The sequence below is a fragment of the Acidovorax sp. 93 genome, from assembly GCF_003633835.1.
Lineage (GTDB): Bacteria > Pseudomonadota > Gammaproteobacteria > Burkholderiales > Burkholderiaceae_C > Acidovorax > Acidovorax facilis.
The window spans coordinates 4,114,816-4,172,004 of record NZ_RBIT01000001.1 but is presented as its reverse complement, the minus strand read 5'-3'; the positions used below and the strand labels follow the sequence as shown (position 1 = coordinate 4,172,004).

The window sequence follows — 57,189 nt, the reverse complement described above, 5'->3', positions numbered from 1 at the left end:
GCCGTGGCACATCTCATCCCCTACATCGAGGAAGAAAAGCGCCAGGACGAACTGGCCGGGCGCGACGTGCGCAGCAAGGGCAAGATCGTCATCGCCACCGTGAAGGGCGACGTGCACGACATCGGCAAGAACATCGTCACCGTGGTGCTTCAGTGCAATAACTTCGAGGTGGTGAACATGGGCGTGATGGTGCCCTGCCACGAGATTTTGGCGCGCGCCAAGGTGGAGGGCGCCGACATCGTGGGCCTGTCGGGCCTGATCACCCCCAGCCTCGAAGAAATGCAATACGTGGCGGGCGAGATGCAGAAGGACGAGCACTTCCGCATCAAGAAGATCCCGCTGCTGATCGGCGGCGCCACCACCAGCCGCGTACACACTGCCGTCAAGATCGCGCCGCACTACGAAGGTCCCGTGGTCTACGTGCCCGACGCCTCGCGCAGCGTGAGCGTGGCGCAGAGCCTGCTGGGCGACGGCGTGCAGAACTACGTGGACGAGCTCAACGCGGACTACGACAAGGTCCGCACCCAGCACGCCAACAAAAAGGCCACGCCCCTGTGGCCCCTGGCCAAGATCCGCGCCAACAAGACGCCGATCGACTGGTCGGCCTACCAGCCCACCGTGCCGCGCGCGCTGGGCCGCCGCGTGTTCAAGAACTTCGACCTGGGCGAGCTGGCCAAGTACATCGACTGGGGTCCGTTCTTCCAGACCTGGGACCTGGCCGGCCCGTACCCCGCCATCCTCACCGACGAGATCGTGGGCGTGGAAGCCACGCGTGTGTTTGCGGATGGGCAGGCCATGCTCAAGAAGATCATCGAAGGCCGGTGGCTCACGGCCAGCGGCGTGATGGCCCTGCTGCCCGCCAACAGCGTGAATGACGACGACATCGAGTTCTACACCGACGACACCCGCACCGAAGTGGCCATGACCTGGTACGGCCTGCGCCAGCAGGCCGAAAAACACACCATCGACGGCGTGACCCGCCCCAGCCGCTGCCTGGCCGACTTTGTAGCGCCCAAGGAAAGCGGCATTGCCGACTACGCCGGCATGTTCGCCGTGACGGCGGGCCTCGGGATCGAGAAGAAGGAAAAGGCCTTCATCGACGCGCTGGACGACTACTCCGCCATCATGTTCAAGAGCCTGGCCGACCGCCTGGCCGAAGCCTTTGCCGAGGCCTTGCACCACCGCGTGCGCACTGACCTGTGGGGCTACGCCGCGGGCGAGGCGCTGAGCAACGACGACATGATTGCCGAGAAGTACGCTGGCATCCGCCCCGCGCCCGGCTACCCCGCCTGTCCGGACCACAGCGCCAAGACCGACCTGTTCCGCGTGCTGCAGGCTGGCGAGATCGGCATGTCGCTCACCGAAAGCCTGGCCATGATGCCCGCCGCCAGCGTGAGCGGCTTCTACATCGGCCACCCTGATGCCGTGTACTTCAACGTCGGCAAGATCGGCGAAGACCAGCTGCACGACATGGCCCAGCGCCGGGGCATGGATGAGAAGGTGTTGGAGCGGTTGCTGGCGCCTAATCTGTGATGCCGTTGGATGCATTTTGCTATTAATTGTGTAGCAATTTACGCTTACGTATAAAGAACTGGAGGCTGATTCGGCTTGATTTTGAAGACCTTGTGACAACATGTCGCACCCGTTGCCCTCGTCCTTTGTCCCGCCCGTTTCCCCCCGCCCGTTCGGGCTGGCCCTGTCCAAGCCAGGGCGGTTCCGCTGAACAGTCCCTCGACAGGCAGGGCGAAAGCTCGGGCTGCCCGATCAAGGCTCCTGGCCAGACTTTCCGCTAGATCGAACGCAGGGCTCCGTCCCGAGCCCTTGGTGTGGCCGGGCGGTTCTTCTCTCTGTGGGTAGGTGTTCTTCCCAGCTAGGGAGATTCCTAGCTAGGAATCGCCTGTATAGCTATACGAAGGTAAAACCGGTTCAATCACGTTCATCCCCCATGGCTGCATCAAGTGGCAGATGCCCCAAGGGATGGCCCGAGGCCCAGTGCCCATCGTGCCCAGGGATGGATCAATACCGACAGCTCTTCACCATGCAAATCACTACCAACACCAGTACTTGGGCACTGTCCGGCAGTGGCGCTGCTGCAGCACCCACGGACCCCAGTTTGTCTCAGGAGACGGGCTTTGCTAACGAAAGCACCGCGACGTCTTTGCAATCCGGCTTGATGCTGGCGCAGGCCGACACCCTCAACCCCACCGCCAGCAGCAACACCGCGCAAAGCGCCAACTCCACGCCGTTCTGGGGGGCTGGCACCGTGCCTGCGCCCAATGCCTTGACCGCGTTGCGGAATGCCGAGCGCGACCGGACCGATCCATTGCGCCTGGGCGTGAACGAGATTTACCGCGACGCCATTACCCTGGCTGCGGATCGTACGGGCTACCCACGCGCCACGATTGCGGCCGTGATATCTGCAGAAGCGGGCCCGCTGCGCGGCAAGCGTCTGGACGATGCCACCAACCAGCGCTTTTTTGGCGAGCTGCATCCGCAGCTGGACCCCAAAGCCAAGCTGGACAAGGCGGGGGCCGCCGAGTGGAAGGCCCTGCGCCGTGAACTCTCGGCCACCTGGGACCCGCAGAGCTACAACACCACCAGCAAGGCTGGGGGCTTGACGCAATTTCTGGAAAGCACCTGGATCGAATCGGCCACCAAGCCGGGCAGCTACGTCAATGAACAGGCCAAGTCCCTGGGGCAGGTGAACAATGCCAACCAGGTGGTGGACCGGGCTGCGCTGCTGGACTTGCGCTTTGACGCCACCACCTCCATCGTGGCTGCGGCTGAGCTGGACAAGGGTTACTTCACCCAACTGAGCGCCCGCACCAACGACGATGGCACCCCTCTGGTGCCTGCCGATCTGTCCGCAGACAAGAAAGCGCAGTACATCTATCTGGTCCACCACGAGGGGGCGAATGGTGCCGCGCAAATCCTCAAAGGCACGCTGACCGATGCGCGCGCTGAAGGCCTGCTGAAAAACCACGTGGCTGATGCCGACAAGCGCCAGGCGATGATCGACGCCCACGACGGCAGTGCAGCCAAGGCTTACACGGCGTACCTGTGGCAGTACATTGAGCAGCGCATAGTGCCCGCCAACTTCCGTTGAAACGCCCGATCCCTGCCATGACTTGTACCTTGTCCGCCCGACTTCGTCCCCTTGTACGTTTTGGTGCCGTGGCGCGCAGCGTGGCGTGTGCCGGAGCACCAAAGGCGCTGTGCGCCGCGCTGGCACTGGCCCAGCCCGTCTGCTGGGCCCAGGCCCAGGCGCCTGCTCTTGCCGCCAGTTCGACCTTGCCAGCCAGCCGCCTGGCGGCGCAGTGGGAAGGCCCGGCCTTGGTGGGGCAGTTGCAGTTGCGACTCATCGTGTTGGATGCTGAACGCGGCGCGGTGGCGGCAGCGCTCACGGTTGGATCGCCGCAGTGCAGCGGCGGTCTGGACAGCCTGGGGCAGTGGCAACGAGGCACCTTGGTGCTCAAGCCCTACCGGCCCGAACCCGACGCTGCCGCTTGCGAGGTCCAGGTGCGGGTGGATGCCGACGGGCGCCGGGCCTGGGTGTCCGAGACGGGTTGCGGTGCCTATCGGGGCGCTGCCTGTGTGTTTGAGGGGCAGTTGCAGGCGCGGTAGGGGGGGCTGCTCGCTGCTGCAGGGGCCATGAAAATGGCGGCTAGCGCTTGCCAGTAAAGCGCAAAAAGCTATTGATTTAATAGCAATTGATTCAAGGGCGGTCGGCGTGCGGCGTGCCCGCAGAGGTTGGGGCATCGGACGCGCCGTGCGGCACTTGCTCCCCCTGTGCCCCCGCCGCCATCTCCAGCTGCATCATGATCATGTTGACCAGCGTGTGCACAGTGGGGCGGCCGGTTTCGATGACGTAGTGGGCGGTTTCGCGGTACAGGCCATCGCGCTGGGCGTACAGGTCGCGCAGCTTGTCCATGGGGTTGCCACCTTGCAGCAGGGGGCGGGTCCGGTCGTGTTTGACGCGCCGGTAGATTTCTTCGGGCGAGGCGCGCAGGTACAGCACGTTGCCAAACTGGCGCAGGGTTTCGCGGTTCTCGGGGCGCAGCACGGCGCCGCCGCCGGTGGACAGGACCATGCCACCAGCTTGCCCGGCCACGTCGGCCAGGGCCTGCGACTCCAGGTCGCGAAAGCGGGCTTCGCCCTCGGCCTCGAAGAAGCTGCGGATGGTGGTGCCGATGGTCTGTTCCAGCCGGTGGTCCAGGTCGATAAAGGGCACCCCCGCCCGGTGGGCCAGCTGGCGGCCGATGGTGGATTTGCCGGAGCCGGGCATGCCGACCAGTGCGCAGCGGATCTGCATAGGTTCAAAAAAGAGGTCTGGGAGACGGGTATGCGTGCTGCGGGTGGAGCTGCGTCGCGTGCCGTGATTGGGCGTTGAGTGTAAGCCGGGGCCTCCGTTGCCATGCGCAGCGGTTGCAGCTGGCGCTGCCCCGGCCTGGGACGCAGCTCCTCAAGGAGGTGTGCTCATCAAAGCGCCGCGTACACCAGCGCCGGATACAGCTCGCACAGGGTGCGCAGTTGGCCCGGCGCCTGGGTGAGCAGGATGGCGAACAGGTCTTCGGCGGGGTCTACCAAAAAGAAGGTGCCGCCCAGTCCGCTCCAGCTGTAGGTGCCTGCTGAACCGGGGCTGGATGCCAGGCCGGTGGCCTTGCGAACGGCCACGCCCAGGCCAAAGCCGTAGCCTGCGGGCAGGATGTCGCCCGCTGTGGGGATGCCGCCCAGGTGGTCGGCGGTCATGAAACCGACGGTGGCGCGGCTGGCCAGGCGGATGGTGTGGCCGTCCGGGCCTTGTACGGTGCCCTGGCCCAGCATCAGCTGCAAAAAGCGTGCGTAGTCGCTGGCGGTGGACACCAGCCCGCCGCCAGCGGATTCAAACGCGGGCGGGGCCGAGACATCGATCAACGCCACCTCGGCCCCGGTCTGCGGGTCGCGCGCGAACGGCTCGGCGAGGTCGGTCAGGCGGTGGGGCAGTACCGAAAACCCCGTGTCGTGCATGCCCAGGGGTTCCAGAATACGGCGTTTCAGGAGGGTGCCCAGGCTCTCGCCTTCGACCACCTCCAGTACCGCACCCAGCACATCGGTGGCGCGGCTGTATTCCCAGCAGCTGCCAGGCTGGTGCACCAGCGGCAGCGGGCCGAGCGCGGCCACCAGCTCGGCATTGCTGTGGCGCCGCGAGCCGACGCGGGCCGTCCGGTATTGGTCGGGCACCGTGCCGGCCTCCCACGCATAGCTCAGCCCTGCGGTGTGGCGCAGCAGGTCATGCACCGTGGCCTCGCGCGCTGCGGGGCTGGTGGTGCCGGTGGCTTCGTCGTACACCCGCTGGCCCGCAAACGCAGGCAGGTAGTGCGAGACGGGGTGCGACAGCAGCAGGCGGCCTTCTTCCATGAGCATCAGCGCCGCCAGCGAGGCGATGGGTTTGGTCATGGAATAGATGCGGAACACGGTGTCGGGCGCCATGGCGGGCGCGCCTGCCCCGGGCCGCTGGGCGCCCACGGCTTCGTGCAGCACCGTGCGCCCTTGGTGGTGCACCAGGGCCACTGCGCCGGGCAGCAGGCCCTGGTCGACGTGGGTCTGGAGTGCGGCGCGCAGGTGGGCAAAGGCGTGGGGGTGCATGGGGCGGTGTCTCCGGGTGGATGGGTGTCGGCACTGAGAATATCCGCGCGCGTGGAGGTTGGCGGGTCACCTGGGCAACAGGCAGGGCCACTGTTGCAAGGGGCTATGGGATCGATGTGGGATCGGGCCTACCGCAGTTGCAGCGAAACGCGGGTGGACGCGCGGTGGCTGCCGCCGTAGGCTAGCCGCATATGGCAGCACCCTCCCTGAAGCGCCGCGCACTGCGCCTTGTCAAACCCGTGTGGACCCTGCTCCAGCCTTTCTGGCGAGCCACCACGCTCTGGCTGGACGCCGACGGGCTGCGCATGAGCGCCGCCATGTCGTTCTACGGCATGCTCAGCCTGGCGCCCCTGTTGCTGTTGCTGGTGGGGGTGCTGGGCTGGTGGATGGACCGCAGCTATCTGGAAAGCAATCTCATCGCACAGGTGCAGGCTGTGATGGGGCAGCAGGTGGCCGACGTGGTGCGGCAGGCGATGGCCAGTGCGCAGGCCCCGGCCGAGGGGCGGCTGGCATCGCTGGTGGGGTTTGTGGTGCTGGTCTCAGGCGCCACCGGGGTGTTTGTCGAGTTGCAGTCGGCACTGGAGCACCTGTGGCGCGGCGAAGGCCCCCTGCCGCAGCGGGCCGCCTGGTGGCGCATGGCGTCGCTGCGCCTGCGGGGGCTGGCCTACGTGCTGGCGCTGGGTTTTTTGCTGCTGGTGTCGCTGGCGCTGTCCACGCTGATCCACCTGCTGGCGGGCTGGGCGGGCTCGCGCCTGGCGCTGGCGCCGCTGGCACCGGCCATGCAGCTGGTCAATGAAGTGGTGGCCTTTGGATTTGCCGTGGCACTGTTTGTGGGCCTCATGCGCATTGGCGCCGGGGCCAAGCCGCCGCCGCGCTGCATCATGGCTGGGGCCGTGGTGGGCGCAACGCTGTTCACGGTGGGCAAGCAGCTGCTGGCCTGGTACCTGGCCACGGCGGCGGTGGTGTCGGCCTATGGCGCAGCGGGGTCGCTGGTGGTGCTGCTGATGTGGATCTATTTCTCATCGGCGGTGCTGCTGTTTTCAGCCAGCTGCGCCCGGGCTTTTCAGGAGCTGGGTGCGCTGCCTGCAGCGCGGGGGCGTTTGCATGTGCCGCAATAGGCTGGTTCTTAAACAGCTTCTTACGTCCTTTACAGACGCTACGCCCGGATTTCCGGGCTGGCTGGTTACGCTGGCGGCCATTCATCCAGAGCTTTCTGGATCTTTCGGAGAAAAATCATGAGTCTTATCGTTTCGCCTTCCACCAACACTTCCGCCGTTCCTGTGGCACAGGCTGGCGCCTTTGGCGGCGCGGCCAGCCCTTCCCTCAAGTGGCTGTGGGTCGCTATCGGCGTGCTGGGCGTGAGTGTGGTGGCGCTGGGCACGACCCTGGTGGTGCAGAACGCGGGCAAGTCCGCCGCCGACGCGCAACCCTTGGCCATGACGGCGCAGCCTGCGTCAGGAGCGCCAAGAGCTGAGAATTTGCAACAAAAACCGGCGCCAGCGCTTTTTGATAATAGAAATATTGCTACTAATAGTGTAGCAAATCAACCGCCCGCAGCTTCGCAAGGTTATGCCGGGCAACCCCCGCAGCAATACCAGCCACAGCAGCAGCCACCGCTGCGCACTGCCACACAAGCTCCCCTGTGTGCCACCTGCGGCCGCGTCGAGTCGGTGCAAGCCGTGCAGCAGGCGGCCCCGGCCACAGGCGTGGGGGCGGTGGCGGGCGGTGTGCTCGGGGCCGTGGTGGGCAACCAGGTGGGCAAGGGCTCGGGCCGCACGGCCGCCACTGTGCTGGGCGCCGTGGGCGGCGGCTATGTGGGCCACAAGGTGGAAGAGCGCACGCGCACGCAGACGGTCTACCAGATCGCGGTGCGCATGGAAGACGGCTCGGTGCGCCGCTTCACCCGCGCACAGCCCACCGCCGTGGGCACGCCCGTCGTGCTGCAGGGCAAGGGCTTCCGCGTGGACGATGGCGCCGCCATGCGCGCTGAAGAACCTTACCCGCGTGCACAGCCCGGCGCGGTACGAGTGGCGGACACGTATTGAGTCGACCGCAACTCCCCCAAAAAAAGCCCGCTGATTGCGGGCTTTTTTGTGGGATGAGCGTGGGCTACAGCACCACGGGGATCTCGGTCGCGGGTGGTGTGTTGCGGCTGCGCCCGCAGCGCACCAGGCCGTCGATCATCACCATGCCGATGCCCGGGATGTCGCCCAGCTGTACGCTTTCCAGCAGCGTGGCGCCAGCCGTGTGCTGGGCGCGGTCCATGAAGACGAAGTCGGCCGCGCGGCCTACCTCGATGAGGCCGCAGTTCAGGTTGCGGATGCGCGCCGTGTTGCCCGTGGCAAAGCAGAACACCAGTTCGGCGGGGATGTCGGCAAAGCTCGATATCAGCGCAATCATGCGCAGCATGCCCAGGGGCTGCACGCCCGAGCCAGCCGGGCCGTCGGTGCCCAGGATCACGCGGTGCGGGCACTTGAGCTCGATGGCCGCCCGCGCGGCCTGGATGGCGATCTTCTCATTGCCGTTGTGCACCAGCTCGATCGCGCGGGACGACTTCTCACACAGCTCGCACACGTGCTTCCAGGGCAGCGCGGTGTGGCCGCCGTTGATGTGGCCGATCACGTCGGCATCGGCCTCCAGCACCACGTCCTTGTCGATCAGGCCCGATCCGGGGATGGACGGGCCGCCCGTGTGGATGGTGCTCTGGATGCCGTGCTTGCGCGCCCAGGCCACCATCTCTTTGGCCTCGTAGCCCGCCTTGACGGAGCCCAGGCCCACTTCGCCCAGCAGCGTCACGCCGGCGTCGGCCAGGTCCTTGAAGTCCTGCTCGGTCATTCCTTTTTCGATGACCGGGGCGCCCGCGATCACCTTCACGCCACCGGGGCGGAAGTTGTCGAACGAGCGCTGCGCGGTGATGGCCAGGGCCTTGAGTCCCACGATGTCCTTGGGCCGGCCGGGCAGGTGCACCTCACCGGCCGAGACCATGGTGGTCACGCCGCCGTTCATGGTGGAGTCGATCCAGCCGATCTGGTTCTGGCGCGGCGTCCAGTCTCCGAACACGGGGTGTACATGGCTGTCGATCAGGCCGGGCGCCACGCAGGTCTGGCGTACGTCGATCACGGTGTTGGCGTGGTCGGTGTCGCAGTCCTTGTAGCGGCCCACGGCCACGATGAGGCCATCATTCACCACGATGGTGTCGGCGTCGAGGATGGGCCGGTCCAGGTCGCCCGACAACAAAAGACCGATGTTCTGGATGACGACCTTGCCCGATTTGCCGCCTGCTGCTGCTTCTGCCATGGATTCTCCTCGTGGGGTGGTGGGCGGGGCACCACGCGGCACCCCGCAGGGAAAAATCTCTAGTTGATTCAGGCCGCTGCGACCCTGCCCTTGGGCAGGCTGGGGCCGGGCGCCACAGTGCGCAGCACGCTGTCGATGACAAACGATTCCCAGTGCGCCAGCGCGTCGGGCGTCTCCAGGTCTTCGCCCAGAAAGGCCGACAGCGTGTGCCGGTTGGACATGTAGAAGTAGCCCGTGGCGGCGATCAGCAGGTACACATCGCGCGCCGACACGTCCTTGCGAAACAGCCCCTGCGCCTGGCCGCTGTCGAGCACGCGGCGGATCACCTCGATCGCAGGGGACGAGTATTCGCGGGCGCGCATCGACTTGGAGATGTGCTTGCCCTTGTGCAGGTTCTCGGTGTTGAGCAGCGTGATGAACTCGGGGTTCTTGCGGTAGTAGCCCACCACAAAGCGGATCACGGCCTGCAGCGCTTCCACCGGTTTGGCGGTGTCCAGGTCCAGTTTGGATTCCGCGTCGTTCATGCGCCGGTAGGTTTCCTCCAGCACCTCGATGAACAAACCTTCCTTGCTGCCGAAGTAGTAATAAATCATCCGGTCGAAGGACTTGGCCGCCTTGGAGATTTTCTCCACGCTGCCGCCTTCGTAGCCGTAGCGGGCGAACACCTTGGTCGCCGCCTTCAGAATGTTGTCGCGCGTGGTCTGTGCGGCCTGTTCGCGCACGCCCGTCTTGCGGGCAGAGGCTGCGCGGGGGGACGCGGTCCGGGTCTTGGTGGGAGTGGCAGACATGGCGGGTCCTGGTGGATGAGGCGGTCCCCCGGTGCGGGGGCCGCCGGGGGATCACTGCTCTGCGAACGCGCGTTCGATCACGAAGTCGCCAGGCTTCGTGGTGTTGCCTTCCTTGAAGCCACGCTCTTCCATCATGTGCTTGAGGTCGCGCAGCATCTCGGGGCTACCGCAGATCATCACGCGGTCTTCCACGGGGTTGAGCGCGGGCAGGCCCAGGTCGCGCGCCAGCTGGCCGTTTTCGATCACGGTGGTCACACGGCCCTGGTGCTTGAAGGGCTCGCGCGTCACGGTGGGGTAGTACTTGAGCTGCTTGGTGACCATCTCGCCCAGGAACTCATGCTGCGGCAGCTCCTGCGTGATGTAGTCGTGGTAGGCCAGCTCCTTCACCTCGCGCACGCCGTGCACCAGGATGACTTCCTCGAATTTCTCATAAGTCTCCGGGTCGCGGATCAAGCTCAGGAACGGGGCCACGCCCGTGCCGGTGGACAGCATGTACAGGCGCTTGGCGGGCAGCAGGTAGTCGATCAGCAGGGTGCCCGTGGGCTTCTTGCCGACCACGATGGTGTCGCCCACCTTGATGTGCTGCAGGCGCGAGGTCAGCGGGCCGTCGGGCACCTTGATGGAGAGGAACTCCAGGTGCTCTTCGTAGTTGGGGCTCACGATGCTGTAGGCGCGCAGCAGGGGTTTGCCGTTTTCGCCACGCAGGCCAATCATCGTGAAATGCCCGTTGGAAAAGCGCAGCGCGGTGTCGCGCGTGGTGGTGAAGGAGAAAAGGCGGTCCGTCCAGTGGTGGACCGTCAGGACGCGTTCGTCAAGAAAGGCGCTCATGGTGCGTTAGATGGAAAAGTTGGAAACAAATAAGAAATCTGGCTGAAGCTGGCTCAGATTCAGGGCCCCAAGCGCTCTACAGCGCAATGTTCAGGCCTGAAAGCTTGTGGCTCACAACCCTCCATTGTTCCGCATCTGGCAAAGCCGCTTTTCTTTTGGTGATTGTGGGCAGCGTGGGCGCCAGCTTTTTGTTGAACTGCAGGAAGATTTCCATGCCCTCGGGCAGGTCGTCTTCGGCATAGATGGCGTTGGCCGGGCACTCCGGAATGCACACCGCGCAGTCGATGCATTCGTCCGGGTCAATGACCAGGTATTCCGGCCCTTCCTTGAAGCAATCCACGGGGCACACATCAACGCAGTCGGTGTACTTGCACCGAATGCATGCGTCCGTCACAACGTGCGTCATTTTGGGGCTCCTCGTGCACCGTTTTTGGGGGTGCGAAAACACCATTGCAGAGTCTGGTTGATTCCGCTACATTGACATCAAATGTAGTGTTCACAACATTTAAGTTAAGTGAATGCTACACAAAATGCAAAGCGCATACAAGCACTTGCAACAAAGCAATGAATGGGTTGCCACGATGACTGAACACACCAAGACCGATGGGCTGCCGGGCATGGATGCGCCAGATCTACCGCAGGTGCTCGAGCGCGCCCGGCCCCGCAACGAGCGCATGAACGCTGCCAAGGTCGAGTGCAATGCGTGCCCGGTGCTGTGCCAGATTTCCGAAGGCCGCGCAGGCGCTTGCGACCGTTACGCCAACCAGGCGGGCGTGCTGGTGCGGCTGGACCCGGTGGTGCTGCTGCGCAAGACGCTGAAAGCGGGCGAGGCCATGCTGGTGCCATTTGCGGGCCGCGCCGAGGCTGCAGAAGGTGCAGGGGAGGAGGTGGCTTCAGAACCCGCATGGAACGGCGATCTGCTGCTGTCTGAAGAGGTGTTCGTGACGGGCGTGGGCTCATCCACCACCTACCCCGACTACAAGCCAGCGCCCTTCATCGTGGGCTCCAAAACCGATGGGGTGGACATGGTGACCGTGGTCACCGAGGGCATCTTCAGCTACTGCAGCTTCAAGGTGAAGATCGACACCGATCGATTCCTCGGCTCCGAGCAGGCCAACGTGCGTTGCAAGGGCGAGGTGGTGGGCCACGTGACCACGGCGGAATACGGCTCGCAGATGCTGTCGCTCGGCGGCGTGCACCACCTCACGGGTGGCACCAAGAAGGAGGGCCGCATCACCGCTGAGATGATGCAGGCGCTGGGCAACAAGCAGGCCGTGGAGTTCACCATCGACGGCGGCTCGCAGCTCGTGATCCAGGCCGGGCGCGCACCCATCGTCAACGGTGTGGCCGAACAGCGCATGCGCGTGGGCTGCGGCTCTGCGGCCATTGGTATCTTTGCGCGCCAGTTCTTCGGCCATGCCGACGAGGTGGTGGTGGTGGACGACCACATCACCGGTGTGCTTACTGAACACCAGGCGGGTCGCTGTCTGGACATGAAGCCTTCGGGCATCCAGATGCGCGGGCGCAAGTCCACGCCGGGCCGCTATTTTCAGGTGGCGAACCCGGGCACCGGCTGGGGTGGCACCGACATTGCCGACCCGCTGTCCATCATTGAGGGCTGGGACGAATCCGTCGCCTGGCCGGGGTTGCGCCTCTTGATGACCTCCACCACGGGGGAGCACGCATCCTGGTACGTGCTGGACGAGCAATTGAATCCGGTGGAAGCCCAGATGCCCGTCGAGGTGCGCCGCATCGTGGACCGCATCGGCGAAAACTGCGAGCCTTCGCTGGCGTCAGTGTTGTTCCTCGGCGGAGCCGGCGGTAGCCTGCGCGCAGGGGTGACAGAGAACCCGGTGCTGCTCACGCGCTCCATCAAGAACGCGCTGGTCAACGTGACCTGTGGTGGTGCCCCCGCCTATGTATGGCCGGGCGGCGGCATCACCGTGATGGCCGACGTGCTGCGCATGCCGGACAACAGCTTTGGCACTGTGCCCACGCCCGCCATCGTGGCACCCATCGAGTTCAGCATGCGCCGCGCGGACTACGAAGCGCTGGGCGGGCACACCGAACAAATTCGCAGCCTGCGCGAAGTGCTGGAGCGCGGTGCGTGGCACAACGACGGTGCGCCGCAGGCGCGCGTGTGGCAGACCTTGCCTGCGGCCAATCCGTGGCCGCTGGGCCGCCCACCCCTGCTAGGCTGAGTGAGCCGCGCTGTGAACGCTTGCCGCAAACTCCTTTCCGACGGCCGCTGGCACTTCCAGCATGGCCCGATGGACCTCATCCTTCAGGCCGAAGGGGCGCGCGACGCCGTGGCCCACGCGCACGAGCGCGCCTGGCAACGTTTTGAAGGGCTGCTGCAGGAACTGGTGAGTGAACTCCCTGGCCTGCGGGCGCCGGTGGGTGCGCGCTGCGCGTTGCAGGGCGTGGTGGCGCGCCGCATGTGGGCCGCCTGCAGTCCCTACCGTGCGGGCTTCATCACATCGATGGCGGCGGTGGCGGGTGCGGTGGCCCAGGAAATTCTGGCGTGCTACGACCAGCAAGGCATAGACCGCGCCTGGGTCAACAACGGCGGCGACATTGCGCTGCACCTGGCGCCCGGCCAGTCGGTCACGGTGGGGGTGTACGCTGATATCGCCGCGCTGAATGCTGCACAGTTGCGCAACGGTTTGGTGCTGGATGGGCAGATCCGCATCGACAGCGCTATGCCGGTGCGCGGTGTGGCCACCAGTGGGTGGCGCGGGCGCAGCCAGTCGCTGGGCATTGCGGACAGCGTCACGGTGCTGGCGCGCACGGCCGCGCAGGCCGATGCGGCAGCGACCATTGTGGCCAATGCGGTCAATGTGCAGGACGCGCGCATTGATCGCATGCCCGCGTGGCTGGTGCGGGACGACAGTGACCTGGGTGCCATTCCTGTCACCGTGGATGTGCCTGACTTGCCCGAAGAGCAGGTTCGCCGGGCTTTGCAGCAGGGGTTGCAAAAAGCGCAAGAATTGCAGTCCAGCGGCCTGCTGTGGTTTGCGCTGCTGGCGTGCCAGGGGCAGTTTCTGGCGACCGCAGCACCGCAAGCCCTGGCCGGTGCTGTGTGGCCCCCACAAGCGGTGATGAAATCGGTAGTTGGTTCAGTATTTGCTTAACGAATTGCACAGGTCTCCAAAATGATCCAGATACGACGCGTTTTCACCCATCTTGAGGAAATCCGGCACGAATTCGGGCCGGTGGCTGAGGTGCCGCTGCTGCGTGGTGCCATCGGCGCGGTGCTGACCAACCCGTTTGCGGGCCGGTACGAACCCGACATCTTGCCCATGATGGATGCCCTGCAGGACGTGGGGCTGGACATGGCCCAGCGTCTGCTCAAGGCCATGGCTGTGCCCGCCGAGCGCATCGAGACCTATGGCAAGGGCGCCATCGTGGGGGCAGCTGGCGAGCTGGAGCACGGTGCGCTGTGGCATGTGCCTGGTGGTTATGCCATGCGCGAGCTGCTGGGCTGGAAGGGTGACCGCAACGCCTACGCCAAAGGCCTGGCCGAAGAGAAGACCGGGCAACCCGCCAATGCACTGTCTATCGTGCCTTCCACCAAGAAGGTGGGCGGCCCGGGCGCGGCGCTGGATGTGCCGCTCACCCACATCAACGCGAGCTACGTGCGCAGCCATTTCGATGCCATCGAAGTGCGGGTGCCCGGCGCACCCACATCGGATGAAATCGTCTTCATCCTGGCCATGTCCACCGGCGCTCGCATCCATGCACGCGTTGGAGGCCTCAAGGCCGCAGACATCAGCCAGTGGAACGGCCTGCGCTGATCCAAACCCAAGGAGATACCCACATGTCCGTCAAGATCCGCAAGATCATTGTTCAAACCGACGAAGTCCGCGTGGAGATGGGGCGCGACGTACAGCCGCCTGTGCGCAAGGCCCTGGCCATGGCCGTCATCGAGAACCCCTGCGCGGGCCGCTATGTCGAGAACCTCGACGAACTCGTGGCCATCGGTGAAGAGTTGGGCGCACTGCTGGGTGCCCGTTGCGTCGCAGCCCTGGGCATTGAACCTGGCCAGGCACAGAGCTACGGCAAGGCCGCCATCGTGGGCGAGGCGGGCGAGCTGGAACATGCCGCCGCCATCCTGCACCCCAAGCTGGGGGCGCCACTGCGTGTGGCGGTCGAGAAAGGCGCTGCCCTGGTGCCGTCCAGCAAGAAGATCGGCGGCCTGGGCACCGCCATCGACGTGCCCCTGGGCCACAAGGATGCCGCCTATGTGCGCAGCCACTTCGACGCCATGGAGGCCCGCGTGGCCGACGCCCCCCGCGCCAACGAAATCGTGGTCGCTATCGTCGTGACCGACAGCGGCCGTCCGCTGGCACGCATTGGCGGCCTTCAGGCCTCCGAAATCAAAGGCGAGGATGGACTGCGCTGATCTGAGCGCGCACTACCATCCCGAGCAGTCTCACCAGTTCCCCTTCCCCAACCCACCTTTCAGGAGTTTCCCCATGACGATGCGACGAAACCTCATGCGTGCCACGGCCGCAGCCGCGCTGGCATTCACGCTGGCCCCTGTGGTGCACGCCCAGGATGTCATCAAGATTGGCGAGATCAACAGCTACAAGGCGCAGCCCGCCTTCCTGGAGCCCTACAAGAAAGGCATGGAGCTGGCGGTCGATGAGATCAACGCATCGGGTGGGGTGCTGGGCAAGAAGGTCCAGCTCGTCATCCGCGACGACAACGCCAACCCTGGCGACGCCGTGCGCGCTGCCGAAGAACTGGTGTCGCGCGAAAAGGTCGATGTGCTCACGGGCTCGTTCCTCTCGCACATCGGGCTGGCGCTGACCGACTTTGCCAAGCAAAAGAAATTCTTCTTCCTGGCCGGTGAGCCACTGACCGACAAGATCGTCTGGCAAAACGGCAACCGCTATACCTACCGCCTGCGTCCCTCCACGTACATGCAGGTGTCGATGATGGTGCCCGAGGCAGCGGCCCTCAAGAAAAAGCGCTGGGCGCTGGTGTACCCCAACTACGAGTATGGCCAGTCGGCCGTGGCCACGTTCAAGCAGCTGCTCAAGGCGGCCCAGCCCGATGTGGAGTTTGTGGCCGAGCAGGCGCCCCCGTTGGGCAAGGTCGATTCGGGTAGCGTGGTGCAGGCCCTGGCCGACGCCAAGCCGGATGCGATCTTCAACGTGCTGTTCGGTGCCGATCTGTCCAAGTTTGTGCGCGAAGGCAACACGCGTGGCCTGTTCCAGGGCCGTGAAGTGGTCAGCCTGCTGACGGGCGAGCCCGAATACATGGACCCGCTCAAGGACGAAGCGCCGAACGGCTGGATCGTCACCGGCTACCCCTGGTACGGCATCCAGACGCCTGAGCACAAGGCCTTTCAGACTGCCTACCAGGCCAAGTTCAATGACTACCCGCGCCTGGGCTCCATCGTGGGCTACAGCGCCATCAAGTCGCTGGCCGAAGGCATGAAGAAGGCCGGCTCCACCGACACTGAAAAACTCGTGGCAGCTTTCAAGGGCTTGCAGGTGCCCACGCCGTTTGGCCGCATCACCTACCGCCCCGAGGACAACCAGTCCACGATGGGCGGCTATGTGGGCCGCACCAAGAACGAAGGCGGCAAGGGTGTGATGGTGGACTACCGCTATGTGGATGGCAGCAAAGTCCAGCCCTCGAACGACGAAGTCAAGAAAATGCGCCCCGCCGACTGACGGCCGCGCAAGGCCGGGGAGGGCTCCCTCCCTGCCAACTGCCCCTGATCTCTGAACCATAGCGCAGGCGCCGACCTGCAGGGATGGACCTTGCCGTGACCCCGAAGGATGTGGAATGAGTTTTTCGAGTTTTATCGTTCAGCTGCTCAACGGACTGGCGGGGGCCTCCTCGCTGTTCCTGGTGGGCGCCGGGCTGTCGCTGATCTTCGGTGTCACGCGCATCGTCAACTTTGCGCATGGCTCGTTCTTCATGGTCGGCATCTATGTGGCCTATTCGCTGGTGGCCAAGCTGGGCACCGGCCTGGGCTTCTGGCCCGCGCTGCTGCTGGCGGCGGTGGTGGTGGGGGCGCTGGGCGCTTTGGTGGAGGTGGTGCTTCTGCGCCGCATCTACAAGGCGCCCGAGCTGTTCCAGCTGCTGGCCACGTTTGCGCTGGTGCTGGTCATCAAGGACGCTGCGCTGTGGTTCTGGGGGCCGGAAGAACTGCTGGGCCCGCGCGCGCCGGGGCTGTCGGGCTCGGTCAACATCCTGGGGCGGCAGTTCCCTTCGTATGACCTGTTTCTGATCGTCGTGGGCCCGGTGGTGCTGGGCCTCTTGTGGCTGCTGCTCACCCGCACACGCTGGGGCACGCTGGTGCGCGCTGCTACGCAAGACCGCGAAATGGTCAGCGCCCTGGGCGTGAACCAGGCCTGGCTGTTCACGGCGGTGTTTGCCCTGGGCGCGCTGCTGGCGGGCCTGGGCGGTGCGTTGCAGTTGCCGCGCGAACCCGCCACGCTGGAGATGGACCTCAACACCATCGGCGCAGCGTTTGTGGTGGTCGTGGTGGGGGGCATGGGCTCCATTCCGGGCGCCTATGTCGCGGCCCTGTTGATCGCCGAAATCAAGGCCATCTGCATCTGGCTGGGCGTGGTGGACATCTTCGGTTTCAGCGTGTCGTTCTCCAAGCTCACGCTGGTGGTGGAGTTTCTGGTGATGGCCGTGGTGCTGGTCTGGCGCCCCTGGGGCCTCATGGGCAAGCCGCAGGGCGTGAGCCGCAACACCGGCCTGCCCGAGGCGCCCCTGCGCCAGCCCGAGCGCTGGTTCAAGCTCGGTGGCGCGGCGTTGGTGGTTGCGCTGGTGCTGTTGCCGTTGCTGACGACGGGCTCGCCATACCTCACGGTGCTGATGATCGACCTGCTGATTGCCGCGCTGTTTGCGGCCAGCCTGCACTTCATCATGGGCCCGGCGGGCATGCATTCGTTCGGCCACGCTGCGTACTTTGGCCTGGGCGCCTATGCCGCAGCGCTGCTGGTGCGCTCGGCGGGTATCCCCATGGAGCTGGCGCTGGTGCTGGCGCCGCTGGCGGCGGCGGCGGGCGCGCTGCTCTATGGCTGGTTCTGCGTGCGCCTGTCGGGCGTCTACCTGGCCATGCTGACGCTGGCGTTTGCCCAGATCACCTGGGCCATCTGCTACCAGTGGGACGGCTTCACGGGCGGCAGCAATGGCCTCACGGGCGTATGGCCTGCCGAGTGGCTGTCAGACAAGCGCAACTACTACTACCTCACGCTGGCCCTGGTGGTGGGTGGTGTGCTGCTGTTGCGCCGGGTGCTGTTCTCGCCGTTTGGTTATGCGCTGCGGGCAGGGCGGGATTCCGTGCTCCGTGCCGATGCGATCGGCATTGACGTCAAGCGCATGCAGTGGACGGCTTTCGTGATCGCAGGGCTGTTTGCGGGCCTGGGTGGTGCGCTATTTGCGTTCTCCAAAGGCAGCATCTCGCCCGAGACGCTGCATGTGGGCCGCTCGGTCGATGGCCTCGTCATGGTGCTGCTCGGCGGCATCCAGACGCTGGCGGGCCCTGTGGTGGGCGCCGTCACCTTCACCTGGCTGCACGACACCGTGGCACGCAACACCGACTACTGGCGCGCCATGCTGGGCGCCATCATCCTGATCCTGGTGTTGCTGTTCCCGCTGGGTATTGCGGGGGCCATCAAGCAGATCTTCGACAACAAGCGCGAAGCCAAGAACATGAAGGAGGGCACGGCATGAGCCTGCTCAAAGTCTCTGGCCTGGGCAAGTCCTTTGGCGGCGTCAAGGCGGTGGATGGCATCCACTTCGAGCTGGCTGCCGGCGAGCTGCTGGCGCTGATCGGCCCCAACGGCGCGGGCAAGTCCACCACCTTCAACATGGTCAACGGCCAGCTGCCTGCCGATGCAGGCTCCATCCAGCTCAATGGCCAGGAGCTGGTGGGCCGCAAGCCGCGCGACATCTGGCGCATGGGTGTGGGCCGCACTTTTCAGATCGCTGAAACCTTTGCATCGCTCACGGTGGTGGAGAACGTGCAGATGGCACTGATCTCCAACGACAACCGCCTGTTTGCAATGTGGCGCAAGGCGGCCGACCACAAACGCGACGAGGCCCTGGCGCTGCTGGACCAGGTGGGTATGAAGTCGCAGGCCGACCGCCCCTGCAGCGTGCTGGCCTATGGCGATGTGAAGCGCGTGGAGCTGGCGATTGCCATGGCCAACGCACCGAAGCTGCTGCTCATGGACGAGCCCACCGCCGGCATGGCGCCCAAGGAGCGCAACGAACTCATGGCGCTTACCAAGCAACTGGTGATCGACCGCAACATGGCCGTGCTCTTCACCGAGCACAGCATGGACGTGGTGTTTGCCTATGCCGACCGCATGATCGTGCTGGCGCGCGGGCGCCTCATTGCCGAGGGCAAGCCGCTGGAGCTGCGTGACCACCCCAAGGTGCAGGAGGTGTACTTCGGCACCGGCAAGACCTTCGAGAAAAAAACGGCAGCCGCTGCTGCAGAGGCCGCATGAGCATGACGACCAACGAACCCAAAGAGCTGCTGCTGCAGGCCAAAGGGCTGCAGGCCTGGTATGGCGCGGCGCAAATCCTGTATGACGTGGACTTGGACGTGCGCCGGGGCGAAGTCGTGGCCCTGATGGGCCGCAACGGCGCCGGCAAATCCACCACGCTCAAGACGCTGATGGGCATGCTGGCCAAACGCAAGGGCCAGATCCAGTTCATGGGCAAGGACATCTCCAAAAGCGACCCGCACGATGCCGCGCGCCTGGGCCTGGGCTTTGTGCCCGAAGACCGCCGCGTGTTCACCGACCTCACAGTGATAGAGAACCTGGAGGTAGGCCGCCAACCCGCCCGCACCTGGCCCCACGGCACGGCCGCCCCGGTGTGGACGCCCGAGCGCCTGTTCAAGCTCTTCCCCAACCTGGGCGAGATGCCCCAGCGCCCCGGCGGCCGCATGAGTGGTGGCGAGCAGCAGATGCTCACCGTGGCGCGCACGCTCATGGGCAACCCGTATCTGGTGCTGCTGGACGAGCCCTCCGAAGGCGTGGCCCCGGTCATCGTGGAGCAGATGGCGCACATGATCCTGGAGCTGAAGGAGCAGGGCGTGAGCATTCTGCTGTCCGAGCAGAACATGCACTTTGCCGAGCTGGTGTCCGACCGCGCCTATGTGCTCGAAAAGGGCCAGATCCGCTACCAGGCCAGCATGGAAGAGCTGGCCGCCAACGAAGAGGTGCGGCGCGCTTACCTGAGCGTGTGATGCACGTGCGCAGCCGTGCGATGTGGTGCGCCGCACACGGGTGCTGTTGGTTACAAAAAACACCTCTTCAAACACTTGCGCGATGCGAGCACAAGCCCCGAAACTGGCGCCTTTGATGTAAGGAGCACTACATGAAGTGTCGAGGAGTGGAGGATGGATGCATCGACCGCCGGACTGCCATGGCGGGGCTGGTGGCAACAGCGGGATGGGCCTGGGCGGGGCCGGCCGCTGCCGAGACCGGAGTGACGGACACCCGCATCAAGGTGGGGCAGTCGGCCGTGTTCACCGGCCCTGCCAAGGATTTTGGGGTGGATTACAAGGCGGGCATTGCGCTCTACTTCGACAAGGTCAACAAGGCCGGTGGAGTGTTGGGGCGCACGCTGGAGCTCGTCTCCCACGACGACGCTTACGACCCCAAGAAGACCGCAGAAAACACCACGCGCCTCATCGACGAGGACAAAGTGTTTGCTCTCATCGGCTATGTCGCCACGGGCAACCTGATTGCTGCCATGCCCATTGCCGAGAAGGCCGGCGTGCCCATGTTTGCCCCGCTGGTCGGCACCACATCGTTTCGCACCAACCACAACCGCTACTTGTTCCACGTGCGCGCCAGCTACGAGGCTGAACTGCGCAAGATCGTGGGGCACCTGGCCACGCTGGGCATCCACAACATTGCGGTCATCTACCAGAACAGCGCATTTGGCAAATCCAACCTCGACACCTGCCTGCAGATTGCACAGGGGCTCAAGGTCAAGGTGGTGGAGTCCGTGCCCATGGAGATCGCCGCCACCGACGCCAAGGCCCAGGTAGCCTCGCTCACCAAGGCGCAGCCTGGTGCGGTGGTGATGATCATGGCGGGCAAGATGGTGGAGGTGTTCCTGCGCGACTACCGTGCCGGGGGCGGCGCCTCGCCGCTGTACACGATATCGGTGGGCATCACCGATGCGCCGGGCTCTGCGCAGCGCTTGAACGGCGGCATCGAAGGGCTGGTCACGGCCAGCATCGTGCCCTCGCCGCAGGCCAGCCGCCTGCCCATCGTGGCGGACTACCGCAAGGACCGCGTTGACGCGGGCGAGAAGATCGACAGCTACACCATGCTGGAGGGCTACATTGCCGCCCGCGTGTTTGTGGAGGGGCTCAAGCGCGCGGGCAAAGCGCTCACGCGCGAAGGCTTCATCAAGGCCATGGAAGACATGGGCACCACCAAGATCGGTGACTTTCCGCTGCAGTACGGCCCGGGCAACCACAATGGCTCCAACTTTGTGGATCTGGAGATGTACACGCGCACCGGCAGTCTGCGGCGCTGAGGGCCCCCCAAAGAGACATGCACGCGCCCGCTTCGCTTCACACCATGGTCGTCAACGGCCAGCCTTGTGCCTTGCCAGCAAATACCTCCACCCACGCCACGCTGCTGCACGTGCTGCGCAATGACTTGTCGCTCAACGGCCCCAAATACGGCTGTGGCCTGGGGCAGTGCGGGGCGTGCACGGTGCTGGTGGACGGCATTGCCGCGCGGGCCTGCGTGATCCCGGCGCAGGGCGTGGCAGGCCGCGAGGTGACCACGCTGGAAGGGCTGCCCGGGCGCTGCAGCCGCACCGAAGGACTTCACCCGGTGCAGCAGGCCTTTGTGGATGAGCAGGCCGCGCAGTGCGGCTACTGCCTGAACGGCATGGTGATGATGGCCGTGGCCTTGCTGGAGCGCGACCCAGACCCCGACGAAGCCGCCGTGCGACGCGAGCTGTCGGGCAACCTGTGCCGCTGCGGCACACATGTCGAAATCATTCGCGCCGTGCTGCGCGCGGCCCAGTTGATGCGCGAGGCCCAGGCATGAGCGCCACACCTGACAACGCCGCACCCCTGCGCGCCCACAGCCCGCTCACCCGCGCCGACTTCCATGCTGCCCAGGGCGTGCTGCTGGTGGTGCGCAACCCACCGCCCGCGCCACCACCCGTCAAGGGCCAGCCCGCGCTCGTGGCGGGCAACCCGGCCGAGGGCGTGGAGATACTGATCGCCGTGTGGGACGACGGCAGCGTGACCGCACTCAACGGTCATGTGGACCTGGGCACCGGCATCCGCACCGCGCTGGCGCAGATCGTGGCCGAAGAGCTGGATGTGCCGCTGGCCCAGGTGAACATGGTGCTGGGCGACACCACGCGCGCGCCCAACCAGGGCGCCACCATCGCGAGCGCGTCCATCCAGATCCACGCCAAGCCCCTGCGCACCGCTGCCGCGCAGGCGCGCCACTGGCTGGTGGCGCAGGCCGCAGAGCGGCTGGGCGTGCCGGTGGATCAATTGCAGGTGCGCGCGGGGATCGTGCAGGTCACTGCAGACCCGTCGCGCCAACTGGCCTACGGCGCGCTGCTGGCGGGCGCGCACACCACGCTGGAGCTGGTGGATGCCACGCCCACCAAGACCGCCGCCGATTACACCGTGGTCGGCCAGTCCGTGCCGCGCGTGGACATCCCCGCCAAGGTCAGCGGCGAGCTGGTGTTTGTGCACGACATGCGTGTGCCCGGCATGCTGCACGGCCGCGTGGTGCGCCCGCCGTACGCGGGGGCAGACCATGGCGACTTCATCGGCAACACGCTCGAATCGGTGGACCAGCAGTCCATCGCCCACATCCCCGGCATCCGCGCCGTGGTGGTGATCCGCGACTTTGTGGGCATCGTGGCCGAGCGCGAGGAACAGGCCGAGCAGGCGCTGCGCGATTTGAAAGTGCGCTGGAAGGACTGGCCCGGCTTTCCACGCCAGGACAGCACCGAGGCGCTGGAACAAGCCATCCGCGCCAACCCCGCCACGCAGCGCCGCCTGGTGGACGAAGGCGATGTGGAGGGCGCGCTGGCCGCGCTGTCTGCCGACGGCCAGCCCATGCCGCGCACCTATGTGTGGCCGTACCAGATGCACGGCTCCATCGGCCCGTCCTGCGCGGTGGCCGAATGGCGCAGTGATGACAGCACCGGCCGCCCGCGCATGGCGGTGTGGGCTGGCACGCAAAACCCCCATGTGCTGCGCGCCGACCTGGCCCGCCTGATGGGGCTGGCCGATGTGGACATCGACCTCATCCGCATGGAGGCCGCAGGCTGCTATGGCCGCAACGGTGCCGACGACGTGGCCGCCGATGCCGCACTGCTGTCGCGCGCCGTGGGCGCCCCGGTGCGCGTGCAGCTCACGCGCGAGCAGGAACATTTGTGGGAGCCCAAGGGCACGGCGCAGCTCATGCAGGTGCGCGGCGGGCTCAAGGCCGATGGCACCGTGGCGGCGTACGACTTCGAAACGTCCTACCCCTCCAACGGCGCGCCCACGCTGGCCCTGCTGCTCACCCGCACCATCGAGCCCGTGGCCCAGGCCTACGAGATGGGTGACCGCACCGCGCGCCCGCCCTACCAGTACGACAACCTGCGCGTGGCCGTCAACGACATGCCGCCCATCGTGCGCGCGTCATGGCTGCGCGGCGTGTCGGCCCTGCCCAACTCGTTTGCGCACGAGTCGTATGTGGACGAACTGGCTACTGCTGCGGGTGTGGACCCGGTGCAGTTTCGCCTGCAGCTGCTGAACGACCCGCGCGCCGCCGAGCTGGTGCAGGCCACGGCTGAGAAGGCGGGCTGGATTCGCCGCACCGGCCCGCAGCAGCGCCCCTTGGAGGGTGACAACAAAGGTGAGTGGGTCCAAGGCCAGGGCTTTGCCTATGCCCGCTACATCCACAGCAAGTGGCCCGGCTTTGGCGCCGCCTGGGCCGCCTGGGTGGCCGATGTGGAGGTCAACAAGAAGACCGGCGAGGTGCACGTGCGCCGCGTGGTCGTGGGGCACGATGCGGGCCTGATGGTGAACCCCGCCGGTGTGGAGCAGCAGGTGCACGGCAACGTGCTGCAGACCACCAGCCGCGCGCTCAAGGAGCAGGTGACGTTCGAGCCCGTCAAGCAGGCCGTGGACAACCGCGAATGGGGCAGCTACCCCATCCTGAGCTTTCGCGAGGTGCCGGTCATCGAGGTCATGCACATGCCCCGGCAGGACGAGGCGCCGCTGGGCTCGGGCGAGTCGTCCTCCGTGCCGGGCACGGCAGCGATTGCCAACGCGATTTTTGACGCCACGGGCGTGCGCTTTCGCGCGCCGCCGTTCACGCCCGAGGTGGTGCGCGCCGGGCTCAACCCCTTGCCCGGCGGCGCAGGCGAGGCGGCTGCAGGCAGCACCGCACCCACCGAGCAGGCCGAGGTTTTGCCCACGCTGGAACTGCCCGCACCCACCGTGCCCGCCAGCGCCACATGGCCCACACAGCGCAGCCCCTGGGCCCGCGCGCTTGCTCTCGTCGCCGGTGGCATCGCCATGGGCGCAGCGCTGCTGGGCTGGCGTCCCTCCATCGCGCCCGTGGTGCAGACGGCGGGCGCGTCGGTCTACAACGCCGCCACCATCGAGCGCGGCCGCCTGCTGGCCGCTGCGGGCGATTGTGTGGTGTGCCACACCGCCCCAGGCGGCACGCTCAACACGGGCGGCCGGGCCATGGAAACGCCATTCGGCAAGGTCTACACCACCAACCTCACGCCCGACGCCGAGACCGGCATCGGCCAGTGGTCCTTCAGTGCCTTCCAGCGCGCCATGCGCGAAGGCATCTCGCGCGATGGCAAACACCTGTACCCCGCCTTCCCCTACACGTCGTTCGCCAAGATGAGCGACGACGACCTGACCGCGCTGTATGCCTATCTGATGGCGCAGCCCGCCGTGCGGGCCGAGGTGCCCAAGACCGAGTTGGCCTTCCCGTTCAGCGTGCGCCCCCTCATGGCGGGCTGGAACGCGCTGTTCCACGACGCCACCCCTTTCAAGCCGGACCCAGCACGGCCCCCCGAATGGAACCGGGGTGCCTACCTGGTGCAGGGCGTGGGCCACTGCGGCGCCTGCCACACGCCGCGCAATGCGCTGGGGGCCGAGCTGGGCGGGGCTGCGTTCCTCTCGGGCGCCATGGTTGATGGCTGGGAGGCGCCCGCACTCACCGGCCTGTCGAAGGCGCCCGTGCCCTGGACGGCCGATGCGCTGTATGGCTACCTGCGCCACGGCCACAGCCCGCAGCACGGCAGCGCCTCCGGCCCCATGGCGCCCGTGGTGCGCGAGCTGGCCCACTTGCCCGACGCCGATATCCGCGCCATGGCGGGCTACCTGGCCTCGTTTACGGCTACGGAAGCGGTTACCCAGCCAGCCACCCAGCCTGTGTCTGACCCGCAGCAGCGCGCCCAAACCGCCGTGGCCCAGGCCGCTGCGCTGGCGCCGCAACCCGGCCAGGCCCAGCGCCTGTTCGACGGCGCCTGCGCCGCCTGCCACCACGACGGCGACGGCCCGCGCCTGCTGGGCGTGAACGTGCCCCTGGCGCTCAACAGCAATCTGCACAGCGACCGGCCCGACAACCTGCTGCAGGTCATCGTGCACGGCATCCGCGAGCCCGCCGCGCGCGACATCGGCTTCATGCCCGGCTTTGGCCACGCGCTCAGCGACGCGCAGATCACCGAGCTGGCGGGCTACATGCGCCAGCGCTACGCCCCCGGGCGCCCGGCGTGGCGCGATGTGCCCGAGGCGCTGGCGCGTGTGCGGGCAGGGCCTGCGCATCCTTGATTTTTAGTGCTTTTAGCCGCTAGCGCTTGATGGATAAGCACTGATAGCTATAAAAACAGGAGTTATTGAAGCTGAAGGCGGCCTGGCACTGCCGCGCCTGTGGGCCATCGATGGCCCCGTGGGACATAAACAGCGCCGCCATTTCCCCTCACATCGCCGCATTGCCCCCGTGCCACGTTGGCACAGTGGCATGGGGCCTGGTCCATGGTGGGGCAGGCCAGGGTGCTGGTGGGTCTGCGGGCCTGCAACATGCACCGTGATCCCTCGGCCCGCCTGCTCGGTGGTCGAAGAAGACTTCCTCCAAGGAGAACACCATGCCCAATGCCGAAATGGAAATCCACGTGATCGTGCTGCGCATGATGCGCGAAGGCTATGCCGCACTGAGCGCGGCCCAACGAAGGGTTGTGGATGCGTTGATGGCCGTGTGTTGAGGGGCTGCGTCGGCAGCTGCCAGCCCGACGTCGCCCTTTCTGGAGGGCGGTCAGTGTTTGCCGTCCGTTGGCGTGCCGCTATGCCCAATGCAGCAAGGCAGCATCTGCCTCCATCGCTTGTGCAATGAGGCGCATGTCGCGGTCGCTCACGGCAAACAACCCAAAGCGGAACTTGCTGCCCCAGCGCTGGCGGTCGTCCACAAACTCCAGCGCGTCCAGCAGCGGCGCAATCGCCGCCTCACGCGCAGATACATAGGCCACGTCCCGCCGCGATGGCACAAACCCGCCGCCCATGTCAAACGCATACGGCGCGCCCGGCAACACGATGCCGATGGAAACAAACGCCTGCAGCCGGTCATTGCCACCCATCGTGATGGTGGGCGCGTAGTACGCCACGCGGTCGCCGGGCCGTATGCGCTGCAGCGGCGCCACCTTTCCATGGCACACCTGCATGTAGCCCGCGCCAGGCGTGGCGCAGCCCCGGCGGGCGTGCTGGGCGCAGGCCACGGCGATCCAGTTGCGGCGCGTGGCGGCCGCAGGGGTCGCTGCCGACACAGGCATGTCCCTGCGCGCAGGCTCGGCATCCGGCCAAAGGGAGTGTTGCAGCACGGCGTCGGTCATGAGAAAGCTTCTGGTCAAAGAAGCCACCGATGGTGCGGGCGTGCTGCTGACACCGCAGTGTCAGTACCTTTGCAGCATCCCTGTCAGCACCGCACGGGTACTTAGATCAGCTGCCCCCACTGCCACAGTGCAAACCCGCCCAGCAGCAACGCCGACGCCCGGTTGATGCGCTGGCGCCAAGCGGTCGTAAAGCGCTGCCGCTGGTAGGCAATCGCGCCGGTCAGCAGCAGCCACCAGGCGGCAGACCCCACCAGCACGCCCGCCACCATCCACAGCGGCGACGGCAGGCTGGGGCGGCCGCCGCCCAGCGAGCCAAACACCGCAATGAACGACACGATGGTGGCCGGGTTGGCCAGCGTCAGCGCGAACGTGCCCGCCGCCAGGCCCAGCAGGCCCCGTGCATCGCGGGCCGGGGCGGCGGTGTGGGCCACCGGCGCGTGCCAGGTGCGCCAGGCCAGCACCAGCAGCAGTGCGCCACCGCCCAGCGCCAGCGGCGTCTTGGCCTGGGTCAGCCCATTGATGAACCAGCGCACACCGAAGGCGCCCACGGCGCCATACACCGCATCGGCCGCAGCGGCGCCCAGGCCGGTGGCCAGCCCGGCCGCCAGGCCCCGCTCCAGGGTGCGTTGCATGGTCAGCAGGCCAATGGGGCCCACAGGGGCCGCGATGAGCACGCCGATGACGGCGGCTTGCAGGAACACGGTGATTGAGGTCAAGTCCATGCACCAATGCTAGGTCGGCGGCGGGCGGTGGAGAATGCAGAAAATTCGGCGAATCCAGAATTGGGTTTCGTTTTTTTCTGTGCCAACCGATAAAGGCTTTTATGGAAGTGGATGACAAAGCCTGGCGCCTGATCAGCGCGCTGCAGGCCGATGGCCGCGCTTCGCTCAAGGAACTGGCCGAGGCCGTGGGCCTGTCGGTGCCCGCCACGCTCGAGCGCCTGCGCCGCCTGCAAGAGGCGGGCGTGGTGCGCGGCGTGCATGCCGACATCGACCCCGCCAAGGTTGGCTACGGCGTGCGCGCCGTGGTGGGCATCAACGTGCCGCAGCCCGGCAAGAAGGCGCTGATCGACAAGCTGCTCAAGTCGCCCCAGGTGCTCGAATGCCACCATGTCAGCGGCAACGACTCGTACGTGATGCAGGTCGTGGCGCGCGACCTGCCCGATCTGGAGCGCTTTCTGGGCGATATCAACGGCTATGGCGAAACACGCACGTCCATCGTGTTCTCCACGCCCATCCCGCTGCGCGGCCTTGCCCGGCCGGAGGCGGGCTGACCCAAGCTTTAGAACGTGATCTTCACCGACGCCGCACTGCGCTGCGCGTCGCCATGGAACACCGCCTCGATGTTGTTGCCATCCGGGTCCAGCACAAAGGCGGCGTAGTAGCCGGGGTGGTAGGGGCGTTCGCCCGGTGCGCCGTTGTCGGTGCCGCCGTGGGCCAGCGCGGCTTGGTAGAAGGCATCCACCATTGCCCGGTCCTGCGCCTGAAAGGCCAGGTGCGTGCGGCCGGTGAGGTGGCCTTGCGCGGCAGGGCTGTCGGCTGACGACACAAACAGCTCGTCCGCCCAGAAATAGCCCTCGTCCGCGCCACCCATCGGCACCTTCAGCGCCCCCAGCGCGGCTGTGTAAAACGCCTGGCTGGCCGCCAGATCGCGCACAACGAGCTGAATGTGGTCAATCAGCCGGCCCCGGTGCAGTTCCTGTGTTTCCATGCGGTTGTCCCTTCTTCAAGAAAGTGCGTGCAAACCCACGCGGTTGCCATCCAGGTCATGGATGTGCGCAAAGAACCCCATGCCCGGTGGCAATGCCTGGCGGGGCAGTGCTACCTGGCCGCCCTGGGCTACGGCGCGCTCCAGTGCGGCGTCGAGCGAGGGCGAAGCATCCAGGTACACCAGTGTGCCGCTGCCCGATACCTGCGGTGCCGTCGCGCCCATCATCAACGCGCCGCCCACGCCGTCTGCTGCGCCGTCGTAGGGAAACACAGCACCTTCGCTGGGCCCCATGTTCTCGCGGCGCAGGGTCTGGCCCAGCACGGCTTCATAAAAAGTCTGGGCGCGGTCGAGTTGTGTGGTGGGGATTTCAAACCAAGCGATGGCGTTTTTCATGCAAAGGCTCCTTGTGTGTGCAAACTCAAAAAAGAAGCCTTGATGGTCGCGGCGGCCTGCTGACAGCGCAGTGTCAGCAGCGTGTCACCGGGCTCACGTGATGCGGCCCGGGCTCGATGCTGCCACCTGTGCGCGAAAGCTGCGCGGCGACAAGCCTGCATCGCGCGTGAAGGCGCGGGTGAAGTACGCCGGGTCGGCATAGCCCAGCGTGTAGGCAATGGTGGCCACGCCCAGGTGGGTGTAGGCCAGGTTGCGCCGTGCCTCGCGCATCAGGCGCGCCTCAATCAGCCGCTGGGCCGATACGCCCGTGGTGGCCCGCGACACGCGGCTGAGGTGCGTGGGCGACACGGCCAGCGCGCGCGCATAGTCCGCCACCTGCCAGTGCTCCAGAAAATGCGCCTCAATCAGCGCCTCCAGCCGCTGCACCAGACTGGACTCTGGTGCAGCGGTGTCGTCGGGGCTGTGGTCTTCAATGGCCCGTGCCACCCAGCCCAGCAGCGTGGCGCTCAGGCCCCGCAGCACCAGCGCACGCGCCTTGGCGCGGCCCGAGAACTCCTGCCAGATCTGCCCCATGGCCTGGCTGATGGGTGGGCTGGCGGTGACCACGGCGGGCCGCGCCAGATCGCGACGCACATCGCCTACGCGCACAAAAATTTCGTCCATTAATTCATCGGCCAGCGTGGCCACCCAGCCCTGCGTGTGCTGCGTGAACCGAAACGCGTGCACATGGCCCGGCGGCACGTTGATGAGCGCACCGGCGGCCAGTGCGTGCTGCTCGCCATCCAGGTGCGCCACGCCGCCGCCCGATTCGATCAGCAACACCTGGTGCAGCCGCGTGTGCCGGTGCGGCGCCAGCTCCCAGTCGTGCAGCACCGATCGCGCGGCAATCGTCTCGCAGTGCAGCACGTCGGGCAGGTGCTGCGACTCGCCAAACAGGCTGTACGACTGAATGCTGCTGTGGTTCTCGGCCATGTTCGAAAAGTGCATGTTCTGGCTCCATCCGTCCATTCAACGCGGCGACTGTGCCACGTATCTTTGGGTGGTCCGTTTGACCCATGTCATGAACACACCAACCACACCAGGAGACACCATGAAAACCCAGGTTTGCATCATCGGCGGAGGCCCCTCGGGCCTCATGCTCTCGCAGCTCTTGCACCTCAAGGGCATCGACACCATCGTGCTGGAGCGCCAAAGCCGCGAATACGTGCTGGGCCGCATCCGTGCCGGCGTGCTGGAGCACGGCTTTGCCGCGCTCATGCGCGAGGCCCAGTGCGGCGAGCGCATGGACAAGGAAGGCGAGATCCACGACGGCTTCATCATTGCCCACGACGGCAAGATGGACCGGGTCGATTTGCACAAGTACAGCGGCGGCAGCTCGGTGGTGGTCTACGGCCAGACCGAGCTGACGCGCGACCTGTACGAAGCGCGCGACCGCATGAAGGGCGTCGTCATCCACAACGCCGAAGATGTGCAGCCGCACGACCTGAAAAGCGCCAACCCGTATGTGACCTACCGCAGTGGCGACGAGGTGGTGCGCATCGAATGCGACTTCGTCATCGGCGCCGACGGCTTCCACGGCGTGAGCCGCAAGTCCATCCCCCGCGATGTGCTCAAGGAGTATGAAAAGGTCTACCCCTTCGGCTGGCTGGGCGTGCTCTCGCGCACCAAGCCCGTCTCGCCCGAACTGATCTACGCCAAGCACGAGCGCGGCTTTGCGCTGTGCTCGCTGCGCTCGCAGGTGCTGAGCCGCTACTACATCCAGGTGCCGCTGACCGACACCGTGGAAGACTGGTCCGACGAAGCCTTCTGGGCAGAATTGAAACGCCGCCTGCCCGCCGAGGTGGCCGCGCAGCTCATCACCGGCGCATCCATCGAAAAGTCCATCGCCCCCCTGCGCTCCTTTGTGGCCGAGCCCATGCGCTATGGCAACCTGTTCCTGGCCGGCGACGCCGCCCACATCGTGCCGCCCACCGGCGCACGGGGCCTGAACAGCGCCGCGTCGGACATCTACTACCTGTACCACGCCATGGTCGCCCACTACCAAAACGGCGACAGCACCGGCCTCGACAAATACTCCGAAAAGGCCCTGGCCCGCGTGTGGAAGGCCCAGCGCTTCTCGTGGTGGATGACGACCATGCTGCACACCTTCCCGGATTCCATCGCGTACGACCAGAAGCTGCAGGACACGGACCTGGCGTATCTGTTCTCTTCTGAGAAGGCGCTGGGGTCGCTGGCGGAGAACTATGTGGGGTTGCCGTTTTGAGCACCCGGCAGTAGCACTGCTACCCAATCAAAGGCCTGCATGGGGTTCCCTCATGCAGGCCTTTTTTGTGTGCCCGCATCGGCGGTGAGTGCAATCGGCGATTCGTCTGCTCACTCTCGGCGTTCCCCAGGGGCCTGAGTAGTGCGGCCACATAAGGCCTAGTGACAAAGCCTCTTTTCAGGCTGTTGCCCTGCTCAGCGATCTCCATCTGCTACGGAAAATTTAAGCAGAACTGATGCTTACGCCCGCACGGCAGACCCGATAGCATCGCGCCAAGTTTTCAGATCATTTGCCCAGTGGTGTCGGCTCCGGTTCGACGATGGCTTGAACACGATGAAGCTGCCGATGCAGCGTTTTGAGGCAGTGCACTTCACACCCGACAGTGCCAATCAACAGCCAGGAAAATCTCAAAGATGGATTGGGTCCCGATAGTCTTCATTGTGTTCAAGGTGGCCGTGTTTGGCACTGGCATGTTCTTTGCCATCAAGTGGCATTACGACCAAGGGAAGAAGGCGAAGAACGAAGCCGGCAGATCGCCAATGCCGGCTAAACGCACGCCGGGCGCGTCGAAGTAGGCGGCTGCCCCCGCTATGGTGTGTGGGGCATCGACTTCGAGCTACCTGCACTAGGCCACGGTAGCCCGGCTCAACACCAAAACGGCGACGGCACCGGCCTCGAAAAATACTCCGAGAAGGCTTTGGCTCGCGTGTAGAAGGCCTAGCGCTTCTTGTGGCGGATGACGACCTTGCTGCGCACCTTCCGCATGCAGCCCGCGAGCGCTCAGTGCACTACGAACTCTATGAGAGGGATTTATGACTCCATTCGCTGCGGTGTCATTTGTGGTGCGCAATTCGGTACAAATTGCGTGGTATCGCGGCCAAAGCTGAGTAGGGCAGGTAGTCGTAATGCGGTGTCAAGCGCGGATAATGGCTGGCTCGCTATAAACGTCCCTATGACAACGTCTGAACTACTACTCGACCAACCGTTCTTCCCTGGGATGTGTCCGGTAACAGACGCGGTAGAAGCCCTATCCCAGGAATCCGGCATGGAGGAGCGCGGAGCGATCTACACGCGGCCGGAAGTGGTCGATTTCATCCTTGATTTAGTCGGCTATTCGTCTTCCTCGCCGCTCTATCGCAAGACGCTGTTGGAGCCTTGTTGTGGGCATGGCGAATTCCTCGTAGCGGCTGTCTCCCGCCTACTCGCTTCGGTTTGCGCAGCGCGCAAGTGCGGAATGGAGGTTCCTCCGCTGGACAACTGTATCCGGGCTGTGGAACTGCATACCGACTCGCTCGAGCACGCCCGCGCTAAGCTGATGACGATGATGGAACAGAGTGGCCTCGAGCTAGCCGAGGCGTCGAGGCTTACGGGCAAATGGCTGATCCAGGGCGACTTTCTTCTTGTGTCGCTGCCGTCGGGCTTTGACTTCGTGATCGGCAATCCTCCTTACGTGCGGCAGGAGCTCATCCCAGAGGCGCTACTGCGCGAATACCGACGCCTATATTCAACGCTCTACGACCGCGCCGACCTCTACATCCCTTTCATTGAGCGAAGTCTGAGCCTCCTAAACGAGGGAGGGAAGTTTTCGTTCATCTGCGCTGATCGCTGGACGAAGAACAAGTACGGCGGTCCATTGCGCGCGATGGTTGCTCGTGACTTCCATTTGCTGTCTTACATCGACATGGTGGACACGCCAGCTTTCCATGTCGAAGTGTCTGCCTATCCGTCGATTACTGTGATCGAGAAGGCGCCCCCCGGTCCAACGCTGGTTGCGGCGGCACCAGTGGTCGAGAGAGGCTATCTGCGTGACTTGGCGGAGGTGCTGAGCGGATATGCGAAATCGCTGCCGGCTAACGTCCACAAGCTTGATGATGTAACTAACGGCGAAGAACCGTGGGTGCTGCAATTCGCATGTACCCGCGAGCTAGTCCGGCGCATTGAGCGCGATTTCCCTGCGCTTGAGGAGACGGGCTGTAAAGTTGGCATCGGCGTGGCGACAGGCGCTGATCAAATCTACGTTGTTAAATTCGATGAGCTCGATATTGAGCCAAGCCGAAAGCTTCCTCTTGTAATGACCCGCGATATCCACACGGGCCATGTGCGGTGGCGGGGTTACGGCGTCGTGAATCCCTTCACTGACGAGGGGCCGCTCGTTGACCTTAAAGAATTCCCAAAGCTCGCTGCCTACCTTGAGGCCCATAAACCGGCGATCACACGTCGGCATGTGGCCAAACGCGATGAAAGGCGGTGGTATCGCACGATTGACCGCATCACCCCGGCGCTTGCAAGCAGGCCGAAGCTGCTCATCCCCGACATCAAGGGAGATGCTCAAGTCGTTTACGAGGAAGGGAAGCTTTATCCGCACCACAACCTGTACTACGTGGTTTCGGACGAATGGGAGTTAAAGGCGCTACAAGCCGTGCTGCTGTCGAAGCTGACGCGGCTTTTTATCGCGACCTATTCGACGAAGATGCGGGGGGGATTCCTGCGGTTTCAGGCTCAGTATCTTCGTCGTATCAGGCTTCCCAGATGGGAGTCCGTGCCAAACGCCCTGCGTGCGAGCCTTGCCGAGGCAGCGGAGGCGCTTGACCTTCCGGCATGTGACGATGCCGTGTCAGAGCTCTATGGGCTGACGCCTGAGGAGAAGAAAATCATCAAAGGGAGTTGAGCCATGGCGCTCGAATTGGCTAACTACAAGGAACAAGTCCGCGATGCGATTAAGGCGTTTTGGGGCAACCGGGAGGCTGCGCAGCGCAAGCAAGCCGAGACAGGAAACATCGATGCTGGTACCCCGGGGTGCCGTCACTGCGGGCAAGAATCTCGACGGTTTCGTCGCATTGATCCAAAGCCTCGTGAAGGCCAACGGCTTGGCGCATGCCCAAATCCATGTCAATAAGGGATTGGTCGTTTTGCCTGGCTATTTCCGTCCAACCAAGCAGTGGGATTTGCTGGTGTTAAACGGAAAGCGCCTCGTCGCTGCACTTGAGTTCAAGTCCCAGGTTGGCAGTTTCGGAAACAACTACAACAACCGCACCGAAGAGGCAATCGGCACAGCGCACTGTCTTTGGACGGCGTATCGGGATGGCGCTTTAGGCGCGGAGCCTCAGCCGTTCCTTGGCTGGCTGATGGTGGTCGAGGACACAGATGCGTCCCGCGCGCCAGTGCGTAACGACCAACCCCACTTCCCCGTCTTCCCTGAGTTTGAGGGGGCGTCGTATTTGAAACGCTATGACCTGCTCTGCCAAAAGCTGGTCAAGGAGAAGCTCTATTCGGCAGCTGCGCTACTGGCGACGCCCTCGAATGCGTCGAGCACTGGCGAATATCGATCGCTGTCAGAGCTGTCCGGCCTCGACAACTTCGTTACCTCGTTCGCGGGCCATGTCGCGGTGGAGGCTGCCAGATTACCTGGCGCTGTTCGGTGAACAACCAGCTCTTTTGAATGCGTAGCCCACGACGGCTATCGCTGCAAAGCGGTTCGTCAATCTGCTGCGTCAGATTCACAACGCCGAAGCTGCTAGCCGAACAGCGATACACCCGCGACCTCTGCAAGCAGGTGTTCTATTCAATACGACGCACAAAGAAAATGCCCGGCAAACGCCGGGCTTCCAGCGTCCAATCACCCATCAATTGCAGCTGAAACTGCTCGCACTCTCCACATCCCCTGTGCCGTTGTAGCGTGCCAACTTGGGGTACACACAGAGCGGCCGGGTGCGGTTGGCAGACCAACTTGCAGGCAGCTCGTTGTTAACCACCTTGGCCCCCGCGCCACGCGCGTTCGCCGTCACGCTCTCAGGCGCCTTGCCTTGTTCCACCCACGCCACCAGCGGGGCCAGCATGTCGAACTGGTCGGTGGCGGGGCCGCCGGAGCAGTGGTTCATGCCGGGCACCAGGTACAGGCGGGCAAAGTCGTCGGCCTTGCCGCCATGGTTTGCCTGCACGCGGTCCATCCAGTTCGCGGTGTCGATGGGCGAGAACACGCCGTCGGCCACGCCGTGGTAGACCATCATCTTGGCGCCCCGGTTGCGCAGGGCGCTCAGGTCGGCCGCGTTGGGGGGAGTCATGTACGACCACGAGGACTCGGTGTAGACCGGTGTGGTGGCGAACATCTTGGGGTAGTCCGTCTCCATGCTGAAGTTCAGCGCGTACTGCAGGCCGGTGGTGGCCTTGAAGGCGTCCAGGGTGGAGGGCGGTGTGGTGAACAAGAAGGCCACGGCCCCCGCGTCGCGCGTGGTGGGGGCGTTGAAGTGCCAGAACGCAAAGTTGCTACCCGCCACGCCGGGGTCGAACCAAGTGCCGGTGTACAGGGCTTCGCCCTTGCTGTTTTGGGGCCCCGCGAAGATGCTGGCCAGCACGTTCTTTTGCTCGGCAGAGATGCACGATCCATCCCGCGCGGTGTTGGCTGCGGTGCAGGTGGGCACGTCGCGTTGCAGGTTGAAGGCGGCCTGGCAGGCCTGCACGTCGTTCACCTGGCCGTCGGTGGCGCCGTCCAGCGCGTCGCAGCGCTCCACGAGCTTGCGGCCGATGAGCTGGAACTCGGCGGGGCTCACGGCCTTGGTCAGGTCGGGCTGGCCGTTGGCGTCCTTGGTGGCCACCTTGGCGTATTGCTGGGCTTTCCACAGCTGGGCCGTGGCGGCCTTGGGCAGGCTGAAGCCGGGGTTGCCCGCCAGCACGCCGTCGTACTGGTCGGCGTAGCGCGATGCGGCCACCATGGCGTGGCGGCCACCGTTGGAGCAGCCGGCGATGTACGAGCGGTCGGGGCCCTTGCCGTAGGCGCCTTTGATCAGGTCCTTGGCCATGGGCGTGAGGGTGCCCACGGCCTGGTAGCCATAGTCGCGCCGGGCCTGGGGGTCCAGCCCGAAGAAGGGTGTGGGCGCGCCGTGGCCCGCGTCGGAGCTGAGCACGGCAAAGCCTTGCACCAGGCCGGGGGCCGCGGGCGCAGCGCCGCTGACGGCGCCGAGTGCGGTCACCACGCTGCCGTCCAGCCCGCCGTTGGCCTGGTGCAGAAAGCGGCCGTTCCAGTGGACGGGCATGCGGATCTCAAAACCGATGGCGTAGCTGGCGCCATCCACGGGGCCGGTGCGCTCTTTCATCTTGCCTTTGACCAGGCAGTGCGCGGGCGCCTGCGTGGTGTTGCCCTGCAGGGTGATCGGGCCCTCGGCCACCATCTCTGCCGAGGTGATGCGCGTGTCGGGCAGCGCGAGGCTCTGGGCCAGCGCGGTGCAGTTTTTCAGCGTGGCGGGTGTGGCGGCGCCGAGTTGCGGTGGGGGCGTGGTGCGCGGTGCGCTGGCGCAGCCTGCCAGCAGCGTGGCGGTGCCCAGTGCCATGGCCAGGGCCGACAGGGGGAGGGGGCGCGTGAGGGGGTGTGGCATGCGATGTCTCCAGGTGGGCGGGGGAAGGGCGCAGTCAAAAAAAGGCCCTGGCCGCAGTGGCCAGGGCCGGGGCACTACTTGCAGCTGAAGCTGCTGGCGCTTTCGATATCACCCGTGCCGTTGTAGCGCGCCACCTTGGGGTAGGCGCACAGCGGGCGGGTGCGGTTGGCAGACCAGCTGGCGGGCAGCTCCAGGTTGGCACCGGCGGCATTGCCAGCGCCACGCGCCTGGGCGATCACCTTGTCGGGGGCCTGGCCCTTTTCGACCCAGTTGACCAGCGGGGTCAGCATGTCGAACTGGTCGGTGGTGATGCCGCTGCCGCAGTGGCCCATGGCGGGCACGGGGAACAGGCGCGCAAAGTTGCTCGCATCGCCCTGGTTGGCAGCGGCCACGCCCTTGTACCAGTTCACGGTGTCGTCGTATGAGAACACGGCATCGCCCGTGCCGTGGAACACCATGACCTTGGCGCCACGGCCTTTCAGCTTGGCCAGGTCGGTGGGGTTGGGCGGCGTCATGAACGACATGGACGATTCGGTGAACGTGGCGTTGGTGGCAAAGATGGAGGCGGCCAACTGGTCAATGTTGGCCGTGGCCAGCGTCTGCTGCACGGGGGGCGTGCTGAACACGGTGCCCGAGGACAAAGGGTCCAGCACCTGGCCGATCACGAACTCCCAGGTCGCCCAGTCCTGGTTGGCGATGCCGGGGTCCAGCGGGAAGGTGCTGTAGATGGCGGCGCCTGCCGATGTCTTGGCCCCGGTGTGGATCTCGGCCACCATCGTGTTTTGTTCGGCAGTGAGGCAACTGCCATCGCGCGCGCCGGTGCAGGTGGGCACGTCGTCGTTCAGCTTGAACTGGGTCTGGCAGGCCGCCACATCGCCCACGATGCCGTCGGTCACGCCGTCCAGCGCATCGCACTTGGCCAGGATGCGGTTCGATACCAGCGTGCGCTCGGCGGGGGTGAATGCGGTGCCGATGTCGGGCACCGGAAAGCCGCCCAGCCAGGCGGGCGCGGTGGTCATGGCGCCGGGCGTGGCCAGGGCCGCGTACTTCTTGGCGCCCCACACCTGGCTGACTGCTGCCTTGGGCAGGTTGAAGCCTGGGTCGCCCGCGAGGAAGCCGTCGTATTCATTGGCCAGCCGCGACATGGCCACCATGGTGTGGCGCCCGCCGTTGGAGCAGCCGCCGAAGTACGAGCGGTCTGGCGCGCGGCCATAGGCAAGCTCGATGGCGTTCTTGGCCATGGGTGTGAGCTTCTGAGGCGCCTGGTAGCCGTAGTCCAGACGGGCTTGCGGATCGAAACCGAAGGTGTTGTTCTGTGCGCCGGTGTGGCCGGCATCCGAGCTGATGACCGCAAAGCCTTGGAGCAAGGCGCTGGTCACCTGCACGCCCGAGCTGTAGCTGCCCGTGGCGGGCACCACGCTGCCGTCCAGCCCACCGTTGGCCTGGTAGTAGAAGCGGCCGTTCCAGGCGTTGGGCAGGCGCATCTCGAAACCGATGGCGTAGTTCTTGCCATCCACAGCGCTGACGCGCGAGTGCATGGTGCCGGTGATCTGGCAGTGCGCTGCCACGGGGGTGCCCGCCACGGTCAGCGTACCTGCCGCTACGGGGCTGGCCGCCGTGATGGTGGTGTTGGGAAAGTTGATGCGTGCGGCCAGGTCGCTGCACGATTTCAAGCTGCCCGGGTTGGCGGCTGCCAGCTGCGGCAGCCCTGCATCTGACGATCCCCCTCCGCACCCGATCAGCAGGGCTGCCGGCAGGGCCGACAGGGCGAGGGGGTAGATGCGCATTCTTCTTTTCGTAATGGTCATGCTGTTGTCTCCGTTTGTTATCTGAGGCCCAGGGAAACCCGCAGCGCGGCCTCAATGCACTGCAGGAGTTGGTGCAGCCCTACCAGCGATTGCTACTAATGTTGTAGCTGTTAGCGCTTGTCCATCAAGCGCTGGCGGCCAATTTGTTCTTTATTTCCAGAGACTGTGCAATGCGTTGGCGCAGGATGGCGGCGCGCATGTCGAATTCGGGCAGCACCCACTGGGTGAGTGCCTGGGCAGGGGCGTTCCAGCGCTCGCTGTGGCTGGCCGCGCCGATCTGGCACCAGGCCCAGTCCAGCAGCACCAGCGCCACGGCGCGCAGGTAGTCGTCGGCCACCCAGTAGGGCAGTTCGGCGTCGGACTGGGCGGCAATCGCCAGCGTCTGTGTGATCTCCACCAGCGCATGGCGGCGTGCGCTGGCCGCAGGGCTGGGCGCTGTGTCGGGCAGTGTGGTCAGCAGCGCCGCCAGGCCCTGGCCGCCATCGGCCAGCACCTTGCGCACCAGCAGGTCAATCGCCTGGATCTCGTTGGTGCCCTCGTAGATCATCGCCACGCGCGCATCGCGCACGATCTGCTCGATGCCCCATTCGCGCACATAGCCGTGGCCGCCAAACACCTGCAGGCAGGCACTGGCGCCGTGGAAGCCCTGTTCTGTGAGCGCGGCCTTGAGCACGGGCGTGACCAGTGCACACCAGCGCTGGGCGGCGGCGCGCTCGCCGGCGTCGGTGCTGTGCTTGGCCACGTCCAGCTGCAGGGCGGTGTGGTAAGCCAGCACGCGCCCGCCGTCGATCCAGGCGCGCTGCGTGTGCAGGATGCGGCGGATGGCGGGGTGGTCGTGGATGAGGCTGGTGTCCTTGGCGCCGGGGGCGCGCATCTGGCGGCGCTCTGCCGCGTAGGCGCTGGCCTTTTGCCACGCGGCCTCCAGCAGGCCAATACCTTGCAGGCCCACATGCAGGCGCGCGGCGTTCATCATCACGAACATGGCGTTCAGGCCCTTGTTCGGCTCGCCCACCAGCCAGCCGGTGGCTTCGTCAAAGCGCATCACGCAGGTGGGGCTGCCGTGCAGGCCCATCTTTTCTTCGATGCGCTCGCAAACGACCGCATTGCGGGTGCCATCCTGAAGCACCTTGGGTACCAGGAACAGCGACAGCCCCTTGGGGCCCGCCGGTGCATCGGGCAACCGCGCCAGTACCAGGTGCACGATGTTGTCGGTCAGGTCGTGTTCGCCGCCAGAGATAAAAATCTTGCTGCCGTTCACCCGCGCGCTGCCGTCGGGCTGCGGCACGCCGCGTGTGCGCACCAGGCCCAGGTCGCTGCCCGCGTGGGCTTCGGTCAGGCACATGGTGGCCAGCCATTCGCCGGTGGCGACCTTCTCCAGGTACTGCGCCTTGAGTTCGTCGCTGGCGTGGTGCTTGATGCATTCGTACGCGCCATGCAGCAGGCCGGGCGCCATGGTCCAGCCATGGTTGGCACCCGCCAGCCATTCAAACAGCACACACTCCAGCACCGCAGGCAGGCCCTGGCCGCCGTCGTCGGGTGCGCACGACAGCGACGGCCAGCCCGCCTGCCAGAAGGCCTGGTAGGCATCGCGAAACCCTGCGGGCGTGTGCACCTGGCCCGCATCAAACCGGCAGCCTTCCTCATCGCCAGTGCGCTGCAACGGGGTGATGGCGCTGTCCACAAACTTGGCGGCCTCGTCCAACACCTGCGCAGCCAGCTCGCCATCGGTGTCGGCAAACGGCGCCAGCGCCTGCCACCGCGCAGGGGCCTGCAGCACCTCGGTCAGCAGGAACTGGATGTCGGTGAGGGCCTGACGTGCTTGCATGAATTGCTCACTATTTGATAGCTAATGGCGCTTTACAGATAAGCGCTAGAGGCTGTTTTTTCTTGAAACGGGCAGCCTTGGGTACGGAGCCGTTCACCCAGGGCTTGTCGAAGAGCGGCACAAACGGCGTGCCCTGGCTTCGACAGACTCAGCCCGAACGGTTGGGGCGAGGGTTGCGCCCGCCACCCGTCGATACCGACGCGCCCCCAGGCGAGGGCCGCCGCGCAAGGGCCGCCCCGCCGCGCTGGCGGCGTCCCCCTGGGGGGAAGGCGCGTCAGCGCCTCAGGGGGGTTACTCAAGAATCTGCGGTGAAACCAATCTTCTTGATCAGCGGACCCCAGGTGTCGTACTCGGCCTTCTGCCAGCGCGCTTGTTCCTCGGGCGTGGAGCCGTGGGGCATCAGGCCCACGATGGCCAAGCTGTCGATGACAGACTTTTCCTTCAGGGCGGCGTTGATGGCAGCGTTGGCGGCGGCAATCACGGGCTTGGGCGTGGCGGCGGGGGCGTAGAAGCCAAACCATTCTTCGGTGGTGAGCTCAGGGAAGCCTTGCTCGGCGAACGTGGGCACATCAGGAACGTACTGCGAGCGCTTGGGGCCCGAGGTGGCCAGGATGCGCAGCTTGCCCGCCTTGTAGTTGGCGATGAAGTCACCGTGCGGCGTGACCATGGCAGCCACCTGGCCGCCCACCACGTCCGTCACGCCCGGGATGGAGCCACGGTAGGGCACATGGCGCAGGTCCACGCCGCTGTTGATGCCCAGCAGCGCGCCCAGGAAGTGCGGCGTGGAGCCAGCACCGGGCGAGCCGTAGCTGGCGTCCTTGGGGTTGGCCTTGGCCCAGGCCAGGAAGTCCTTCACGTTCTTCACGCTGGCGGGCACCATGGGGCCCACGGCCAGTCCGTGGTGCATCACGGCGGCAATCGACACGGGCGCGAAGTCCTTGTCGGTGTAGTTCATCTTGCTGTAGATGTGCGGGTAGTTGGCAATGGCCGAGACCTGCGCCAGCGCCAGCACCGAGCCGTCGGCGGGTGCTGCCTTCAGCGTCTCCAGCGCAATGCGGCCGCCCGCGCCGGGCTTGTTTTCCACCACACCCGCGTTCTTGCTGAAGGCGCTGCCGCCCCATTTTTCTGCCACGCGGCGGGCCACGGTGTCGCCCGAGCTGCCAGCGGGGAAGCCGAAATACACCTTCACCTGGTCTACCTGGGCGTGGGCAGCAAAGGGATGCAGGGCGCCCAGCGCGGCGCTGGCGCCAAAGGCCTGGACGAGTTGTCGGCGGGTGATGGTCATGGTGTTGTCTCCTGTGTGTCGTTGAAAGCTCTGGGGGCGGGGGAAGGAATGGATCAGCGTGGCGCCATGCGCAGTGCGCCGTCGAGGCGAATCACTTCGCCATTCAGGTGGCCGTTGGTCACGATGTGGCAGGCCAGCTCGGCGAACTCCTCGGGCTTGCCCAGGCGCTGCGGGAAGGGGATGCTGGCGGCCAGCGATTGCTGCACGGCCTCGGGCAGTTCCTTCATCAGCGGCGTGGCAAACAGGCCGGGCGCCACGGTGCACACGCGGATCGCGTGCTGTGCCAGGTCGCGCGCCATGGGCAGGGTCATGCCCGCCAGGCCTGCCTTGGAGGCGCTGTAGGCCTGCTGGCCCACCTGGCCGTCAAAGGCGGCGACCGAGGCGGTGAACATCATCACGCCGCGCTCGCCGTTGTCCAGCACGTCGAGCTTGCTGCAGGCGGCGGCAAACAGACGGCTCACGTTGTAGGTGCCGATCAGGTTGATGTTGACCACGCGCACAAAGTCTTCCAGCGGCGCGGCGCTGCCGTCGCGCTGCACCACGCGCTTGGCGCTGCCGATGCCAGCCACATTCATCAGGATGCGCGCGGGGCCGTGGGCGGCGGCGGCCTTGTCGATGGCGGCCTGCACGCTGGCGGGGTCGGTGATGTCGCAGGGGCAGGCCACGCCGCCGATTTCGCTGGCCACTTTCTCGGCCAGTTCGGCATTGCGGTCCAGCACCGCGACCTTGGCGCCCTGGGTGGCCAGTGCGCGTGCGGTGGCTTCACCGAGGCCCGATGCGCCGCCGGTCACGAGGGCGGCTTGTCCTTGAATCTGCATGGTGGTGTCCTTGTTGCTTCGGTTCAATGTTGGGGAACGATGGTGAACGGCAGGCTGCCGTCGTGCAGCGCGTTCACCAGGTCGGCGCGGTGCTTGAGCACGGCGCGCTGGTTGATGGAGCCCTTGTCGGTGATCTCGCCCTTGTCGAGCGAAGGCGGCTCAGCCATCAGGTGGGCGCGGGCCACGCGCGTGGCGCTGCCGGTGGCCTGCGCGGCCAGCTGGTTGATCACTTTCTGGAAGTGCTGCTGCACGGGCGCGCTCTCCAGCACCTGCTGCAGGCTGGCGCCGTCCGGCAGGCCCGCCAGCGTGCGGATGGTGGGCGTGGGGATCAGCAGCGCGCCCACTTCCTTGAGGTTGATGCCGGTGATGACCGCGTCCTGCACATAGGGCGCACAGGCGGCAATGACCTTGGCGCGCATGGGGCCCACGCTCACAAAGGTGCCGGTGCTGAGCTTGAAGTCCTCGGCAATGCGGCCGTCAAACTTCAGGCCCTTGTTCAGGTCGTTCTCGTCGATCCACTTCACGGCGTCGCCCGAGCAGTAGAAACCTTCTTCGTCGAACGCCTCTTGCGTGGCCTCGGCGTTGCGCCAGTAGCCCTGCGTGATGTTGGGGCCGCGATAGCGCACCTCGACCTTGCCATCCACGGGCACCAGCTTCAGCTCCAGCCCCGGCGTGGGCACGCCGATGTCGCCCGCCTGCACGTTGGGGCTGTTCACGGCCACGCAGAAGGGGCAGCCCTCGGTCATGCCCAGGCCGGTGTTCATCACGATGCGCTCGCCCACCTCCTGCTCGGCCACCTCAAAGAGGGCATCCCAGATGGGTTGCGAGAGTGCGGCAGCGGCAAAGAAGAACATCTTCACGCGGCTGAGCAGGTTCTTGCGCAGCTGCGCGTCGGTCTTCATGGTGTGCGCCAGCACCTCGAAACCCGTGGGCACGTTGAAGTACACCGTGGGCGCGATCTCGCGCAGGTTGCGGATGGTCTCGGCCATGCCCGCGGGCGTGGGGCGGCCTTCGTCCAGGTACAGCGTGCCGCCGTTGTAGATGACGATGCCGAAGTTGTGGTTGCCGCCGAAGGTGTGGTTCCACGGCAGCCAGTCCACCAGCACCAGGTCTTCCTCGGCCAGCACGGGCATGGACTGGTTCATCTGCTGCAGGTTGGCGGCCCACATGCCGTGCGTGATGATCACGGCCTTGGGCGCCTTGGTGGAGCCCGAGGTGAACATGAATTTGGCGATGCTGTCGCCCGTGATGGCGGCGTGTGCGGCGTCCACGGCGGGCGTGGCCTTGGTGGCCAGCAGTGCGCTGAATGGGGTGGTACTCCGGCCGGGCAGTGTGCCCTCGATCAGCGCCACCTCTACGTCGGCGCCCACCGTGGCGTTGATGGCGGCGGCAAAGCGCTCGCCGCTGCTCGCAAACACCAGGCCGGGCGTGAGGGTGTCGATGGCGTGGCGTAGCTTGTCGTAGTCCTTGCTCACAGTGGAGTAGGCGGCGGACACGGTGCACTGCGGCACGCCCGCCACCAGGCAGCCCAGCGACAGCAGGGCATGCTCCAGATCGTTTTCGCTGAGCATGACCACGGGGCGGTCAGCACTCAGGTTGCGGTCGAGCAGCGCTTGCGCAATGCGGCACGCACTGTCCCATGCCTCGCGGTAGCTGATGTGGCGCCAGTCGCCCAGGCTGCCGTCGGCGTTCTTCACACGCTGCGCCATCCAGGTGCGGTCGGGCGTCGTCTGCGCCCAGTGCGCCAGGCGGTCTGTCAGGCGCACGGGGTGGGGCTGCAGGTCTTGCGTGGCGCGCACATAGACCACGCTGTTGTCGCCCTGGCGGGTGGTGACCTCGGTCACGCCAAAGCGCAGCGGCCGGTAGCGGGGGGTGGGGGCGGTTGCCATCATGGGTGCTTTCAAGAACTCACTGGCGCGGGCGGGGGCTCGCATCTTCAGGCCTTCTGGACCTTGGCTGCCTTGCCGTCGAGGAAGGCGCGCACGCGGGCCTTGGCTTCGGGCGCGCTCTGGGCAATGGCGGCCATCATGGCTTCGGTCATCAGGCCCTGGTCCGACGGTTGCTCGGCAATGCGGGGCAGCGCGTGCATGAGTGCGTAGTTGGTCAGCGGTGCGTTCTGCGCAATGCGCTGGGCCAGCTCAAAGGCCTTGTCGAATGCGGTGCCGGTGGGCACGAGGTATTGGGCAAAACCCACACGCTCGCCGTCCACGGCGTTGTAGACGCGGCCGGTCATCATCATGTCGGTCATGCGGGCCGTGCCGATCAGGCGCGGGATGCGCACCGCACCGCCGCCGCCCACGAAGATGCCGCGCGAGCCTTCGGGCAGCGCGTAGAAGGTGGATTCATCGGCCACGCGGATGTGGCAGGCGCTGGCCAGCTCCAGCCCGCCGCCCACCACCGCGCCGTGCAGCGCGGCCACCACGGGCACGGGGCCGAACTGCACGCGGTCCAGCGCCGCGTGCCACATGCGCGAGTGGTGCAGGCCCTGGCCCGCGTCGCGCTCTTTCAGCTCCGAGAGGTCGAGGCCCGAGCAGAAGTGTTCGCCATCGCCATCGATCACGGCGGCGCCCACGCTGGCGGGCAGGTTGTCCATCACGTCGCGCAGCGCCAGGATCAGGCCGTCGTTCAAGGCATTGCGCTTGGCGGGGCGGGTGAGGCGGATGACCGCGATTTCCTCGCGTTCGCCACGGATTTCAAGGGAGATGTCGGAGTTCTTGGTCATGGTGGTGTGAGTAAGTTAGGGAAATTATGGTTATCAAAAATAACTAAAACAAGACCGCAAGGCCGCTCTTTGCTAAGGGGTTTCCCTAGCTTTTCAAGCGACTCATATGGTTATGATAAATAACTAAAATTGGTGCGCAATCCAAGCAAGGACCCTGTCATGAACGCCTTCATCCCCTACGGTATCTACTGGTCGTCCCCGTTTGCCAAGTGGCAGGGCACGCTGGCCAACCTCAACGCGCTGCCGCTGGCCGCTGCGGTGGGCAAGCAGGCGCTCGCCGCGCGCGGGTACGACCTGGCCGCGGTGGACCTGGCGATCCTCGGCATCACCAACCCGCAAAAGGGCAGCTTCTACGGCCTGCCCTGGGTCACCGGCATGATGGGTATCGACCGTGTGGCCGGGCCCACGGTGCAGCAGGCCTGCGCCACCAGTGTGCGCGCGCTGCAGATGGCCGCACAAGAAGTGGCGTGCGGCACGGCCACCAGCGCGCTGCTGGTGATGGCCGACCGCCAGTCCAACGGGCCGGTGGTGTACTACCCCGACTCCAGCGGCACCGGCGGCTACGGCATTACCGAGCACTGGGTACCCGACAACATGGGCCACGACCCGTATGCCAAGAACCCCATGCTGCAGACCGGCGAGAACGTGGCGGCACGCTATGGCATCAGCACCGAAGAGCAGCACGCGCTCAAGCTGCACCGCTACACGCAGTATCAGGAGGCGCTGGCCGACGACCGCGCCTTCCAGAAGCGCTACATGGCCGATGTGCCCGTCACCGACTCCAAATTCCGCAAGCAGACCGGCACGCTGAGCACCGACGAAGGCATCTTCCCGACCACCGCCGAGGGCCTGGCCAAGCTCAAGCCCGTCAAAGAGGGTGGCACGGTGACCTTCGGCGGCCAGACGCATCCGGCCGACGGCAACGCGGGCGCCATCGTCACCACGCGCGAACGGGCCCGTGCCGTGGCCACCGACCCCGGCATCGAGGTCGAGATCCTGGGCTTTGGCATGGCGCGCGTGGAGGCGGGCTACATGCCCATGGCACCGTCGCCTGCCGCGTTCAACGCGCTCAAGAACGCGGGCCTTTCCATCAGCGACGTGGCGGCCATCAAGACGCACAACCCCTTTGCCGTGAACGACATCGCCCTGGCACGCGACACCGGCTTTGCCTGGGAGCGCATGAACAACTACGGCAGCTCCATCATCTGGGGCCACCCCCAGGCACCCACCGGCATGCGCGCCATCATCGAACTGATCGAAGAGCTAGTGCTGCGCGGCGGCGGCGTGGGCCTGTTCACCGGCTGCGCTGCGGGCGACACCGGCTATGCCACCGTGCTGCGGGTGACCGACCGCAAAACCACTTCCAAGGCCTGACCATGACTACCACTTCGACAAGCTCTTTCTCCGCGCCCCTGAACGCCTGGCTGGTGGACGGCTTGCGAACGCCCATGGTCGATTACTGCGGCCCGCTGGGCCATGTGTCGCCCACCGACATGGGTATCAAGGTGGCGCGCGCCGTGCTGGAGCGCAGCGGCGTGCCCGCAGCCGATGTGGGCTCGGTCATCACCGGCTCCATGGCGCAGGCCGATTTCGACGCCTTTGTGCTTCCGCGCCACATTGGCCTGTATGCAGGCGTGCCGCAGGCCGTGCCCGCCATCCTGGTGCAACGCATCTGCGGCACGGGCTTTGAGCTGTTCCGCCAGGCCGCCGACCAGATCGCGCTGGGCTACACCGACGTGGCGCTGGTGGTGGGCACCGAGTCCATGACGCGCAACCCGATTGCGGCCTACACACACCGCACCGGCTTCAAGCTGGGCGCGCCCGTGGAGTTCAAGGACTTCCTGATGGAGGCGCTGATCGACACCGCCGGCCCGGTGACGATGATCGAGACGGCCGAGAACCTGGCCAAGAAATACGGCATCACCCGCGAGGATGTGGACGCCTACGCCTCGCAGTCCTTTGCCCGCGCGCTCAAGGCACAGGAGGATGGCTTTCTGGCGGGCGAGATCGTGCCCGTGACCAGCGAGAAGTTTGAACTGGAAGGCTACGCCACACGCGGCATCACGCTACCCCGCAAGGTGGCGCAGCTCGACCGCGACACCCACCCGCGCCCCTCGCCGGTTGAAGCCCTGGCCTCGCTGCGCACGGTCTACCCCGGCGGCGTGCAGACCGCTGGCAACAGCTCGGCCCTGGTGGACGGCGCCGTGGGCGCCGTGGTGGCCAGCGATGCCTATGTGCAGCAGCGTGGCCTCAAGCCCCTGGCGCGCCTGCGCGGTGTGGCCGCTGTGGGTGTGGCGCCCGAGTACATGGGCATCGGCCCGGCCCCGGCCATTCGCGCGCTGCTGGCACGCACCGGCCTCACGCTGGATGACATCGGCCTGTTCGAAATCAACGAAGCCCAGGGCGCACAGACCCTGGCCGTGGGCCGCGAGCTGGGGCTGGACCTCAACAAGCTCAACGTGAACGGCGGCGCCATTGCCCTGGGCCACCCGCTGGCCGCCACCGGCGTGCGCCTGACGGTGACCCTGGCGCGCGAACTGCGCCGCCGTGGGCTGCGCTACGGCATCTCCAGCGCCTGTGTGGGCGGCGGGCAAGGCATTGCTTTGCTGATCGAGAACACCGACGCGTAAATCCAGTCTTCACACCCATTTGCAAGAGCACAGCACCATGAAAATCATCACCGCAGCCCAGGCCGGGGCCCTGATCCCCGACAACGCCACCATCTTTCTGGGCGGTCTGGCCGTCTCCAGCCTGCCGGAGGAAGTGCTCAAGGGCATCGAGAAAAATTTCCTCGACCACGGCCACCCGAAGAACGTGACCACCTGGGCCTGCGGCGCCATTGGCAACAGCAAGGACGCGGGCATGGTGCACTTTGCCCACCCCGGCATGATCAAGCGCACCGTGGCGGGCCACTTTGGCCAGACCGGCGCCGAGATGATGAAGATGGTGTTCGACGGCGAGGTCGAGGCCTACAACTTCCCACAGGGCAGCCTGTCGCACCTCACGCGCCACATTGCCAGCCGCAGCCCCGGGCTGCTGACCAAGGTGGGCCTGGGCACGTTTGTAGACCCGCGCATCGAGGGCGGCAAGCTCAACAGCAAGTCCACCGAAGACCTGGTCAAGCTCGTCGAGTTCAACGGCGAGGAATGGCTGTTCTACCCCGCGCCCAAGATCGATGTGGCCATCATCCGCGGCACGCTGGCCGATGAGAACGGCAACATCACGCTCGACAAGGAAGGTGTGCTGCTGGAGCAGATCAACATCGCCCACGCGGCCAAGGCCTGCGGCGGCATCGTGATCGCGCAGGTGGAGCGCATCGTCAAGGCGGGCAGCCTGCACCCCAAGTCGGTCAAGGTGCCGGGCGTGTCGGTGGACTATGTGGTGGTCAGCCAGCCCGAGAACCACATGCAGACCATCACCACGCAGTTCAACGCCGCGCTGTGTGGCGACGTGCGCGTGCCGGTGAACTCGCTGGCGCCCATGGCGCTGGATGAGCGCAAGGTCATCGCACGCCGCACCGCGCTGGAGCTGAAGCCGGGTGCTATCACTAACCTGGGCATCGGTATTCCGGCCGGTGTGCCGTCGGTGGCGGCGGAAGAGGGCGTGGCGGACCAGTTCACGCTGAGCGTGGAAAGTGGCATCACCGGCGGCATTCCGGCGCAGCTGGGCGACTTTGGCACGGCCTACAACGCCGACGCGATCATTGAGCAGTCGTTGCAGTTCGACTTCTACGACGGCGGCGGGCTGGACGCGAGCTTCCTGGGCCTGGCGCAGGCCGACAACCACGGCAACGTGAACGTGAGCAAGTTCAACGGTCGGCCCGTGGGCTGCGGTGGTTTTGTGAACATCACGCGCTCGACCAAGAACCTGGTGTTCTGCGGCACCTTCACGGCAGGTGGCCTGGAGGTGAAGGTGGCCGACGGCCAGCTCACCATCGTCAAGGAAGGCCGCTCGCGCAAGTTCATCGAGAAGGTCGAGCAGATCACCTTCAACGGGCTGGATGCTGCCCAGCGGGAGCAGAACGTGCTCTTCGTGACCGAGCGCGCCGTGTTCCACCTGACCACCGAAGGCCTGGAGCTGACCGAGATCGCGCCCGGCATCGACCTGGAGCGCGACGTGCTGGCGCACATGGGCTTCAAGCCGATCATGCGCAATGTGAAGACCATGGACGCGGGCCTGTTCCACGAAAAGTGGGGCGGACTGGCGGCGGCCATGGCCGCGAAGTCTGAGGCGGTGGCACCGGCGGCCGCAGGCCAATAAACGGGGCGCTGAAGCTGCCCGAAGCCGGGCACAAAACCAAAGACCAAGGGGCGCTGGCTGCAGCGCCCCTTTTCTTTGTCAGGCCCCGTCGCGGGCGTAGACCTTTTGCAGCAGGCGGATCAGCGTCTTGCGTTCGGTGGCCGTGAGGCCGGCGGTGGCGTCCACCTCCAGCTGTGCGGCGGTCTGCTCGGCCTGGGCCGTCAGCTCCACACCGGCGGGCGTCAGGTGCAGGCCCATGGCGCGGCCGTCGCTGGGGTGGGGGCGGCGCTCGATCAGGCCGCGCCGCTCCAGCGCAGCCACCAGGCCCACCAGATTGGGTGGCAACACGCCCAGCGTCACGCACAGCTGGCGCGAGGTCACGCCCGGGTTGTGCGCCACCAGCGACAGCACCGAAAAGTCCACCACCTTGAGGCGGTACACCGCCATGCGCTCCATGAACACCTCGATCACGGCCAGCGACGCGCGCCGCGCGTTGTAGCCCACCAGCGTGCGCAGAAAGCCGGTATCCACCGATTCGGGTGCGGGCGCCGGGTTGGCTGGAGCCATGGAGGCTGTGGTCTTTTTGGTGGGGCGAACGCTGGACATGGGGTGATTGTGGCGGGGGGTGGGCGCGGGTTGGCAGCAGGTTGCGCGGAAATTTGATTCAAATCAGCCGCTAGCGCTTATTTGACGCATATATATCGCTATAAAAATTATAGTAATTGATGTGTGGCAGGCGACACACACGGTGCAGCATCGGCGCCTGTGGCTCTCAGACGGGGCTGCGCAACACGCGCCGGTATTGCACGGCCTCGGCCACATGGCCCACTTCGGTCGAGGGTGCACCCGCCAGGTCGGCAATGGTGCGCGCCACCTTCAGCGCACGGTGCGTGCTGCGGGCCGACCAGCCCAGGCGGGCGGCGGCGGTGTTGAGGAATTTGGCGGCGGCATCCTGCAGGTGCAGGTGGGTGTCGATCTCCTGGCCCTGCAGCGCCTGGTTGGTCTTGCCTTGCCGCGCCAGTGCCACGGCGCGGGCCTGCGCCACGCGTTCGCGGATCGCCTCGCTGGCTTCGCCCGCGGGTGCCTGCACCAGCTGGTCGGCGGGCAGGGCGGGCACCTCCACATGCAGGTCAATGCGGTCCAGCAGCGGGCCGCTGAGCTTGGCCTGGTAGCGGTTCACCTGGTCGGGCGTGCAGCGGCACGCGCGCTGGGTGGAGCCCAGGTAGCCGCAGGGGCAGGGGTTCATGGCCGCAATCATCTGGAACCGGGCGGGGAAATCTGCACGCTGCGCCGCTCGGGAGATGGTGATATGTCCTGTCTCCAGCGGTTCGCGCAGGGCCTCCAGCGCAGCGCGCGGAAACTCGGGCAGTTCGTCCAGAAACAAGATTCCGTTGTGCGCCAACGAAATTTCGCCGGGCCTGGGGGGTGATCCGCCACCCACCAGGGCCACTGCGCTGGCGGTGTGGTGTGGCGCGGCTGTGGGCCTGTGGCCCCACGGGTCGGTGCGAAAGCGCCCGGCCAGGCTGGCAATGGCGGCGCTCTCCAGCGCCTCGTCCACGGTCATCGCGGGCAGCAGCCCCGCAAACCGCAGCGCCAGCATCGACTTGCCCGACCCCGGCGGCCCGGCCATGAGCACGCTGTGCCCGCCAGCGGCAGCAATCTCCAACGCGCGTTTGGCGCTGGCCTGGCCTTTCACGTCGCACATGTCAGGGCCTGCTGTGCTCGCCGCCATGGGGGTGGCCTGCAGGCGTGTCCAGCCGTCGTTGGCCACATCGGCATCGCCCGCCGCCATGCTGCCCGGTGGCAAAAAGGCGCGCACCACGTCCAGCAGGTGCCGCGCGCGCACCACCTGTGCAGCGGGCACCAGGGCGGCCTCTTCGGCACTTCCGGGGGGCAGCACCAGTTGCGCGGTGATCTGCTGGGTCTGCAGCGCCAGGCTGGTGGCCAGCGCGCCGCGCACGGGGCGCAATTCGCCCGACAGCGACAGCTCGCCCGCAAACTCATAGCCCGCAAGACGGCTTGCGTCCACCTGCCCGCTGGCGGCGAGGATGCCCAGCGCAATCGGCAGATCGAAGCGCCCTGAGTCCTTGGGCAGATCGGCTGGTGCCAGGTTTACCGTGATGCGCTTGTTATGCGGGAACTCCAACCCCGCGTTCTGCAGCGCCGAGCGCACCCGTTCACGCGCTTCCTTCACCTCGACCTCGGCCAGCCCGACCAGCGTGAAGCTGGGCAGTCCGTTGGCCAGATGCACTTCGACGGTGACGGCAGGCGCCTGCAGCCCCAGAAGGGCGCGGCTTTGCACCAAAGCAAGACTCATGAAGCGGTTTCTCCCCAGATGGGTGCGTTTTATGATTTTTTAGCGCTCGCAGCGGGTGGTGTGCACCAACAAGGTGCGGCGCCGCCAGCGCGCACACCGCCAATGTACTGGGGATCGGTGTAACGCAACGCAACCGTCACGCAACGGTAATGCAGCGCATGCACCGGTGTGTGGCACGGTCCGTGCTTAAAGCGCTCGTCCCCTACTTTGTCCAACCGGAGGAAACATGACCCGCGCCATCATCAAGACCCTGGGCGTTGCCCTTGTCGCAGCCCTTCCCATGCTGGCCAGTGCCCAGCTCACCGGCAATGTCAGCCTGACCACCAACTACAAGTTCCGCGGCCAGGACCAGGACGCTTCCAAGGCCAAGGCCATGAAGCCCGCTCTGCAAGGCGGCTTTGACTACAGCTTCGGCGAATCCGGCTGGTACGTTGGCAACTGGAACTCCAGCGTTGACTGGTTGGCCAACAACTCGCTCGAATCCGACCTGTACGGCGGCTACAAGTTCAAGGCCGGTGATGTCGATCTGGACGTGGGCGCCCTGACCTACATCTACCCCGGCAACAGCAACGGCAATACCACCGAACTGTATGGCGCGGCCACCATGGGCCCCTTCACTGCCAAGTATTCGCACACCATCTCCAAAGACTACTTCGGCTTTGCCGGTGCCAAGGCCGGTTCGGGCCTGAAGGGCCGCAACACGGGCTACCTGGGCTTTGCGTTTGCGCAGGAAGTGGCCCCCAGCATCACGGTGAAGGCCTCGGTGGGCTTCACGCGTTTTGCCAGCGACATCAAGGACCTGGGCGTGCCTAACTACATGGACTACAGCGTGGGCGGTGCCTACGACTTCGGCGGTGGTTTGTCGCTCGGCGCTGCTGTGGTGGGCGCCAACAAGAAGGCCTTCTTCGGCCACGTCAACAAGTCGCGCGTGATCGTCACGCTCACCAAAACCCTGTAAGCAAGTCTCAATGGGCGCGTGGTGCGCCCATGTCGGAGGAAACCAAAATGAAAATGGTGACAGCCATCATCAAGCCCTTCAAGCTGGACGAGGTGCGTGAAGCGCTTTCGGACATCGGCGTGCAAGGCATCACGGTCACTGAGGTCAAGGGCTTTGGCCGCCAGAAGGGCCACACCGAGCTGTACCGCGGCGCGGAATACGTGGTTGACTTCCTGCCCAAGGTCAAGATCGAAGCCGCTGTGGCGGACGACCTTGTGGACCGCGTGATCGAGTCCATCGAGAGCGCAGCCCGCACCGGCAAGATCGGCGACGGCAAGATCTTCGTGACCCACCTGGAGCAGGTGGTGCGCATCCGCACTGGCGAAACCGGCAAGGAAGCCCTGTAAGGGCGAGGCCGCATACCATCCAAGAAGAGAAACGCCATGAAAAAACTGCTTGCTTCCTTCATTCTGGGCCTGAGTCTGCTGTCCGTCGGCTCTGCTGTACTGGCACAGGCCCCCGCCACTCCCGAGGCGGCGGTCGCCGCCCCTGCTGCCGAAGCGTCTGCAGCCGCACCGGCAGCGCCCGCCGCTGCCGCTGAAGCTGCACCCGCTGAAGCACCTGCTGCCGCTGCTCCCGCACCCAAGGTCGACTCTGGCGACACCGCCTGGATGCTGACCTCCACGCTGCTGGTGATCCTGATGACCATTCCTGGCCTCGCCCTGTTCTACGGCGGCCTGGGCCGCAGCAAGAACATGCTGTCGGTGCTGATGCAGGTCTTCGTGGTGTTCTCGCTGATCTCGCTGCTGTGGGCCATCTACGGCTACAGCCTGGCGTTCTCGGGCGAGGGCAAGTTCTTCGGCGGCTTCGAGAAGATCTTCCTCAAAGGCGTGAGCCAGGAAACCTTCGGCGCACTGGCCACAATTCCTGAGTACGTGTTCATCGCGTTCCAGGGCACCTTTGCCGCCATCACCGTGGCGCTGATCGTGGGCTCGTTTGCTGAGCGCATCAAGTTCTCCGCTGTGCTGGTGTTCTCCGTGCTGTGGTTTACCTTCAGCTATGTGCCTATGGCCCACATCGTGTGGGGCGGCGGTCTGCTGGGTGCTGACGGCGCGCTGGACTTTGCAGGTGGTACCGTGGTGCACATCAACGCCGGTATCGCAGGCCTGGTGGGTGCCTACATGGTGGGCAAGCGCATCGGCTACGGCAAGGAAGCGCTCACGCCCCACAGCCTGACGCTGACCATGGTGGGTGCCTCGCTGCTGTGGGTGGGCTGGTTCGGCTTCAACGCTGGCTCTGCCGGTGCTGCCAACGCCAACGCTGGCCTGGCCTTTGTGAACACCGTGCTGGCCACTGCGGCGGCCACGCTGTCCTGGATCGCTGGTGAAGCGCTGCACAAGGGCAAAGCCTCGATGCTGGGTGCAGCCTCGGGTGCGGTGGCCGGCCTGGTGGCCGTGACGCCTGCTGCCGGTTTTGTGGGCCCCATGGGTTCCATCGTAATGGGCCTGATCGCTGGTGTGGTCTGCCTGTGGGGTGTGGGTGGCCTCAAGCGCCTGCTCAACGTGGACGATGCGTTTGATGTGTTCGGCGTGCACGGCGTGGGCGGCATCCTCGGCGCCATCCTGACCGGTGTGTTCGCCGCTCAAAGCCTGGGCGGCACGGGTGGCCTGACCCCTGACACCTTCGCCATGGGCGCCCAGGTGTGGATCCAGGTCAAGAGCGTGCTGTTCACCATCGTGTGGTCGGGTGTGGTGGCGTTCATTGCTTACAAGATCGCCGACCTGCTCGTGGGCCTGCGTGTCTCGGAAGAAGCCGAACGCGAAGGTCTGGACATCACTTCGCACGGCGAAACAGCGTACAACCGCTGATCCCGCCTGCACCCTACGCGCTGCGGTGTCTGGTGGCACCGCAGCGTCGCAACAAGAACAAGCGAGTCACTCCTTTTGGTTGTTGAGCCCGCCGGCAACGGCGGGTTTTTTTCGTACCGGTGGGGGGCTCGCTGTTGGCTTTGGCAGGGTTGCCAAGGCATGTTCCCCCAGACACCTTGTCCGCAGGACCGAGTCCTTTGCACGCGCGCTGTTCAAAAAATTCACGCACTCCGGGTGTAGCACCGGACATGGCTGCCGCTACGATGCAAGGCATGGACCTCGCCCTTGCCCAGATCACCGAACGTGTGCGCACCGCCGCCGCCGACCAGACCCCCTTGCGCATCCGTGGCGGGGGCACCAAGGATTTTCACGGCCTCGCACTGCATGGCGAAGTGCTCGACACGCGGGTGCTGCGCGGCATCGTGAGCTACGAGCCGAGCGAGCTGGTTGTCACCGTGCGGGCGGGCACCCCGCTGGCCGATCTGGAGGCCGAGCTGGCCGAGCGTGGCCAATGCCTGCCTTTTGAGCCCCCGCATTTCGCCAAGGCCTCCTCGGATGCCGCCACCGTGGGCGGCATGGTCGCGGCAGGCCTCTCAGGCCCCGCCCGCGCCAGCGTAGGGGCTGTGCGCGACTATCTTCTGGGCGTGACCCTGCTCAACGGCAAAGCTGAGCTGCTGACTTTTGGCGGCCAGGTCATGAAAAACGTGGCGGGGTATGACGTGTCCCGCCTCATGGCCGGTGCCTGGGGCACGCTGGGTTTGCTGACCGAGGTCAGCCTCAAGGTGCTGCCCGTGGCGCCCGGCGAGGCCACGCTGCGGTTTGACGACATCAACCAGGCCGACGCATTGCGCAAGCTGCACGCCTGGGGCGGCCAGCCGCTGCCCCTGAACGCCAGCTGCTGGGTGCAAGACGGTGGCGTGGGCACGCTCTATGTGCGCCTGCGCGGCGCCGTGGCGGCGGTCGAGGCCGCCTGCAAAACGATGGGTGGCACGCGCGTGGACAACGCCACGGTGGCCGCCGACTGGACGGCCTGCCGCGAGCAGACCCTGCCCTGGTTCACGGCACGTGCTGCACAGCCCGGCCACGCCCTGTGGCGCCTGTCCGTGCCCGCCACGGCCCCGGTGCTGAGCTTGCCGGGCGGCGCGCAGCCGCTGGTCGAGTGGCATGGCGCGCTGCGCTGGGTGCAAGCGCCCGAATCCGCAGGCGACGCCCTGCGCGAAGCCGCTCGGGCCGTGGGTGGAAATGCTTCTATTTTTGTAGCTTCTGGCGCAGGTGGGACAAGCGCCAGCGGCACATTTGACCTTCAGTCCAAGGCGCTGGAACACATCCACGCACGGCTCAAGCACAGCTTTGACCCGGCTGGCATCTTCAACCCCGGCCGCATGGCGCGGGCCTGGTAGGCGGGGTCAGTTCCATCACCACCACCGTTTTCACCGTCACCTTGGCCATGCGACGCCTTCGCCACCTCACCGGAAACCGCCGCACGGTCGCCAGCAACCGGGTGCTGGGCCTGCTGCTGGCGTTCAATGCGGGGGCCGTCAATGCAGGGGGCTTTCTGGTGGTGCACCTGTACACCTCGCACATGACCGGCTTTTTGTCCTCGCTGGCCGACAACCTGGTACTGGGCCAGATGAAGATCGTGCTGGGTGCCATCGGTGCGCTGTGGGCCTTCATGTCGGGCGCAGGCACCACGGCCATCATGATCAACTGGGCGCGCCAGCGCAAGCTGCGCAGCACCTTTGCGCTGCCGCTGGTGCTGGAGTCCGTGCTTATGCTGCTGTTCGGCCTGGTGGGGGCCATCACACTCACCTGGCCCACACCGTTTGCCGTGCCGCTGGCGGTGTTGCTGCTCTCCTTCATCATGGGCCTGCAGAACGCCACGGTGACCAAGATGTCGTCGTCGCAGATCCGCACCACCCACATGACGGGCGTGGTGACCGACCTGGGCATCGAGATGGGCAAGATGCTGTACTGGAACCGCACCGGCACCGCGCCCGAATCACAAGTGCGCGCCAACCAGGCCCGGCTGCGGCTGTTTGCCGGGCTCATCGCCATGTTTTTGGTGGGCGGCATTGCGGGCGCGGCGGGCTTCAAGCACGTGGGCTTTGTGTTTGTGGTGCCGCTGGCGCTGGTGCTGCTGGCCCTGTCGCTGCCCCCGCTGTGGGCCGACCGCGCAAGGCTGCGCCACCCCTTGCGCAAGCCGCTGGCGCTGGAAGCGCCCTTGGACCCACCGACCGCGCCGCGCTGAATCGGCCCTGATCTTTCTGTCTTTTCGCACAGGCATGCACCATGCAAACCCAGCTTTCCCCTGAATACGCCGCCCGCGCCGATGGCCTGGAGGCCGAATCTATCCTGCGCAAATGTGTGCACTGCGGCTTTTGCACCGCCACCTGCCCCACCTACCAGCTGCTGGGCGACGAGCTGGACGGTCCGCGCGGCCGTATCTACCTCATCAAGCAGGTGCTTGAAGGCGAGACCCCCACGCGCAAGACCCAGATGCACCTGGACCGGTGCCTGACCTGCCGCAACTGCGAAAGCACCTGCCCCAGCGGCGTGCAATACGGCCACCTGGTGGACATCGGTCGCAAGATCGTCGACGAAAAGGTGGCCCGCCCCGTGGGAGAAAAAGCCCTGCGCTGGGCGCTGAAGGAGGGCCTGCCTTCGCCGCTGTTCGCCCCCGCCATGAAGGCCGGGCAACTGGTGCGCGGCCTGCTGCCCGCATCCCTCAAGGCCAAGGTGCCCGCGCCCCAAAATGCCGGCGCCTGGCCCACACGCGAGCATGCCCGCAAGGTGCTTATGCTGGCGGGCTGCGTGCAACCGGCCATGATGCCCAACATCAACACCGCCACCGCCCGCGTGCTTGACGCCGTGGGCATCCAGACCGTGATCGCGCCCAAGGCTGGGTGCTGCGGCGCCGTCAAGTTCCACCTCAACGACCAGGAAGGCGGCAAGGCCGAGATGCGCGCCAACATCGACGCCTGGTGGCCGCTGGTGGAGCAGGGGGTGGAGTCCATCGTCATGAACGCATCCGGCTGTGGCGTGACGGTCAAGGAATACGGCCACATCCTCAAAGACGACACGATGTACGCGGCCAAGGCCGAGCGCATCAGCGCCCTCACGCGCGACCTGTCGGAACTGCTGCCTGACCTGCTGCCCGAGCTGGCGCACAAGCTCGCCGGGCGCGTGCAAAAGCCCGACACGCTGTTCGCCTA

General features: G+C 65.8%; 49 protein-coding genes (2 of these 49 cut by a window edge). 29 read left to right on the top strand and 20 right to left on the bottom strand.

Features of this window, described 5'->3' with window-relative positions:
* The 3 genes from metH to C8C93_RS19010 all read left to right on the top strand — a co-directional run.
* Positions 1-1,533: the 3' portion of a methionine synthase gene (gene metH / locus C8C93_RS19020; RefSeq protein WP_121507913.1), read on the top strand. Its footprint begins 1,206 nt before the window's first position; only the last 1,533 of its 2,739 coding nucleotides appear in the window; its start codon lies off the left edge, out of view; the stop codon is at positions 1,531-1,533.
* Positions 1,534-2,038: 505 nt separating this feature from the next.
* Positions 2,039-3,106, top strand: a complete 1,068-nt coding sequence (locus C8C93_RS19015) for a hypothetical protein (RefSeq protein ID WP_147433785.1) — start codon at positions 2,039-2,041, stop codon at positions 3,104-3,106.
* A 17-nt stretch (positions 3,107-3,123) separates the two neighbouring features.
* Positions 3,124-3,624, top strand: coding sequence for a hypothetical protein (locus C8C93_RS19010; RefSeq protein ID WP_147433784.1), 501 nt, complete (start codon positions 3,124-3,126; stop codon positions 3,622-3,624).
* 91 nt (positions 3,625-3,715) lie between these two features.
* On the opposite strand, the gene C8C93_RS19005 is transcribed toward C8C93_RS19010, so the two are convergent.
* On the bottom strand, positions 3,716-4,312 hold the full coding sequence (locus C8C93_RS19005) for a shikimate kinase (protein ID WP_121507910.1): 597 nt from the start codon (positions 4,310-4,312) through the stop codon (positions 3,716-3,718).
* A gap of 167 nt (positions 4,313-4,479) precedes the next feature.
* Positions 4,480-5,625: a serine hydrolase gene (locus C8C93_RS19000; RefSeq protein ID WP_121507909.1), complete on the bottom strand. Its 1,146-nt coding sequence runs from the start codon at positions 5,623-5,625 to the stop codon at positions 4,480-4,482.
* A gap of 191 nt (positions 5,626-5,816) precedes the next feature.
* Here C8C93_RS19000 and C8C93_RS18995 point away from each other — a divergent pair, with 191 nt between their 5' ends.
* On the top strand, positions 5,817-6,743 hold the full coding sequence (locus tag C8C93_RS18995; RefSeq protein WP_121507908.1) for a YihY/virulence factor BrkB family protein: 927 nt from the start codon (positions 5,817-5,819) through the stop codon (positions 6,741-6,743).
* Positions 6,744-6,860: 117 nt separating this feature from the next.
* Positions 6,861-7,670, top strand: coding sequence for a glycine zipper 2TM domain-containing protein (locus C8C93_RS18990; protein WP_233559508.1), 810 nt, complete (start codon positions 6,861-6,863; stop codon positions 7,668-7,670).
* A gap of 64 nt (positions 7,671-7,734) precedes the next feature.
* Here the strand turns inward: C8C93_RS18990 and C8C93_RS18985 are convergent, their stop codons facing one another.
* The 4 genes from C8C93_RS18985 to fdxA all read right to left on the bottom strand — a co-directional run bounded on the left by C8C93_RS18985 (position 7,735) and on the right by fdxA (position 10,944).
* Positions 7,735-8,922: an amidohydrolase family protein gene (locus C8C93_RS18985; protein WP_121507906.1), complete on the bottom strand. Its 1,188-nt coding sequence runs from the start codon at positions 8,920-8,922 to the stop codon at positions 7,735-7,737.
* Positions 8,923-8,990: 68 nt separating this feature from the next.
* Positions 8,991-9,710 carry a TetR/AcrR family transcriptional regulator gene (locus C8C93_RS18980; protein ID WP_121507905.1) on the bottom strand — a complete coding sequence of 240 codons (720 nt, stop codon included), beginning with the start codon at positions 9,708-9,710 and terminating at the stop codon, positions 8,991-8,993.
* Positions 9,711-9,761: 51 nt separating this feature from the next.
* Complete coding sequence (locus C8C93_RS18975; protein ID WP_055398734.1) at positions 9,762-10,538, bottom strand: ferredoxin--NADP reductase; 777 nt, start codon at positions 10,536-10,538, stop codon at positions 9,762-9,764.
* A gap of 76 nt (positions 10,539-10,614) precedes the next feature.
* Complete coding sequence (gene fdxA, locus C8C93_RS18970) at positions 10,615-10,944, bottom strand: ferredoxin FdxA (RefSeq protein ID WP_056057161.1); 330 nt, start codon at positions 10,942-10,944, stop codon at positions 10,615-10,617.
* Between the two features lie 175 nt (positions 10,945-11,119).
* Here fdxA and C8C93_RS18965 point away from each other — a divergent pair, with 175 nt between their 5' ends.
* From C8C93_RS18965 to C8C93_RS18915, 11 genes are all read left to right on the top strand, one after another.
* Complete coding sequence (locus C8C93_RS18965; protein WP_121508877.1) at positions 11,120-12,739, top strand: 6-hydroxynicotinate reductase; 1,620 nt, start codon at positions 11,120-11,122, stop codon at positions 12,737-12,739.
* 12 nt (positions 12,740-12,751) lie between these two features.
* The gene (locus C8C93_RS18960; RefSeq protein ID WP_121508876.1) at positions 12,752-13,672 is read left to right on the top strand and encodes a UPF0280 family protein; all 921 of its coding nucleotides are present in this window, start codon (positions 12,752-12,754) and stop codon (positions 13,670-13,672) included.
* 21 nt (positions 13,673-13,693) lie between these two features.
* A complete protein-coding gene (locus tag C8C93_RS18955) occupies positions 13,694-14,335 on the top strand; it encodes an amino acid synthesis family protein (RefSeq protein ID WP_121507904.1) in 642 nt (213 codons plus the stop codon).
* A gap of 23 nt (positions 14,336-14,358) precedes the next feature.
* Entirely contained in the window at positions 14,359-14,943 is a 585-nt protein-coding gene (locus tag C8C93_RS18950) for an amino acid synthesis family protein (RefSeq protein WP_121507903.1), read from the top strand.
* A gap of 73 nt (positions 14,944-15,016) precedes the next feature.
* Positions 15,017-16,225, top strand: a complete 1,209-nt coding sequence (locus C8C93_RS18945; RefSeq protein WP_121508875.1) for an ABC transporter substrate-binding protein — start codon at positions 15,017-15,019, stop codon at positions 16,223-16,225.
* Positions 16,226-16,340: 115 nt separating this feature from the next.
* A complete protein-coding gene (locus tag C8C93_RS18940; RefSeq protein WP_121507902.1) occupies positions 16,341-18,248 on the top strand; it encodes an ABC transporter permease in 1,908 nt (635 codons plus the stop codon).
* A complete protein-coding gene (locus tag C8C93_RS18935; RefSeq protein WP_055398725.1) occupies positions 18,245-19,030 on the top strand; it encodes an ABC transporter ATP-binding protein in 786 nt (261 codons plus the stop codon). The genes C8C93_RS18940 and C8C93_RS18935 overlap by 4 nt, the downstream gene beginning before the upstream one ends.
* A 2-nt stretch (positions 19,031-19,032) precedes the next feature.
* Entirely contained in the window at positions 19,033-19,776 is a 744-nt protein-coding gene (locus C8C93_RS18930; RefSeq protein WP_121508874.1) for an ABC transporter ATP-binding protein, read from the top strand.
* A gap of 131 nt (positions 19,777-19,907) precedes the next feature.
* Entirely contained in the window at positions 19,908-21,083 is a 1,176-nt protein-coding gene (locus C8C93_RS18925) for an ABC transporter substrate-binding protein (RefSeq protein WP_199727051.1), read from the top strand.
* A gap of 17 nt (positions 21,084-21,100) precedes the next feature.
* The gene (locus tag C8C93_RS18920; protein ID WP_121507900.1) at positions 21,101-21,607 is read left to right on the top strand and encodes a (2Fe-2S)-binding protein; all 507 of its coding nucleotides are present in this window, start codon (positions 21,101-21,103) and stop codon (positions 21,605-21,607) included.
* Positions 21,604-25,371 carry a molybdopterin cofactor-binding domain-containing protein gene (locus C8C93_RS18915; RefSeq protein WP_121507899.1) on the top strand — a complete coding sequence of 1,256 codons (3,768 nt, stop codon included), beginning with the start codon at positions 21,604-21,606 and terminating at the stop codon, positions 25,369-25,371. Before C8C93_RS18920 ends, C8C93_RS18915 begins: the two co-directional genes overlap by 4 nt.
* Before the next feature lie 509 nt (positions 25,372-25,880).
* Here C8C93_RS18915 and C8C93_RS18910 read toward each other — a convergent pair.
* Both C8C93_RS18910 and C8C93_RS18905 read right to left on the bottom strand, forming a co-directional pair.
* Positions 25,881-26,423 carry an EVE domain-containing protein gene (locus tag C8C93_RS18910; protein ID WP_233559502.1) on the bottom strand — a complete coding sequence of 181 codons (543 nt, stop codon included), beginning with the start codon at positions 26,421-26,423 and terminating at the stop codon, positions 25,881-25,883.
* 101 nt (positions 26,424-26,524) lie between these two features.
* Positions 26,525-27,145, bottom strand: a complete 621-nt coding sequence (locus tag C8C93_RS18905; protein ID WP_121507898.1) for a LysE family translocator — start codon at positions 27,143-27,145, stop codon at positions 26,525-26,527.
* 101 nt (positions 27,146-27,246) lie between these two features.
* Here C8C93_RS18905 and C8C93_RS18900 point away from each other — a divergent pair, with 101 nt between their 5' ends.
* Positions 27,247-27,696 (top strand): Lrp/AsnC family transcriptional regulator, encoded by a 450-nt coding sequence (locus C8C93_RS18900; protein ID WP_121507897.1) that lies wholly within the window; start codon positions 27,247-27,249, stop codon positions 27,694-27,696.
* Between the two features lie 8 nt (positions 27,697-27,704).
* Here the strand turns inward: C8C93_RS18900 and C8C93_RS18895 are convergent, their stop codons facing one another.
* The 3 genes from C8C93_RS18895 to C8C93_RS18885 all read right to left on the bottom strand — a co-directional run bounded on the left by C8C93_RS18895 (position 27,705) and on the right by C8C93_RS18885 (position 29,513).
* Positions 27,705-28,133 carry a VOC family protein gene (locus C8C93_RS18895; protein WP_121507896.1) on the bottom strand — a complete coding sequence of 143 codons (429 nt, stop codon included), beginning with the start codon at positions 28,131-28,133 and terminating at the stop codon, positions 27,705-27,707.
* 15 nt (positions 28,134-28,148) lie between these two features.
* Positions 28,149-28,526, bottom strand: a complete 378-nt coding sequence (locus C8C93_RS18890) for a VOC family protein (RefSeq protein WP_121507895.1) — start codon at positions 28,524-28,526, stop codon at positions 28,149-28,151.
* 93 nt (positions 28,527-28,619) lie between these two features.
* A complete protein-coding gene (locus tag C8C93_RS18885; protein ID WP_121507894.1) occupies positions 28,620-29,513 on the bottom strand; it encodes a helix-turn-helix domain-containing protein in 894 nt (297 codons plus the stop codon).
* A 103-nt stretch (positions 29,514-29,616) separates the two neighbouring features.
* Here C8C93_RS18885 and pobA point away from each other — a divergent pair, with 103 nt between their 5' ends.
* The 3 genes from pobA (at position 29,617) to C8C93_RS18870 (ending at position 34,211) form a co-directional block, all read left to right on the top strand.
* Positions 29,617-30,789: a 4-hydroxybenzoate 3-monooxygenase gene (gene pobA, locus C8C93_RS18880; RefSeq protein WP_121507893.1), complete on the top strand. Its 1,173-nt coding sequence runs from the start codon at positions 29,617-29,619 to the stop codon at positions 30,787-30,789.
* A gap of 952 nt (positions 30,790-31,741) precedes the next feature.
* Complete coding sequence (locus tag C8C93_RS18875) at positions 31,742-33,457, top strand: TaqI-like C-terminal specificity domain-containing protein (RefSeq protein WP_199727050.1); 1,716 nt, start codon at positions 31,742-31,744, stop codon at positions 33,455-33,457.
* Between the two features lie 112 nt (positions 33,458-33,569).
* Positions 33,570-34,211, top strand: a complete 642-nt coding sequence (locus tag C8C93_RS18870; RefSeq protein ID WP_305000493.1) for a PaeR7I family type II restriction endonuclease — start codon at positions 33,570-33,572, stop codon at positions 34,209-34,211.
* Between the two features lie 201 nt (positions 34,212-34,412).
* Here C8C93_RS18870 and C8C93_RS18865 read toward each other — a convergent pair whose 3' ends face one another.
* The 7 genes from C8C93_RS18865 to C8C93_RS18835 form a co-directional block, all read right to left on the bottom strand.
* Entirely contained in the window at positions 34,413-36,158 is a 1,746-nt protein-coding gene (locus C8C93_RS18865; protein WP_121507891.1) for a tannase/feruloyl esterase family alpha/beta hydrolase, read from the bottom strand.
* A gap of 74 nt (positions 36,159-36,232) precedes the next feature.
* Entirely contained in the window at positions 36,233-37,966 is a 1,734-nt protein-coding gene (locus C8C93_RS18860) for a tannase/feruloyl esterase family alpha/beta hydrolase (protein ID WP_233559500.1), read from the bottom strand.
* A gap of 124 nt (positions 37,967-38,090) precedes the next feature.
* Positions 38,091-39,791, bottom strand: a complete 1,701-nt coding sequence (locus C8C93_RS18855) for an acyl-CoA dehydrogenase family protein (RefSeq protein WP_121507889.1) — start codon at positions 39,789-39,791, stop codon at positions 38,091-38,093.
* A 295-nt stretch (positions 39,792-40,086) separates the two neighbouring features.
* Positions 40,087-41,076 (bottom strand): Bug family tripartite tricarboxylate transporter substrate binding protein, encoded by a 990-nt coding sequence (locus tag C8C93_RS18850; RefSeq protein WP_055399779.1) that lies wholly within the window; start codon positions 41,074-41,076, stop codon positions 40,087-40,089.
* Positions 41,077-41,129: 53 nt separating this feature from the next.
* Positions 41,130-41,894: an SDR family NAD(P)-dependent oxidoreductase gene (locus tag C8C93_RS18845; protein WP_121508872.1), complete on the bottom strand. Its 765-nt coding sequence runs from the start codon at positions 41,892-41,894 to the stop codon at positions 41,130-41,132.
* 23 nt (positions 41,895-41,917) lie between these two features.
* Positions 41,918-43,786 (bottom strand): feruloyl-CoA synthase, encoded by a 1,869-nt coding sequence (locus C8C93_RS18840; RefSeq protein ID WP_121507888.1) that lies wholly within the window; start codon positions 43,784-43,786, stop codon positions 41,918-41,920.
* Positions 43,787-43,830: 44 nt separating this feature from the next.
* Positions 43,831-44,616 (bottom strand): crotonase/enoyl-CoA hydratase family protein, encoded by a 786-nt coding sequence (locus tag C8C93_RS18835; RefSeq protein ID WP_055399790.1) that lies wholly within the window; start codon positions 44,614-44,616, stop codon positions 43,831-43,833.
* Between the two features lie 159 nt (positions 44,617-44,775).
* Here C8C93_RS18835 and C8C93_RS18830 point away from each other — a divergent pair, with 159 nt between their 5' ends.
* From C8C93_RS18830 to C8C93_RS18820, 3 genes are read left to right on the top strand one after another with little or no spacing between them, the layout of a single operon-like run.
* Positions 44,776-45,990 carry a thiolase family protein gene (locus tag C8C93_RS18830; RefSeq protein ID WP_121507887.1) on the top strand — a complete coding sequence of 405 codons (1,215 nt, stop codon included), beginning with the start codon at positions 44,776-44,778 and terminating at the stop codon, positions 45,988-45,990.
* Between the two features lie 2 nt (positions 45,991-45,992).
* Positions 45,993-47,246: a thiolase family protein gene (locus tag C8C93_RS18825; protein ID WP_121507886.1), complete on the top strand. Its 1,254-nt coding sequence runs from the start codon at positions 45,993-45,995 to the stop codon at positions 47,244-47,246.
* A gap of 37 nt (positions 47,247-47,283) precedes the next feature.
* On the top strand, positions 47,284-48,876 hold the full coding sequence (locus C8C93_RS18820) for an acyl CoA:acetate/3-ketoacid CoA transferase (RefSeq protein ID WP_121507885.1): 1,593 nt from the start codon (positions 47,284-47,286) through the stop codon (positions 48,874-48,876).
* Between the two features lie 78 nt (positions 48,877-48,954).
* Here the strand turns inward: C8C93_RS18820 and C8C93_RS18815 are convergent, their stop codons facing one another.
* Positions 48,955-49,461, bottom strand: a complete 507-nt coding sequence (locus C8C93_RS18815; RefSeq protein WP_121507884.1) for a MarR family winged helix-turn-helix transcriptional regulator — start codon at positions 49,459-49,461, stop codon at positions 48,955-48,957.
* Between the two features lie 166 nt (positions 49,462-49,627).
* Entirely contained in the window at positions 49,628-51,172 is a 1,545-nt protein-coding gene (locus C8C93_RS18810) for a YifB family Mg chelatase-like AAA ATPase (protein WP_121507883.1), read from the bottom strand.
* A gap of 226 nt (positions 51,173-51,398) precedes the next feature.
* Here C8C93_RS18810 and C8C93_RS18805 point away from each other — a divergent pair, with 226 nt between their 5' ends.
* From C8C93_RS18805 to glcF, 6 genes are all read left to right on the top strand, one after another.
* The gene (locus C8C93_RS18805) at positions 51,399-52,130 is read left to right on the top strand and encodes a TorF family putative porin (RefSeq protein ID WP_121507882.1); all 732 of its coding nucleotides are present in this window, start codon (positions 51,399-51,401) and stop codon (positions 52,128-52,130) included.
* Positions 52,131-52,177: 47 nt separating this feature from the next.
* Positions 52,178-52,516 carry a P-II family nitrogen regulator gene (gene glnK, locus C8C93_RS18800; RefSeq protein WP_010466918.1) on the top strand — a complete coding sequence of 113 codons (339 nt, stop codon included), beginning with the start codon at positions 52,178-52,180 and terminating at the stop codon, positions 52,514-52,516.
* A 36-nt stretch (positions 52,517-52,552) separates the two neighbouring features.
* Entirely contained in the window at positions 52,553-53,977 is a 1,425-nt protein-coding gene (gene amt / locus C8C93_RS18795) for an ammonium transporter (RefSeq protein ID WP_121507881.1), read from the top strand.
* Positions 53,978-54,240: 263 nt separating this feature from the next.
* On the top strand, positions 54,241-55,377 hold the full coding sequence (gene glcE, locus C8C93_RS18790) for a glycolate oxidase subunit GlcE (RefSeq protein WP_121508871.1): 1,137 nt from the start codon (positions 54,241-54,243) through the stop codon (positions 55,375-55,377).
* Positions 55,378-55,424: 47 nt separating this feature from the next.
* Entirely contained in the window at positions 55,425-56,225 is an 801-nt protein-coding gene (locus C8C93_RS18785) for a YoaK family protein (protein WP_121508870.1), read from the top strand.
* Positions 56,226-56,266: 41 nt separating this feature from the next.
* Positions 56,267-57,189, top strand: partial view of a glycolate oxidase subunit GlcF gene (glcF, locus tag C8C93_RS18780; RefSeq protein WP_121507880.1) — the 5' portion only. Its footprint extends 328 nt past the window's final position; the window shows 923 of its 1,251 coding nt (coding positions 1-923); its start codon is at positions 56,267-56,269; its stop codon lies off the right edge, out of view.

Coding starts and splice junctions, on each gene's coding strand:
- C8C93_RS18930 (WP_121508874.1), top strand. CDS start 19,033: ATGACGACCAACGAACCCAAAGAGCTGCTGCTGCAGGCCAAAGGGCTG.
- C8C93_RS18845 (WP_121508872.1), bottom strand. CDS start 41,894: ATGCAGATTCAAGGACAAGCCGCCCTCGTGACCGGCGGCGCATCGGGC.
- C8C93_RS18950 (WP_121507903.1), top strand. CDS start 14,359: ATGTCCGTCAAGATCCGCAAGATCATTGTTCAAACCGACGAAGTCCGC.
- C8C93_RS18865 (WP_121507891.1), bottom strand. CDS start 36,158: ATGCCACACCCCCTCACGCGCCCCCTCCCCCTGTCGGCCCTGGCCATG.
- C8C93_RS19010 (WP_147433784.1), top strand. CDS start 3,124: ATGACTTGTACCTTGTCCGCCCGACTTCGTCCCCTTGTACGTTTTGGT.
- C8C93_RS18820 (WP_121507885.1), top strand. CDS start 47,284: ATGAAAATCATCACCGCAGCCCAGGCCGGGGCCCTGATCCCCGACAAC.
- C8C93_RS18870 (WP_305000493.1), top strand. CDS start 33,570: ATGCTGGTACCCCGGGGTGCCGTCACTGCGGGCAAGAATCTCGACGGT.
- C8C93_RS18815 (WP_121507884.1), bottom strand. CDS start 49,461: ATGTCCAGCGTTCGCCCCACCAAAAAGACCACAGCCTCCATGGCTCCA.
- C8C93_RS18940 (WP_121507902.1), top strand. CDS start 16,341: ATGAGTTTTTCGAGTTTTATCGTTCAGCTGCTCAACGGACTGGCGGGG.
- C8C93_RS18850 (WP_055399779.1), bottom strand. CDS start 41,076: ATGACCATCACCCGCCGACAACTCGTCCAGGCCTTTGGCGCCAGCGCC.
- C8C93_RS19005 (WP_121507910.1), bottom strand. CDS start 4,312: ATGCAGATCCGCTGCGCACTGGTCGGCATGCCCGGCTCCGGCAAATCC.
- C8C93_RS18890 (WP_121507895.1), bottom strand. CDS start 28,526: ATGAAAAACGCCATCGCTTGGTTTGAAATCCCCACCACACAACTCGAC.
- C8C93_RS18835 (WP_055399790.1), bottom strand. CDS start 44,616: ATGACCAAGAACTCCGACATCTCCCTTGAAATCCGTGGCGAACGCGAG.
- glcE (WP_121508871.1), top strand. CDS start 54,241: ATGCAAGGCATGGACCTCGCCCTTGCCCAGATCACCGAACGTGTGCGC.
- C8C93_RS18910 (WP_233559502.1), bottom strand. CDS start 26,423: ATGACCGACGCCGTGCTGCAACACTCCCTTTGGCCGGATGCCGAGCCT.
- C8C93_RS18915 (WP_121507899.1), top strand. CDS start 21,604: ATGAGCGCCACACCTGACAACGCCGCACCCCTGCGCGCCCACAGCCCG.
- C8C93_RS18995 (WP_121507908.1), top strand. CDS start 5,817: ATGGCAGCACCCTCCCTGAAGCGCCGCGCACTGCGCCTTGTCAAACCC.
- glnK (WP_010466918.1), top strand. CDS start 52,178: ATGAAAATGGTGACAGCCATCATCAAGCCCTTCAAGCTGGACGAGGTG.
- C8C93_RS18985 (WP_121507906.1), bottom strand. CDS start 8,922: ATGGCAGAAGCAGCAGCAGGCGGCAAATCGGGCAAGGTCGTCATCCAG.
- C8C93_RS18935 (WP_055398725.1), top strand. CDS start 18,245: ATGAGCCTGCTCAAAGTCTCTGGCCTGGGCAAGTCCTTTGGCGGCGTC.
- pobA (WP_121507893.1), top strand. CDS start 29,617: ATGAAAACCCAGGTTTGCATCATCGGCGGAGGCCCCTCGGGCCTCATG.
- amt (WP_121507881.1), top strand. CDS start 52,553: ATGAAAAAACTGCTTGCTTCCTTCATTCTGGGCCTGAGTCTGCTGTCC.
- C8C93_RS18885 (WP_121507894.1), bottom strand. CDS start 29,513: ATGCACTTTTCGAACATGGCCGAGAACCACAGCAGCATTCAGTCGTAC.
- C8C93_RS18975 (WP_055398734.1), bottom strand. CDS start 10,538: ATGAGCGCCTTTCTTGACGAACGCGTCCTGACGGTCCACCACTGGACG.
- C8C93_RS18945 (WP_121508875.1), top strand. CDS start 15,017: ATGACGATGCGACGAAACCTCATGCGTGCCACGGCCGCAGCCGCGCTG.
- C8C93_RS18810 (WP_121507883.1), bottom strand. CDS start 51,172: ATGAGTCTTGCTTTGGTGCAAAGCCGCGCCCTTCTGGGGCTGCAGGCG.
- C8C93_RS18925 (WP_199727051.1), top strand. CDS start 19,908: ATGAAGTGTCGAGGAGTGGAGGATGGATGCATCGACCGCCGGACTGCC.
- C8C93_RS18805 (WP_121507882.1), top strand. CDS start 51,399: ATGACCCGCGCCATCATCAAGACCCTGGGCGTTGCCCTTGTCGCAGCC.
- C8C93_RS18825 (WP_121507886.1), top strand. CDS start 45,993: ATGACTACCACTTCGACAAGCTCTTTCTCCGCGCCCCTGAACGCCTGG.
- C8C93_RS19000 (WP_121507909.1), bottom strand. CDS start 5,625: ATGCACCCCCACGCCTTTGCCCACCTGCGCGCCGCACTCCAGACCCAC.
- C8C93_RS18860 (WP_233559500.1), bottom strand. CDS start 37,966: ATGACCATTACGAAAAGAAGAATGCGCATCTACCCCCTCGCCCTGTCG.
- fdxA (WP_056057161.1), bottom strand. CDS start 10,944: ATGACGCACGTTGTGACGGACGCATGCATTCGGTGCAAGTACACCGAC.
- C8C93_RS18965 (WP_121508877.1), top strand. CDS start 11,120: ATGACTGAACACACCAAGACCGATGGGCTGCCGGGCATGGATGCGCCA.
- C8C93_RS19015 (WP_147433785.1), top strand. CDS start 2,039: ATGCAAATCACTACCAACACCAGTACTTGGGCACTGTCCGGCAGTGGC.
- C8C93_RS18840 (WP_121507888.1), bottom strand. CDS start 43,786: ATGATGGCAACCGCCCCCACCCCCCGCTACCGGCCGCTGCGCTTTGGC.
- C8C93_RS18830 (WP_121507887.1), top strand. CDS start 44,776: ATGAACGCCTTCATCCCCTACGGTATCTACTGGTCGTCCCCGTTTGCC.
- C8C93_RS18875 (WP_199727050.1), top strand. CDS start 31,742: ATGACAACGTCTGAACTACTACTCGACCAACCGTTCTTCCCTGGGATG.
- C8C93_RS18990 (WP_233559508.1), top strand. CDS start 6,861: ATGAGTCTTATCGTTTCGCCTTCCACCAACACTTCCGCCGTTCCTGTG.
- C8C93_RS18955 (WP_121507904.1), top strand. CDS start 13,694: ATGATCCAGATACGACGCGTTTTCACCCATCTTGAGGAAATCCGGCAC.
- C8C93_RS18900 (WP_121507897.1), top strand. CDS start 27,247: ATGGAAGTGGATGACAAAGCCTGGCGCCTGATCAGCGCGCTGCAGGCC.
- C8C93_RS18895 (WP_121507896.1), bottom strand. CDS start 28,133: ATGGAAACACAGGAACTGCACCGGGGCCGGCTGATTGACCACATTCAG.
- C8C93_RS18855 (WP_121507889.1), bottom strand. CDS start 39,791: ATGCAAGCACGTCAGGCCCTCACCGACATCCAGTTCCTGCTGACCGAG.
- C8C93_RS18980 (WP_121507905.1), bottom strand. CDS start 9,710: ATGTCTGCCACTCCCACCAAGACCCGGACCGCGTCCCCCCGCGCAGCC.
- C8C93_RS18920 (WP_121507900.1), top strand. CDS start 21,101: ATGCACGCGCCCGCTTCGCTTCACACCATGGTCGTCAACGGCCAGCCT.
- C8C93_RS18785 (WP_121508870.1), top strand. CDS start 55,425: ATGCGACGCCTTCGCCACCTCACCGGAAACCGCCGCACGGTCGCCAGC.
- C8C93_RS18905 (WP_121507898.1), bottom strand. CDS start 27,145: ATGGACTTGACCTCAATCACCGTGTTCCTGCAAGCCGCCGTCATCGGC.